At 63.8% G+C, this 56,303-nt stretch carries 56 protein-coding genes, 1 tRNA gene and 2 riboswitches (1 of these 59 running past the window's edge); of the genes, 25 read left to right on the top strand and 32 right to left on the bottom strand.

The window, feature by feature from the left end; all coding sequences use genetic code 11:
* From P4U43_RS03090 to P4U43_RS03055, 8 genes are all read right to left on the bottom strand, one after another.
* Positions 1-272: the 5' portion of a hypothetical protein gene (locus tag P4U43_RS03090; protein WP_277357394.1), read on the bottom strand. It extends 712 nt beyond the left edge of the window; only the first 272 of its 984 coding nucleotides appear in the window; it begins with the start codon at positions 270-272; its stop codon lies beyond the left edge, outside the window.
* A 31-nt stretch (positions 273-303) separates the two neighbouring features.
* Entirely contained in the window at positions 304-2,043 is a 1,740-nt protein-coding gene (locus P4U43_RS03085; protein WP_277357393.1) for a helicase HerA-like domain-containing protein, read from the bottom strand.
* A gap of 121 nt (positions 2,044-2,164) precedes the next feature.
* Complete coding sequence (locus P4U43_RS03080) at positions 2,165-3,472, bottom strand: ABC transporter ATP-binding protein (RefSeq protein ID WP_056544454.1); 1,308 nt, start codon at positions 3,470-3,472, stop codon at positions 2,165-2,167.
* A gap of 44 nt (positions 3,473-3,516) precedes the next feature.
* Positions 3,517-4,362, bottom strand: a complete 846-nt coding sequence (locus tag P4U43_RS03075; protein WP_056544451.1) for a carbohydrate ABC transporter permease — start codon at positions 4,360-4,362, stop codon at positions 3,517-3,519.
* Positions 4,359-5,291: a carbohydrate ABC transporter permease gene (locus P4U43_RS03070; protein WP_056546506.1), complete on the bottom strand. Its 933-nt coding sequence runs from the start codon at positions 5,289-5,291 to the stop codon at positions 4,359-4,361. Before P4U43_RS03070 ends, P4U43_RS03075 begins: the two co-directional genes overlap by 4 nt.
* 29 nt (positions 5,292-5,320) lie before the next feature.
* Positions 5,321-6,646, bottom strand: coding sequence for an extracellular solute-binding protein (locus tag P4U43_RS03065; RefSeq protein WP_277357392.1), 1,326 nt, complete (start codon positions 6,644-6,646; stop codon positions 5,321-5,323).
* Positions 6,647-6,854: 208 nt separating this feature from the next.
* Positions 6,855-7,283 carry an aspartate 1-decarboxylase gene (panD, locus tag P4U43_RS03060; protein WP_277357391.1) on the bottom strand — a complete coding sequence of 143 codons (429 nt, stop codon included), beginning with the start codon at positions 7,281-7,283 and terminating at the stop codon, positions 6,855-6,857.
* Positions 7,284-7,394: 111 nt separating this feature from the next.
* Positions 7,395-8,255, bottom strand: a complete 861-nt coding sequence (locus P4U43_RS03055; protein WP_277357390.1) for a LysR substrate-binding domain-containing protein — start codon at positions 8,253-8,255, stop codon at positions 7,395-7,397.
* Between the two features lie 141 nt (positions 8,256-8,396).
* Here P4U43_RS03055 and P4U43_RS03050 point away from each other — a divergent pair, with 141 nt between their 5' ends.
* Both P4U43_RS03050 and P4U43_RS03045 read left to right on the top strand, forming a co-directional pair.
* A complete protein-coding gene (locus P4U43_RS03050) occupies positions 8,397-9,749 on the top strand; it encodes an MFS transporter (RefSeq protein ID WP_277357389.1) in 1,353 nt (450 codons plus the stop codon).
* A 133-nt stretch (positions 9,750-9,882) separates the two neighbouring features.
* On the top strand, positions 9,883-10,221 hold the full coding sequence (locus P4U43_RS03045) for a YnfA family protein (protein WP_277357388.1): 339 nt from the start codon (positions 9,883-9,885) through the stop codon (positions 10,219-10,221).
* Between the two features lie 73 nt (positions 10,222-10,294).
* Here the strand turns inward: P4U43_RS03045 and P4U43_RS03040 are convergent.
* The 3 genes from P4U43_RS03040 to P4U43_RS03030 form a co-directional block, all read right to left on the bottom strand.
* Positions 10,295-10,368: transfer RNA gene (locus P4U43_RS03040), tRNA-Gly, on the bottom strand.
* Between the two features lie 84 nt (positions 10,369-10,452).
* On the bottom strand, positions 10,453-10,761 hold the full coding sequence (locus P4U43_RS03035) for a protealysin inhibitor emfourin (protein WP_318532997.1): 309 nt from the start codon (positions 10,759-10,761) through the stop codon (positions 10,453-10,455).
* On the bottom strand, positions 10,758-11,822 hold the full coding sequence (locus P4U43_RS03030) for a M4 family metallopeptidase (RefSeq protein ID WP_277357386.1): 1,065 nt from the start codon (positions 11,820-11,822) through the stop codon (positions 10,758-10,760). Before P4U43_RS03030 ends, P4U43_RS03035 begins: the two co-directional genes overlap by 4 nt.
* A gap of 117 nt (positions 11,823-11,939) precedes the next feature.
* On the opposite strand from P4U43_RS03030, the gene kynA reads away from it, so the two are divergent.
* Both kynA and dcd read left to right on the top strand, forming a co-directional pair.
* Positions 11,940-12,797, top strand: a complete 858-nt coding sequence (kynA, locus tag P4U43_RS03025; protein ID WP_277357385.1) for a tryptophan 2,3-dioxygenase — start codon at positions 11,940-11,942, stop codon at positions 12,795-12,797.
* A gap of 21 nt (positions 12,798-12,818) precedes the next feature.
* Positions 12,819-13,415 (top strand): dCTP deaminase, encoded by a 597-nt coding sequence (gene dcd / locus P4U43_RS03020; protein WP_277357384.1) that lies wholly within the window; start codon positions 12,819-12,821, stop codon positions 13,413-13,415.
* Positions 13,416-13,512: 97 nt separating this feature from the next.
* Here dcd and P4U43_RS03015 read toward each other — a convergent pair whose 3' ends face one another.
* Positions 13,513-14,862, bottom strand: a complete 1,350-nt coding sequence (locus P4U43_RS03015) for an MFS transporter (protein ID WP_277357383.1) — start codon at positions 14,860-14,862, stop codon at positions 13,513-13,515.
* A gap of 177 nt (positions 14,863-15,039) precedes the next feature.
* On the opposite strand from P4U43_RS03015, the gene P4U43_RS03010 reads away from it, so the two are divergent.
* Genes P4U43_RS03010 through mnhG form a run of 6 tightly spaced genes read left to right on the top strand, consistent with a single transcriptional unit; the run spans position 15,040 to position 21,423 of the window.
* Positions 15,040-18,078 (top strand): Na+/H+ antiporter subunit A, encoded by a 3,039-nt coding sequence (locus tag P4U43_RS03010; RefSeq protein WP_277357382.1) that lies wholly within the window; start codon positions 15,040-15,042, stop codon positions 18,076-18,078.
* Positions 18,075-18,572 carry a Na(+)/H(+) antiporter subunit C gene (locus P4U43_RS03005; RefSeq protein WP_277357381.1) on the top strand — a complete coding sequence of 166 codons (498 nt, stop codon included), beginning with the start codon at positions 18,075-18,077 and terminating at the stop codon, positions 18,570-18,572. The genes P4U43_RS03010 and P4U43_RS03005 overlap by 4 nt, the downstream gene beginning before the upstream one ends.
* Positions 18,569-20,209 carry a Na+/H+ antiporter subunit D gene (locus P4U43_RS03000; protein ID WP_277357380.1) on the top strand — a complete coding sequence of 547 codons (1,641 nt, stop codon included), beginning with the start codon at positions 18,569-18,571 and terminating at the stop codon, positions 20,207-20,209. The genes P4U43_RS03005 and P4U43_RS03000 overlap by 4 nt, the downstream gene beginning before the upstream one ends.
* Entirely contained in the window at positions 20,209-20,778 is a 570-nt protein-coding gene (locus P4U43_RS02995; RefSeq protein WP_277357464.1) for a Na+/H+ antiporter subunit E, read from the top strand. The genes P4U43_RS03000 and P4U43_RS02995 overlap by 1 nt, the downstream gene beginning before the upstream one ends.
* Positions 20,775-21,032, top strand: coding sequence for a monovalent cation/H+ antiporter complex subunit F (locus P4U43_RS02990; protein ID WP_056544404.1), 258 nt, complete (start codon positions 20,775-20,777; stop codon positions 21,030-21,032). Before P4U43_RS02995 ends, P4U43_RS02990 begins: the two co-directional genes overlap by 4 nt.
* 7 nt (positions 21,033-21,039) lie before the next feature.
* Complete coding sequence (mnhG, locus tag P4U43_RS02985) at positions 21,040-21,423, top strand: monovalent cation/H(+) antiporter subunit G (RefSeq protein WP_056544401.1); 384 nt, start codon at positions 21,040-21,042, stop codon at positions 21,421-21,423.
* A 42-nt stretch (positions 21,424-21,465) separates the two neighbouring features.
* On the opposite strand, the gene P4U43_RS02980 is transcribed toward mnhG, so the two are convergent.
* Entirely contained in the window at positions 21,466-22,929 is a 1,464-nt protein-coding gene (locus tag P4U43_RS02980; RefSeq protein WP_277357379.1) for an HNH endonuclease signature motif containing protein, read from the bottom strand.
* Positions 22,930-23,029: 100 nt separating this feature from the next.
* Positions 23,030-23,290: a DUF4235 domain-containing protein gene (locus tag P4U43_RS02975; RefSeq protein WP_056543288.1), complete on the bottom strand. Its 261-nt coding sequence runs from the start codon at positions 23,288-23,290 to the stop codon at positions 23,030-23,032.
* A gap of 142 nt (positions 23,291-23,432) precedes the next feature.
* A riboswitch (TPP riboswitch) is annotated at positions 23,433-23,548 on the top strand.
* A 55-nt stretch (positions 23,549-23,603) separates the two neighbouring features.
* Between P4U43_RS02975 and P4U43_RS02970 the strand changes: the two genes are divergently transcribed.
* The 4 genes from P4U43_RS02970 to P4U43_RS02955 all read left to right on the top strand — a co-directional run bounded on the left by P4U43_RS02970 (position 23,604) and on the right by P4U43_RS02955 (position 27,149).
* A complete protein-coding gene (locus P4U43_RS02970) occupies positions 23,604-24,215 on the top strand; it encodes an ECF transporter S component (protein WP_277357378.1) in 612 nt (203 codons plus the stop codon).
* Position 24,216: 1 nt separating this feature from the next.
* The gene (locus P4U43_RS02965; protein ID WP_277357377.1) at positions 24,217-25,710 is read left to right on the top strand and encodes an ABC transporter ATP-binding protein; all 1,494 of its coding nucleotides are present in this window, start codon (positions 24,217-24,219) and stop codon (positions 25,708-25,710) included.
* Between the two features lie 2 nt (positions 25,711-25,712).
* Positions 25,713-26,504 (top strand): energy-coupling factor transporter transmembrane component T family protein, encoded by a 792-nt coding sequence (locus tag P4U43_RS02960; RefSeq protein ID WP_277357463.1) that lies wholly within the window; start codon positions 25,713-25,715, stop codon positions 26,502-26,504.
* Positions 26,505-26,636: 132 nt separating this feature from the next.
* Positions 26,637-27,149, top strand: coding sequence for a sigma-70 family RNA polymerase sigma factor (locus P4U43_RS02955; RefSeq protein ID WP_056543299.1), 513 nt, complete (start codon positions 26,637-26,639; stop codon positions 27,147-27,149).
* A gap of 14 nt (positions 27,150-27,163) precedes the next feature.
* Here the strand turns inward: P4U43_RS02955 and P4U43_RS02950 are convergent, their stop codons facing one another.
* From P4U43_RS02950 to P4U43_RS02895, 12 genes are all read right to left on the bottom strand, one after another.
* Positions 27,164-27,733 (bottom strand): COG4315 family predicted lipoprotein, encoded by a 570-nt coding sequence (locus P4U43_RS02950; protein ID WP_277357376.1) that lies wholly within the window; start codon positions 27,731-27,733, stop codon positions 27,164-27,166.
* Between the two features lie 145 nt (positions 27,734-27,878).
* The gene (locus P4U43_RS02945; RefSeq protein ID WP_277357375.1) at positions 27,879-29,480 is read right to left on the bottom strand and encodes a multicopper oxidase family protein; all 1,602 of its coding nucleotides are present in this window, start codon (positions 29,478-29,480) and stop codon (positions 27,879-27,881) included.
* Between the two features lie 170 nt (positions 29,481-29,650).
* Positions 29,651-30,856 carry an O-succinylhomoserine sulfhydrylase gene (locus tag P4U43_RS02940; protein WP_277357462.1) on the bottom strand — a complete coding sequence of 402 codons (1,206 nt, stop codon included), beginning with the start codon at positions 30,854-30,856 and terminating at the stop codon, positions 29,651-29,653.
* Positions 30,857-30,944: 88 nt separating this feature from the next.
* Positions 30,945-31,478: a rhodanese-like domain-containing protein gene (locus tag P4U43_RS02935; RefSeq protein ID WP_277357374.1), complete on the bottom strand. Its 534-nt coding sequence runs from the start codon at positions 31,476-31,478 to the stop codon at positions 30,945-30,947.
* A 6-nt stretch (positions 31,479-31,484) separates the two neighbouring features.
* Positions 31,485-31,610, bottom strand: a riboswitch (SAM riboswitch).
* 245 nt (positions 31,611-31,855) lie between these two features.
* On the bottom strand, positions 31,856-32,710 hold the full coding sequence (locus tag P4U43_RS02930) for an aminodeoxychorismate lyase (protein ID WP_277357373.1): 855 nt from the start codon (positions 32,708-32,710) through the stop codon (positions 31,856-31,858).
* Between the two features lie 25 nt (positions 32,711-32,735).
* On the bottom strand, positions 32,736-33,020 hold the full coding sequence (locus P4U43_RS02925; RefSeq protein ID WP_277357372.1) for a hypothetical protein: 285 nt from the start codon (positions 33,018-33,020) through the stop codon (positions 32,736-32,738).
* A 97-nt stretch (positions 33,021-33,117) separates the two neighbouring features.
* The gene (gene pabB / locus P4U43_RS02920; RefSeq protein ID WP_277357371.1) at positions 33,118-35,181 is read right to left on the bottom strand and encodes an aminodeoxychorismate synthase component I; all 2,064 of its coding nucleotides are present in this window, start codon (positions 35,179-35,181) and stop codon (positions 33,118-33,120) included.
* Positions 35,182-35,184: 3 nt separating this feature from the next.
* On the bottom strand, positions 35,185-35,802 hold the full coding sequence (locus P4U43_RS02915; protein WP_056543312.1) for a LysE family transporter: 618 nt from the start codon (positions 35,800-35,802) through the stop codon (positions 35,185-35,187).
* A 155-nt stretch (positions 35,803-35,957) separates the two neighbouring features.
* Positions 35,958-36,467, bottom strand: coding sequence for a low molecular weight protein-tyrosine-phosphatase (locus tag P4U43_RS02910; protein WP_277357370.1), 510 nt, complete (start codon positions 36,465-36,467; stop codon positions 35,958-35,960).
* Positions 36,468-36,524: 57 nt separating this feature from the next.
* Positions 36,525-38,138, bottom strand: a complete 1,614-nt coding sequence (locus P4U43_RS02905) for a phytoene desaturase family protein (protein ID WP_277357369.1) — start codon at positions 38,136-38,138, stop codon at positions 36,525-36,527.
* Positions 38,139-38,183: 45 nt separating this feature from the next.
* Positions 38,184-38,981 (bottom strand): methyltransferase domain-containing protein, encoded by a 798-nt coding sequence (locus P4U43_RS02900; protein WP_277357368.1) that lies wholly within the window; start codon positions 38,979-38,981, stop codon positions 38,184-38,186.
* 10 nt (positions 38,982-38,991) lie between these two features.
* Positions 38,992-39,462 (bottom strand): MarR family transcriptional regulator, encoded by a 471-nt coding sequence (locus P4U43_RS02895; RefSeq protein WP_082565801.1) that lies wholly within the window; start codon positions 39,460-39,462, stop codon positions 38,992-38,994.
* Positions 39,463-39,553: 91 nt separating this feature from the next.
* Between P4U43_RS02895 and P4U43_RS02890 the strand changes: the two genes are divergently transcribed.
* The 9 genes from P4U43_RS02890 (at position 39,554) to P4U43_RS02850 (ending at position 49,173) form a co-directional block, all read left to right on the top strand.
* Positions 39,554-41,731, top strand: coding sequence for an MMPL family transporter (locus P4U43_RS02890; protein WP_277357367.1), 2,178 nt, complete (start codon positions 39,554-39,556; stop codon positions 41,729-41,731).
* A 129-nt stretch (positions 41,732-41,860) separates the two neighbouring features.
* Positions 41,861-42,709 (top strand): alpha/beta fold hydrolase, encoded by an 849-nt coding sequence (locus P4U43_RS02885; RefSeq protein WP_056543327.1) that lies wholly within the window; start codon positions 41,861-41,863, stop codon positions 42,707-42,709.
* 188 nt (positions 42,710-42,897) lie between these two features.
* Positions 42,898-44,772: a molecular chaperone DnaK gene (gene dnaK / locus P4U43_RS02880; RefSeq protein ID WP_056543330.1), complete on the top strand. Its 1,875-nt coding sequence runs from the start codon at positions 42,898-42,900 to the stop codon at positions 44,770-44,772.
* 2 nt (positions 44,773-44,774) lie between these two features.
* Positions 44,775-45,461, top strand: coding sequence for a nucleotide exchange factor GrpE (locus P4U43_RS02875; protein ID WP_056543333.1), 687 nt, complete (start codon positions 44,775-44,777; stop codon positions 45,459-45,461).
* A gap of 151 nt (positions 45,462-45,612) precedes the next feature.
* The gene (locus P4U43_RS02870) at positions 45,613-46,608 is read left to right on the top strand and encodes a DnaJ C-terminal domain-containing protein (RefSeq protein ID WP_277357366.1); all 996 of its coding nucleotides are present in this window, start codon (positions 45,613-45,615) and stop codon (positions 46,606-46,608) included.
* Between the two features lie 37 nt (positions 46,609-46,645).
* A complete protein-coding gene (locus tag P4U43_RS02865; RefSeq protein ID WP_277357365.1) occupies positions 46,646-47,068 on the top strand; it encodes a heat shock protein transcriptional repressor HspR in 423 nt (140 codons plus the stop codon).
* A 56-nt stretch (positions 47,069-47,124) separates the two neighbouring features.
* Complete coding sequence (locus P4U43_RS02860; RefSeq protein WP_277357364.1) at positions 47,125-47,730, top strand: hypothetical protein; 606 nt, start codon at positions 47,125-47,127, stop codon at positions 47,728-47,730.
* A 5-nt stretch (positions 47,731-47,735) separates the two neighbouring features.
* Positions 47,736-48,428, top strand: a complete 693-nt coding sequence (locus P4U43_RS02855; RefSeq protein WP_277357363.1) for a PspA/IM30 family protein — start codon at positions 47,736-47,738, stop codon at positions 48,426-48,428.
* 52 nt (positions 48,429-48,480) lie between these two features.
* Entirely contained in the window at positions 48,481-49,173 is a 693-nt protein-coding gene (locus P4U43_RS02850; RefSeq protein WP_277357362.1) for an SDR family NAD(P)-dependent oxidoreductase, read from the top strand.
* Between the two features lie 25 nt (positions 49,174-49,198).
* Here the strand turns inward: P4U43_RS02850 and P4U43_RS02845 are convergent, their stop codons facing one another.
* Genes P4U43_RS02845 through P4U43_RS02830 form a run of 4 tightly spaced genes read right to left on the bottom strand, consistent with a single transcriptional unit; the run spans position 49,199 to position 51,930 of the window.
* Entirely contained in the window at positions 49,199-50,035 is an 837-nt protein-coding gene (locus P4U43_RS02845; protein ID WP_277357361.1) for an ABC transporter permease, read from the bottom strand.
* Positions 50,032-50,964, bottom strand: coding sequence for an ABC transporter ATP-binding protein (locus P4U43_RS02840; RefSeq protein ID WP_277357360.1), 933 nt, complete (start codon positions 50,962-50,964; stop codon positions 50,032-50,034). Before P4U43_RS02840 ends, P4U43_RS02845 begins: the two co-directional genes overlap by 4 nt.
* Complete coding sequence (locus P4U43_RS02835; RefSeq protein ID WP_204532227.1) at positions 50,961-51,269, bottom strand: transcriptional regulator; 309 nt, start codon at positions 51,267-51,269, stop codon at positions 50,961-50,963. The genes P4U43_RS02840 and P4U43_RS02835 overlap by 4 nt, the downstream gene beginning before the upstream one ends.
* Complete coding sequence (locus tag P4U43_RS02830; RefSeq protein ID WP_277357359.1) at positions 51,262-51,930, bottom strand: hypothetical protein; 669 nt, start codon at positions 51,928-51,930, stop codon at positions 51,262-51,264. The genes P4U43_RS02835 and P4U43_RS02830 overlap by 8 nt, the downstream gene beginning before the upstream one ends.
* A gap of 102 nt (positions 51,931-52,032) precedes the next feature.
* Between P4U43_RS02830 and P4U43_RS02825 the strand changes: the two genes are divergently transcribed.
* Complete coding sequence (locus tag P4U43_RS02825) at positions 52,033-52,545, top strand: DinB family protein (protein ID WP_277357358.1); 513 nt, start codon at positions 52,033-52,035, stop codon at positions 52,543-52,545.
* A gap of 7 nt (positions 52,546-52,552) precedes the next feature.
* Here the strand turns inward: P4U43_RS02825 and trmB are convergent, their stop codons facing one another.
* Together trmB and P4U43_RS02815 are read right to left on the bottom strand one after the other, a co-directional pair.
* Positions 52,553-53,422, bottom strand: coding sequence for a tRNA (guanosine(46)-N7)-methyltransferase TrmB (trmB, locus tag P4U43_RS02820; RefSeq protein ID WP_277357357.1), 870 nt, complete (start codon positions 53,420-53,422; stop codon positions 52,553-52,555).
* A gap of 71 nt (positions 53,423-53,493) precedes the next feature.
* Positions 53,494-54,723 (bottom strand): M20 metallopeptidase family protein, encoded by a 1,230-nt coding sequence (locus tag P4U43_RS02815; RefSeq protein WP_277357356.1) that lies wholly within the window; start codon positions 54,721-54,723, stop codon positions 53,494-53,496.
* Between the two features lie 321 nt (positions 54,724-55,044).
* Here P4U43_RS02815 and P4U43_RS02810 point away from each other — a divergent pair.
* The coding region (locus P4U43_RS02810) for a DEAD/DEAH box helicase (protein ID WP_277357355.1) at positions 55,045-56,303 on the top strand (1,259 nt) is incomplete at its 3' end.

The raw sequence follows: 56,303 nt of genomic DNA, 5'->3' as shown, positions 1-56,303 counted from the left end.
CCCACCTCGACATTCTCTACACCCTGCGTAGCTCGCTGCAGGGCAGGCCCGTCAAGGAGCGCCGCATTTGCGTCAGGAGCAGTCGCATTCAACAGCCCCAGTGCCCGTTCTCCCTCGCCCTGGCGGAGCGCCTCGAGGTAGCTTTCCACCTGCTGGTGCGGGCCGAACATGTGGGTGTTGACAAGGGTCACCGTGACGATCGCCGCGGCGACCGCGAGCATGAGCCCGAGCAGCCAGGCGGCCAGGACTCGGATCAGGCGGGACGAATGCACCCTCTTACGTTACCCAATGGCGGTGCCGGACCTACCAACGACGACGGCGGCGCCTCCGTTGCGTAGCAAAAAGCCCGCGAACCAGTTCAACACCGATGGTGCCCGCAGTCTTGAGCGCGAAGTCCATCATTTCGTTCTTTTCCTGCTGCTTTTGCCCGGCGGGCGCAGCAGGAGGATGAGCCCGGCCGTTCTCAGGAGCCGGTTGCTCCCGGCGGGTGGTCGGCGGACGGCTACTGGGCCGGCCTAGGATGTCTTCCTCGATCCGGCGTGCCTCGGCATCAATCTCAGCTTGGGAGGGGCGGCCGCGAGGCGGAGTACCGACCGGAGGGGGAGCCGCCGTCGTCCGCGGTTCTGCAGTTCCCGGTTCTGTTGTTCCCGGTTCTGCAGGAATGTTTGTGGACGCCGGTTCGGATGCAGAGAGCTTCTCGAAGGCGGAATGGCTGTCGATGGGTGTGCCGTAGTCCGCCAGGAGCGGCGAGGCTGTCACTATGCTCTCGACTACTCCTGCCGGGGATGGCCCCATGGTGGACTGCGGCGAGAACATCCTCGTCCAAGCTACTGGTGTGGGAGCGCCCTTCTCATTCATGACGGTGACCACAGCCTCGCCGATGCCGGCTGATGTGAGAACTTCTTCGAGGTCGTAAGGGCTGATGGGGAAGGTGGAAACCGTGGATTTGAGGGCCTTCGCGTCATCGGGCGTGAAAGCGCGAAGCGCGTGCTGCACCCGGTTGGCAAGCTGGCCCAGCACCTCCGCGGGCACATCACGCGGTGTCTGGGTGACGAAGAAGATACCGACGCCTTTGGATCGGATCAACCGGACGGTGGTCTGGATGGATTGCAGGAAAGCCTTCGAGGCGCCGTTGAAGAGAAGGTGTGCCTCGTCGAGGAAGAAGACGAGCTTCGGCTTGTCGATGTCCCCAACCTCCGGGAGGTCCGCGAAGAGATCTGCGACCAGCCACATGAGGAAGGTGGAGAACAGTTGCGGTTTCTGCTGCAGCGTGGGCAGTTCCAGGCAACTGATGATTCCGCGCCCTTCGGCATCCGAGCGGAGGAGATCGGCCGTGTCGAATTCCGGCTCACCGAAGAACCGGTCCATGCCCTGGGCTTCAAGGGTGATGAGCTCGCGCAGAATCACTCCCGCGGTCGCTTTCGAGAGACCGCCGAGGTTCTCCAGTGCGTCCTTACCGTCGTCGGAGACGAGGAAGGAGATGACCGCGCGCAGGTCAGCGAGGTTGAACAGCTCGAGGTCTGCCTTGTCGGCGTAATGGAATACGAGCTGCAGACTGGACTCCTGCGTCTCGTTCAGGTCCAGTACCCTGGCCAGGAGCAAGGGGCCGAAGTCGGAGATTGTCGCCCGGATGGGAACACCCACGCCGTCTCCGCCAAGCGAGAAGTACTCTACCGGGAAGCTTTGGGCAGCCCAGGATTGACCAACTGACTGGGTGCGTTTGAGCAGCTTCTCGGCGCCAGTGCCCGGGGTCGATAGCCCGGTGAGATCTCCCTTGATGTCAGCGAGGAAGACCGGAACGCCGTGGGCGCTCAGCTGTTCGGCGATGACCTGCAGTGTGATGGTCTTGCCGGTCCCGGTGGCGCCGGATACCAGCCCGTGGCGATTCATCATGGCCAACGGCAGCCGGACGGCGGCTTCCGCATGCACATCGCTGTCGACGATTGCCGCACCCAGTTGGATGGACGGCTCATCGAACGTGTAGCCGGCCCTAATCTGTTCGAGGTGCTGGGCCGGGGTGTGCTTTGCCTCTTTGCTCGCCATGATGCTCAGCGTACAACCCGCCGCGGGCCAGGAAGGCCGTGCGGCGGGTTGTCTTCAGTCGGTGTCGGTGTCGGTGTCGATCGGATCCGTGCCGATGCCGGGTTGCGCTTCAGTCCCCGTATCAGCTCGCAGCCGCGTGGCTGCCGCCGCTCCTTCCGGTGACAGCGCTCTGCTCGTGCTGGGCACTCTCGGCCTGACGGGCGTTCTCGATCTCTTCGGCCCGTTCCTCACTCGCTTCCGCGGTCAGCGCTGCTCCCGCCTCGGCATCGCGGGTCAGATTCTCGCCGGTCTCAGCGTCAAACAGATGCAGCTTGCGGGTATCCAACCAGATTTCCGACTCGCGGCCGCCACGGATGCGGCTTGCGGCGTCGAGGGTGACCACAACCTGCGGCCGCAGCTCGTCGGCATCCATCTCGCGTGCGAGGTTATTCAGGAGTTCGCGTACTTCGGGGGCGGGATCGAAATTGATGTAGCCATACTGCTCATTACCGAGCCACTCCGTATGGGTGAGAGTTGCCGTGAACGTGGAACCGTGCGGCTTCTTCGCCTCATCCACGAGCTTGGCGTCCTCAAAGAACTCCGGACGGACGCCCACAAGGACCACCTTGCGGCCTTCTGCCTTCGCTGCGCGGTCCGCAGGAATATCCAACGCACCGAGCGCGGTCTGGAGTTTGCCGCCTTCGATGGTGGCCGGAAGGAAGTTCATCGATGGGGAGCCAATGAACCCTGCAACAAAGAGATTGACGGGCTGTTCGTACAGTTCCCGAGGCGAGGCGATCTGCTGGAGCTCACCCTTCTTCAGGACAGCCACGCGGTCCCCGAGGGTCATGGCTTCGGTCTGGTCATGGGTGACGTAGACCGATGTGGTTCCCAGCCGCCGCTGCATCTGCGAAATCTCGGAGCGCATCTGCCCGCGAAGCTTGGCGTCGAGGTTGGAGAGCGGCTCGTCGAACAGGAACGCATCTGCCTGCCGGACGATGGCCCTGCCCATGGCAACGCGCTGCCGCTGGCCGCCGGAGAGGTTGGCGGGCTTGCGCTGCAGATGATCGGTCAGTTCGAGGGTTTCGGCTGCCCCGGTCACCAGACGGTCCACCTCTTCCTCGCTGTGCTTGCCCTTGGCGAGGCGCAGCGGGAAAGCGATGTTCTCATACACCGTCAGGTGCGGATAGAGCGCGTAGTTCTGGAACACCATGGCCAGGTTCCGGTCACGGGGAGCCTTCGAATTGACCCGTTCGTCATTGATGTAGAGATCGCCGGACGTGATGTCCTCGAGCCCTACGATCATGCGCAGCAGGGTTGACTTGCCGCAGCCCGAAGGGCCAACGAGGATGATGAATTCGCCGTCCTCGATGTCGATACTGATGTCATTGACGGCGGGAAACCCGTCCCCATACTTCTTGACGAGGTTCTTCAGCCTTATCGAAGCCATGTTCTGGTTCCTCTTCTTTCAGTTGCTCAAGATGTGTTTGGTACTCAACCCTTGACTGCGCCCTGGGTCAGGCCTGAGACGATCTGCCGCTGGAACAGCAGGACCAGCAGCACAACCGGAATGGTCACGATGATTGCCGCCGCGGAGATCGCGCCGGTGGGGGACTCGAACTGCGAGGCCCCGGTGAAAAACGCAAGCGCCGCGGGCACGGGGCGCGCTGCTTCCGTCGAGGTCAGCGATATGCCATACACGAAGTCGTTCCACGCGATGAAGAAGGCGATGATCGCCGTCGTAAAGACGCCGGGTGCGGCGAGCGGAACAATTGCCTTGCGGAACGCTTGCCAGGTCGTGGCGCCGTCCACCTGTGCGGCTTGCTCCAGTTCCCAGGGGATCTGGCGGAAGAAGGCCGCCAGCGTCCAGATGGAAATCGGGAGCGTGAGTGACAGGTAGGGGATGATCAGCCCGAGCCAGGTGTCATACAGACCGATGTTCCGCCACAGGTTGAACAGCGGGGTGACGATCGAGATGACCGGGAAGATTGAGACTGCCAGCGCCGTCGTCAGGATGAGTTTCTTGCCGGGGAAGTCAAGACGCGCAATGGCGTAGGCGCACAGTGTGGCCAGCACAACTGCGATGAAGGTTGCAATCAGCGAGATTCCGATCGAATTCCGCAGCGCGGAGAGGAAGAGTCCCTGAGCGTCTCCCACCAGAATCTGTTCGTAATTGTCCAGTGTGGCCAAGCCCGGCGTGGGAAGGAAGTTCCCGTTGGTCAGATCCCCGGGTGCCTTGAACGAGGTAGCGAAGATCGATGCCACGGGAAACAAGGCATAGATGAGAACTGCAATCGAGATAATCGTCCAGATGAGCTTTTCGCGGCCAGTCGACTTCATCGCTTTCCTCCTGTTGATCCGCTCAGGTCCACCTTGAATACCTTGATCGCAATGAAGCTGATCAGCAGGACACAGGCGAACAGGAGTACTGACACAGCTGATCCGAGGCCAATCTCCAACCTACTGATGGAGGTTCGGTAGGCGAGGAGGGAAAGCACCTCGGTTCCGTACTGGCCGTTTGTCATGATGAACACGTTGTCGAATATTCGGAACGCGTCCAGCGCCCGGAAGAGGACGGCAACCATGATGGCCGCCTTCATATTCGGGATGATGACCTTGCGCATCTGCTCCCACCAGGTGGCGCCGTCAACTTTGGCGGCTTCCGTCAGTTCATCAGGCACCTGCGCCAGTCCGGCCAACAGGAGGAGGGAGATGAACGGTGTGGTCTTCCAGATCTCCGAGGCCATGATGACCGGCAGAGCCGTGCTGGCCTGTGCAAACCAGTTCAGGTCCTGATCGATGCCCGGTACCCAGTCAAACCACGAGTTCACATATCCGGAACTGATGTCGAATGCGTAGAACCACGCGTAGGCCGAGACCACGGTGATGATTCCGTAGGGCACCAGGATGGCGGTACGGAGCCAACCCCGGACGGCTTTCAGCGCCCGGTGCATCACCAGGGCAAGGGCAAAGCCGAGGACAAGTTCGACGGCGACCGTCACCACCGTGATCAGTGAGGTGACTGCCAGATCCCGCCACCACACGGGATCACCCAGGATGGTCACGTAGTTCTGCAGGAAGATGAACTCGCGCTCGTCGGGAGCCGTCAACCGGAAGGCATACAGCGAATCGAAGAACGCCTGGATGATCGGGTAGAGGGTGACCGCCAGCATGATGATGAAGGCAGGACCGGCGAGTAACCACCCCAGGCGTCGCTCAGCCTTTGCCCGGTCGCTGTAATCGTTGTGAGGGCCGTCGTCGGACTTCATGGCCCGCGGGTTCTTGGTGATTGCGCTGGTCACAGCAGCCTCTCCCCTCTCAGCACGGCGGTAATGAATTCCGCCGATTCCTCCGGAGTGGTTTCCGGCTCCACTTCATCCGGCGGTGTCCAGGTCTGCTGGAGGCCGGTGGAAATTTCGTTGTAGAACGGGGTCTGCGGCCGCGGTGCTGCGAGTTCCAGTGACTGGCGGATGGTCTCAGCCATGGGGAACTGTTCCTCGATCCGGGGATCCTCGTAGGATTCCGAGTTGGACGGCGGGTTGCCGTTGGTCAGGAAGTACTCGGTCTGGTTCTCGGGCTGAACGATGCATTCGATCGCCTTGTACGCCAGTTCAGGGTTGTCACTGTCCGCCCCGACGCCGAGGTTGATTCCGCCCAGCGGGGGAGCAGTTTCCTGGTCCTCGTAAACCCGTGGGTATAGCGCCCACCCGATGTCATCGAGCACTGCCTGATCAAGCGAGCCTCCCTCTACTGCGGACTGCGTGGCAGGCCAGACGAAGGGGTAGTTGACCATGAAGGAACCGGACTCGCCCTGGAAGAGGTTCAGTGAAGTGTTCTCGGTGGATGTTGCCAGCCCCGGTCCGCCCAGCTCCTGATCGCCGATTGTCCCGATGATGCGGGCAGCCTCACGCGCTGCCTCACTGACAAGGCCCAACTCAATCTCATCTGCGGGTGCTTCCGGAGTTTCGAGGATGGTTCCACCGGCTGACTCGATGAGGGAGTTGATCCATACGGTCATCGATTCGGCCTGTGAGCCCTGGACGCCAAGTTCCACGTCCAGCTCAGCGGCAACGTCCATCAGCTGGTCCCAGGTGACCGGCTGCGACATGTCGAGACCGGCTTCCTCAGCGACGGACTCGCGGTACCAGAGGATCTGCGTATTGGCCCAGAACGGAACCGTTACCAGCTCATCCTTGTACATTGCTCCCTGCAGTGCGCCTTCCAACGTGTTTTCGGTGGTGCGCTCAGCGACCCCTTCGGGTACGGGAGCGAGGAACGTTGCCAGCTCAGGGACGAACGGTGGGTCGATGCTCATGATGTCCAGGGAGTCATCATTCGCGGCCAGCCGGCGTGCCAGTTGCTCGCGCTGGGCAGCCGCATCATTGGGCAGTAGCGAGGTTTCGATCCGGTATTCACCGTTTGCCTGTTCAGTACAGCGCTCCGCAATCGCGGCCTGTCCGCCGGCGTCCGGGTTGATATACCAGGTGAGCGTGGGGACGCCTGATTCCGCTGGTCCGCATCCACTGAGGAGAAGTGAAGCAAGCCCGAGCGTGGTTGCCGCAACGGCACCCGAACGCCTCCGTATCCGCTTTTTCTGCTGCTTGATCCTGCGATTTCCCGGCATGCGTACCTCGCCTCCACCTCGAGTCTGGTCCGCTCCGATCCTGAGAACCTGTGCCGGTCAAAGGAAAGAAAGCAGCCTTGCCTTTCTGACACTAAGCCCTCAGGGACAAATTCGCTAGGATCCGTTGCCAAGCCGATATCGAAGCGTAAAAACAAAGGTGGTCCCGCAGATTCTGCGGGACCACTGGAAGCGCTTTGAGAAAGGAGACCTAGAGCAGCGCGGCGTTATTCAGGGCGAAGGGGGGTCGCTGCAAGCCCTCGGTAAGCCCTTCGGCAGGGTCATTGCCCAGTTCGATAATCCGGTTGGTTGTATCCACGTGCACGATGGTGGGCACATAGGAGTGTGCCTCTTCGGTGGTCATCGCTGCGTAAGTGATGAGAATAACCGTGTCCCCCTCATGCACCAGATGGGCCGCCGGCCCGTTGATACCGAGGACGCCGGAACCGCGTTCTCCGGCAATGGTGTAAGTCTCCAGACGTGCACCGTTGGTGACGTCCACAATGGACACCATCTCACCGGGCAGGATGTCTGCTGCTTCCAGCAGGTCAAGGTCAACAGTGACAGAACCCACGTAGTGAAGATCCGCGTGGGTGACCGTAGCGCGGTGGATCTTGGACTTGAACATTGTGCGATTCATCGCCTCAAGTCTACGCTGGCCCGCGTTTCGCTGCGATGTGGCCTTGAGCACGCTCAGCCGGCCCCGGGGCTGGCCCCGGGGCTGGCCCCGGCACTGGCCATGCGGCCGTGGTCAGGAGTCCGTCGGTTTACGCAGCGCACGGCCGAGGATGGCGGTGCTCAACGTCTCGACAAGCTCCTGGTTTGCCAGCGGGTTACTCAGCAGTGTGAAGTCCACGTCACCCAGCGGAGGCAGATCGAAGCGGTTGGTCACCTGGACGAGGTCATCGGGGATGAGGGACTGAGGAAAAACGGCCAGCCCGATTCCCGCGCGTGCGGCCGCCAGCACGCCGTTGATTTCCCGGGTATTGCACGTGATCCGCCAGGTCCTGCCCGCCTGCTCTAGTGCTTCGATCGCCATTTGCCGGCTGAGGCTGGGCGCCTGGTAGGCAATCAGCGGGACCGGGGCGCCGTCGTCGAGCGTTGTCTTGGCATGACCCGCCCACACAAGGCGGTCACGCTGCACCAGGGTGCCCTCACCCGTACCGGCCATGTACTTGATGAGGATCAGGTCCAGTTGACCGGCACGCAGGCGGCGCAGCAGCGGCGGGCTTTGCGACACCGTCAGTTCAAGGTTGATCTGTGGGTAGAGCTGACGGAAGTGCCGGAGGATCCGGGGAAGCTGGGTGATGGCGAGGTCATCGGCAACCCCAAAGCGCAGCCGTCCGCGCATGGCGGACCCAGAGAAGTAGGTGAGCGCCTGTTCCTGGGCCGCCAGTATGGTTCTCGCGAACCCGGCCATCGCATCGCCGTTGTCGGTGAGACGGACTTCCCGGGTATCCCGCGCGATGAGCATCCGGCCGGCGGCCTTTTCAAGCTTCCGGACATGCTGGCTGACAGTCGGCTGGCTCAGCCCGAGCCGGGTTGCGGCTCCCGTGAAACTGCGGGTCTCAGCGACGGCCAGGAAGGATTTGAGTTGGATGGAGTCGTACACGGGCTACCCTTCGTCCAGCCATTACGTTTCTCAATAGTACTTATAAGCTCAATCACCATTCCTAATAGGAGGGTGGCTGGTTAGCGTTGAAGGGGTACTGACCGCTCCAATCCCTATCCCACCAAGTTCAGGAAAGTTCCCTTGGCACCCCCACCCCCCTCCGCACCGGCCGGAGACCCCACACTGACCGCCCCGATTCCCGTCACCTCGCAGCGCCCAGCCTGGCGCGACACGTTCATCTCGCTTCGCATCCCCAACTTCCGCCTGTTCGCAATCTCCCACCTCATCGCCGTCGTAGCTGTCTGGATGCAGCGCATTGCACAGGACTGGATGGTCCTCGAGCTGTCGGGATCCGTGGCAGCCGTTGGCGTGACTGTTGCGCTGCAGTTCGCTCCCATGCTGGTTCTCGGGCCTTGGGGAGGAGTGGTGGCGGACCGCTATTCCAAACGCACCCTCCTCATCATTTCGCAGAGTGTTGCGGCACTCATGGCGGCAGCCATGGCGGTGCTGGCGCTCTCGGGTCTGATCGAGGTGTGGCACGTCTACCTCATTGCCTTTGTCCTCGGCCTGGTGACTGTGGTGGACGCTCCCGCGCGTCAGGTCTTCGTCAATGACCTCGTTGGGCCAATCCACCTGCGAAATGCCATCAGCCTCAACTCGTCGATCTTCCAACTCGGCGCCATGGTGGGTCCGGCAATCAGTGGGTTGCTCATTGTTGCCGTTGGAGGCGGGTGGGCGTTCGCGATCAACGCGATTGCCTGCTGCTACACAGTGCTGACGCTGGCCCGGCTGCGTACTGACCAACTCAACGCGACGGCGCCGGCACCCCGCGCGAAGGGGCAGTTGCGTGCGGGTGCACGGTACCTCCTCGACAAGCCGGCTATTTTCTGGACCACGGTCTGCGCCGCCTTCGTGGCCGTCTTTGCGCTCAGCACACCGGTGCTTCTGGCAGCTTTTGCCGACAGCGTCTTCGAATCGGGGGCGGGCGGCTACGGCCTGCTCAATACCGCCCTGGCCAGCGGCTCGCTGGTCGGTGCTCTCGCGTCCACCCGCCGAACAACGCTGCGGCTGCGCGGGGTGCTTGGCGGAATGACGGCGTTTGGAGGGTTCATGGTGATCGCCGCGTATGTGCCTAGCCAACTCGTATTCACCATGCTGATGTTCTGTGCAGGAATCGGCTGCCTGTGGTTTGTCACGGGAGCCAACCAGCTGGTTCAGACATCCACCAACCTGGCCATCCGCGGACGCGTGATGAGCCTCTACATGATGGTGCTCATCGGCGGGCAGGCACTCGGTGGTCCCATGATCGGGTGGCTTGCGGAGAACATCGGTGCACAGCCCACCATGGTGATTGCCGGAGGTGTTCCCGTTCTGGCGGCGGGAGGCATCGCCGTCGTGCTTGCCCGTCGCGGCCAGTTGACTGTTCGCTTTCGCTGGACATCAGCGCACGATGAACGACGCCGGTTGGTTGCGATTGTGCCGAAGGTTTCGTAGCCGGACGGCTGGCTTGTGCGCGCGCCCAGAACGTGGCTGGGAAATAGCAGCGCAGGGAGACAACGTCGCAGGGACATTGCGGCGCAGCTAGATAGCAGAGCAGTAAATTGCAACGCAGCGAAATAATGGGGTCATGAGCATCCTTCTCGTCATTGTCCTTTTTGCCGTCGCAGCGGTGGCCGAGATCGGGGGAGCGTGGCTCGTGTGGCAGAGCGTGCGGGAAGGCCAGCCGTGGTGGTGGGCAGGTTTGGGGGTCATGGCCCTCGGTGCTTACGGCTTCGTTGCGACTCTGCAGCCTGATGCTCACTTCGGCCGGATCCTTGCCGCGTATGGCGGCGTCTTCGTTGTGGGATCACTTGCGTGGGGTATGGCCTTTGACGGTTTCCGGCCTGACCTCTGGGATTTGATCGGAAGCGCCGTCTGCCTCGCGGGCGTTGCGGTAATCATGTTTGGGCCGCGCTCTACAAGCTGACCGTTGTACCTCGGAGGCGCGGGTCCAACTTTGGAGCGGCCGGTTTCACGTGAAGAGCGTACGGTTTTACCTATGGAGCGGGCGACGGGAATCGAACCCGCGTATCGAGCTTGGGAAGCTAGCGCTCTACCATTGAGCTACGCCCGCATGCGGCCGAAACCGCTCCATAAACACTACAACATGTGCGGGATGCATTAGGCGCCCGCGCGGTTACCGGCGTCTTGGCGGACCTCAGCCGGGCGCCTGACCGGATTCCTGACCCGAGTCTTCTCCACGCTGGCTGGACGAGGCGTTTTTGACCCACTCCACGAGTTCCTTCCAGGGGCCTTCCACCGCGCTCTCGGCGACGGTCACTTCCCGGTAACCGATAGCGATGTGGTAGACGTAGCGATCGCGTTCAGCATCCTCGACTCCGCTGTTGTCCGCACCCTCCAGGAGGGGCAGCCAGCGTTCCTCCGCCTCGGTGGAGCTCACCTCCACACTCCACGTGCGGGTCAGCCCGGCGAATCCGCCCGAACGCGATACCTCAATCCGCGTCACAGCACGCCCACTTCCCGCCACGCATAACGGACCGCGTCCGCCTCCGGTGACCCATCCCCGAATCGGGCGATGGCGGCTTCAACGGTTACGGAAGCGAACAGCGAGAAATCGCAGTCCGTGGGAACGCGGCCACCGGTTGCGGCGTCATACCAGATCTGCCCACAGCGCTCCCACGCATTTCCGCCCAGCCGTGCGGCTGCGATGTAGAAGGCATGGTTCGGGATACCGGAATTGATGTGCACGCCGCCGTTGTCCGACGTGGTGTCCACGTAATCCGCCATGGTGGCGGGCTGTGGATCCTTGCCGAGGACGTCGTCGTCGTAAGCGGTTCCCGGCGCCTTCAGCGAGCGCAGCGCGCGCCCCTCCACCTGGTCAGTGAAGAGGCCTTCACCGACCAGCCAGCTCGCTGCATCTGCAGACTGGCCCAGCTGACGCTGCTCGACCAGCACGCCGAAGACATCCGAGATGGATTCGTTGAGCGCGCCCGACTGGCCCTGGTACCGCAGGTTGGAGGAGTACTGCGTGAATCCATGTGCCAGTTCGTGGCCGATCACCGTGAGCGACGCCGTGAAACGACCGAAGACCTCACCGTCACCGTCTCCGAACACCATCCGGGTGCCGTCCCAGAACGCGTTGTCATACTGCTGCCCGTAGTGAACCGTGGCATCCAGCGGCAGGCCCGAGTTGTCAATTGACGCTCTTTTGTACACCTCGCTGAACAGCTCATACGTCGCACCAAGGCCGGCATACGCTTCATCCACCGCTGCATCGCCCATAGGCGGATCGCCTTCCCGGCGGACAATCTGTCCAGGCAGGGATTCGCTGCCGCCTGCGTCCGCTATGGTTCGGCGAAGGGCCAGGACGACGGCGGTACCGGCTCCCCGCGATGAATCCCTGGGAGCTGTGGCGCGGGCATGATGGATCGGGTCCAACTCCACCAGTGCGCGCCGGGCGGCGGCCGCGGCAGACTGATGTTCCGGAGCTTCGAGTCCAGCCAGCCGTGCCAAGAGGTAGGGCGGAACAATGCTGCAGCGAACGTGGGACGGTGTGGGTGGGATCATGGCGCCTCCTCGGGTTCCCCCAACCTAGCGGCCGCCCCTGACAGTCTTCAATGGCAGTCTCCAAAGGCGCGATCGCGGTGGCGCAGTTCACTGGTGCGAAGAACTACGCTGGGAGGCATGAGCGTGGAGCGGAATACCAGAAACCTTGAAGCAGGCATCGAAAAGGATTTCTCGGGGAAGATGAGTTATGGGTCCTACCTCGCTCTGGACTCCATTCTTTCCGCGCAGCATCCGGTCAGTAGGCCGGAACACCATGATGAAATGCTGTTCATTATCCAGCACCAGACCTCCGAACTCTGGCTGAAGCTTGTCCTGCATGAGCTCGGTGCGGTCCGTACGCACCTGCAGGCGGATGATCTACGGGCAGCCATGAAGGGCATAGCGCGCATCAAGCATATTCAGCGCTCGCTGACCGAACAGTGGTCTGTTCTGGCGACGCTCACGCCGTCGGAATATGCGGAGTTCCGCGGTGCGCTCCAGGCAGCCAGCGGGTTCCAGTCCTACCAGTACCGTGCCGTCGAATTCCTGCTCGGCAACAAGAACGCGGGAATGCTGCAGGTGTTCGAAAGTGACGCTGAAGCTTTCGAGCTCCTGTCGCGGCTGCTTCGGGAAACCAGCATCTACGACGAGTTCATTGCCTACCTCTCGCGTCGCGGCTACGTTATCCCCACGGAACTGCTTGAACGGGACGTAACGCGCGCGCATGAGTTCAACCCCGGGCTGGTCCAGGTCTACAAGGAGGTGTATGAGGACGCTGCCGGTCACTGGGACGTCTACGAGGCGTGTGAAGAGCTCGTGGACCTGGAGGACAACTTCCAGCTATGGCGGTTCAGGCACCTGAAGACGGTGGAGAGAACCATCGGCCACAAGGCCGGAACCGGCGGGTCCAGCGGCGTCGGGTTCCTGCAGAAGGCGCTGGAGCTGACGTTCTTCCCGGAGCTGTTCGCAGTAAGGACCGAGATCGGGCAGGCCTGACCGGTGCGGTATTTTTAGACGGTGCTGATCTCCGACCGCGACATCCGAACCGAAATTGCCGCCGGGCGCATCGCCCTCGACCCCTATGAACCGGAGATGGTGCAGCCGTCGAGCGTCGATGTCCGCATCGACCGGTTTTTTCGGCTTTTCGATAACCACAAGTACGCGCACATCGACCCGGCCGAGAATCAGCCAGACCTGACCCGACTGGTGGAGGTCGCTCCGGATGAGCCGTTCATCCTCCACCCGGGCGAGTTCGTCCTCGGCTCCACGTATGAGAAGGTCACACTTCCTGACGACATCGCGGCGCGCCTCGAGGGCAAGTCCTCGCTTGGGCGTCTGGGTCTGCTCACCCACTCGACGGCAGGCTTCATCGATCCCGGTTTCTCGGGTCACGTCACCCTTGAGCTGTCCAACATGGCAACCCTACCGATCAAATTGTGGCCGGGTTCCAAAATCGGCCAGCTCTGCTTCTTCAAGCTCACCTCGCCCGCGGAGCACTCCTACGGTTCGGGACAGTACGGCAACCGCTATCAGGGCCAGCGGGGGCCGACGGCGTCGCGTAGCCATCTGAACTTCCACCGCACCGAAATCGCCGAAGAAACTGCTTCCCGCTGAGTTCCTGCTGAGCGGGCTTCGCAGCGCCGGACGTGCTTCGCAGCGCGGGACGTGCTGTGAAGCGCGGACGTGCGTCCGCGCTTCAAAACCAGCGGGGCTACGGAGCAGGAACGACGGCGGGAGTCACCTTTGCGGGCGGCTTCACCGGGAGCAGTACCAGCAGGCCGGCCAGCAACACCACCAGAATGCCGAGGATCCCGAACCGCTGTTCCCCGAAGATGCCGATGAAGAGGGAGAACAGTGCCGGAGCCAGGAAGCTCACCGCACGGCCGGTGGTGGCATACAGCCCGAACATCTCGCCCTCCTCACCCCGTGGTGACAGGCGTGCCAGGTAGGCGCGGGAAGAGGCCTGTGCCGGACCCACAAACAGGGTGAGCAGGAGCCCGAAGATCCAGAACGTCGTATCTCCGCTCCAGCTCAACCCGAACATCTGCTGATCTGCCGCTCCAAGGACCATCACGGCGGTGCCCGCGACCAGGAGACCGATCAGCGACACGATGATGACCATCTTGGGACCGACGCGGTCATCGAAGTAGCCGCCGATCACTGCACCGATTGCAGCGATGACATTACCCACGATGGCGAACAGAATAACTTCGCTGAGTTCGAAACCGAATGTTCCGGCAGCGATGATGCCGCCGAAAGTGAACACCGCCGCCAAACCGTCACGGAAGATGGCGCTCGCGAGCAGGAAGAAGATGGTGTGCGGGCTGGTCCGGTAAATCGCCTTGATGCGCCGGAAGAGTAATCCGTAGGAGGCGAGGAAACTCAGGCGGTCGGCCTGTCGCTGGCGGGGGACTTCAGGAACCGCGAACATCACCGGGAGTGCGAAGGCAAGAAACCAAAGAGCGGAGAACACAGCGACCAATCGGATGTTCAACGCTCCCTCGGTGCTGGACCCGAACCAGTCGAAAACCGGCTGGACAAAAGCGACCAGAACGATCACCAGGGCCACAATGCCGCCCACATATCCCATTGCCCACCCGAACCCGCTGACCCGTCCCACGCTGGACGGGGTGGAGATCTGGGCAAGCATGGCGTTGTAGTTGACGCCGGCGAACTCAAAGAAGATATTCGCGGCCGCGATCAGCGCAACGCCGAGGATCAGCAGTTCAGGCCGCGGAAAGACGAAGAAACACAGGGCGGTCAATGCCGCGACGGCCAGGCTGTTCACGCCCAGCCAGAGTTTGCGGCGACCGCCCACATCTGAGCGTTGACCCGTTACGGGCGCGAGGAGCGCAATGAGCAGGCCGGCAACTGCCAGGCCCCAACCGAGAACCTCCGACGCATAGGTTTCCCCACCGAAGGCGTCGGACGTGAGATAGACGGTGAAGACGAAGGTGGTCATGACTGCGTTGAAAGCCGCTGACCCCCAGTCCCATGAAGCCCACGCAAGCACGGGCTTGGAAAGGAGTCGTCCAGGGGGGTGTTGGGAGTCCGTGCTCATAGGCTGCATGCTATCCGCTGCGAACGGACAACTGGGTGAGGGTCGCTTTTATTCCCTTGTCGGCGACTTGTGCGCTGGGCAGAACCGGGAGGCAGCGTCGAGTATGCCACGGGTAGAATAGACACATGCCCTTGACCGTCAGCTGACCGTCTCACTCTGAGAGATCAGGAGATCATCGTGCTATCCGTGCTCATCGCCCTCTTCGCGGTGGCCGCAATAGCGCCCTTGATCTTCCGCCTGATGGGCCGCTCGGCCTTCTATCTCCTTGCTGCGGTACCTGCAGCGGGATTCGTGTGGCTGCTGGTGACCTTCGCCGATTACATCGACGCGGACCAGCTCAGCGGCAACGGCCAACCCAACGCACCGCCGTCCGTGGTCGTCCCCTGGATTCCCCAGCTTCAACTGGAACTGGCCTTCCGCATGGACGCGCTGGCCGCGGTGCTCAGCATCCTTGTTCTCGGCGTCGGGTCTCTGGTGCTGTTCTACTGTGCGCGCTACTTCAAGCAGGACGACGCCGACATCGGCCCGTTCGGCGCACAGCTGCTTGCCTTCGCGGGGGCCATGTTCGGCCTGGTCATCGCCGATGACCTCATCCTCTTGTTCATCTTCTGGGAACTGACAACAGTTCTGTCCTACTTACTGATCGGATACTCGAGGCATCGCCTCTCCGCGAGGCGTGCTGCGCTGCAGGCGCTCATTGTGACCACGCTCGGCGGGCTGGCCATGCTCGTGGGCCTCATCGTTCTGGGGCAGTCAGCCGGGACCTACCGGCTCTCGGACATCCTTGCGCGTGCAGACTCGCTCACCGGCCCTGCAGTGGAGACGGCGATCGTCCTGATCCTGGTAGGTGCGCTCTCCAAATCCGCATTGGTGCCATTCCATTTCTGGCTTCCCAGCGCCATGGCAGCACCCACGCCGGTCAGTGCCTACCTTCATGCTGCCGCAATGGTGAAAGCCGGCATCTATCTCATTGCCCGGTTTGCGCCTGGGTTTTCCGACACCCTGCTGTGGCCGCCGATCGTCCTCAGCCTCGGTCTCGCAACGATGATCTTCGGCGGGTGGCGCGCCCTGCGCCAGCATGACCTGAAGCTCCTTCTCGCCTACGGCACCGTGAGCCAGCTGGGTTTCCTGACCATCGTTGTTGGCCTGGGTGGCCAGGAAGCTGCGCTTGCCGGACTGGGGCTCCTGCTTGCCCACGGGTTCTTCAAGGCGACGCTCTTTCTCGTGGTCGGCATCATCGATCACCAGTCCGGTACCCGTGACATCCGGAAGTTGTGCGGGATCGGCCGGTCTGCGCCGGTGCTTGCCGTGGTCGCTGTTCTCGCAGCCGCGTCAATGGCCGGAATACCTCCGCTCCTGGGGTTCGTGGCCAAGGAATCCGTCTTCGAGGCATTTGTCCACCGGGCGGAGGAGGGGCCGGTAGGCATGGTGATGCTCGTCGGAATTGTTCTGGGCTCCATGCTGACTTTCGCGTACAGCGCCCGCTTTATCTGGGGTGGTTTCGCCAGGAAGTCAGCGAACCCAACGCCATTCAAACGGGTTGAGCCGTCCTTCCTGTTCGCTCCGGCGCTGCTGGCCGGTGCATCGGTCGTCTTTGGGCTGTGGCCGACGCCGCTCGACTCGGCGATCCAGCCCTACCTCAGCACCTTTCCGGCGGGCGAGGAGACTCCCCACCTGCTGCTCTGGCACGGCGTCACGCCGGCGTTGTTCCTGTCCCTGCTGTCGATCGCGGGCGGCCTGACGCTCTTCCTGCTGCGTGATCGCTTCGAACGGCTTCAGACCAGGGTTGCCCCCGACATCGACGCCGAGCGGAACTACAAGGCCGTTATCGGTGTGCTCGATGACGTGGCGGTCTGGCTCACCGGCCGAACTCAGCGAGGTTCGCTGGCGTTCTACCTGTTTGTCATCCTCACGATGGCGATTATCACGCCGCTGAGCGCCCTGATCTTCTTTGATGCACCGGTTCCGCAGGACTGGTACCTGGCGGACTCGCCGGCCCAGCTCATTGCCGGCGTCGTTATCATCCTTGGCGCGATTGCTGCGCTTCGGGCGACCAAGCGATTCATGGCCGTGATCATGGTGGGTGTCACCGGTTACGGGATCGCGCTGATCTTCGCGCTGCAGGGCGCTCCGGACCTGGCGCTGACCCAACTGCTGGTCGAGACGATCGTTCTGGTTGCATTCGTCCTCGCGTTGCGGTCCCTCCCAGCGCGCCTGTGGCAGCGGGCCCCTGGCCGCAAATACCGGCTCCTCCGCGCGGTCCTGGGCATCTCCTTCGGCTCGGTGATGGTGGCGATCGCGATGTCGGCGATGGCTTCCCGGGTGGCGGAACCCATCTCGCTGAGCTTTCCCTCGCTTGCTTACGACGACGGCGGAGGCGCCAACATCGTCAACGTCACTCTCGTGGACATCCGGGCATGGGACACCTTCGGCGAAATCAGTGTGCTCGCGATCGCTGCGACCGGAGTCGCCAGCCTGATTTTCATTCGTGGCCGTGGCGACGGAAGAGTGCGGGCGGACGGCGTCAAGAGCGGTACGGTCGGGCGGGGCAAGGAACCGATCGACGCGTACGGTAGGGAGGCCGCAGCCTTGGAACTGGCCAAGAAGTTCGCGAGCTCCGCGAACGACGCCTGGCTGGTTGCGGGCCGGACCCTTGCACCGGAACGACGCTCCATCATCTTCGAGGTGATTACCCGTCTGCTCTTCCACTCGGTGATCATTTTCTCGATCTACCTTCTGCTTGCCGGGCACAACCTTCCGGGCGGTGGGTTTGCCGGCGGACTGATGGCAGGGCTGGCCCTGACCATCCGCTACCTCGCCGGCGGCCGCTTTGAACTGGCTGAGGCTACGCCGATCAGTGCCGGCCTGCTCCTTGGCGGAGGTCTTGCAACGGCGGCGCTGACGGCTATCGTGCCGGTGTTCCTGGGCGGTGAGGTGTTTCAGAGCGCGATCATCGAGACAACCTGGCCCGTATTCGGGGACATCAAGTTCGTGACGTCGACCATCTTCGACATCGGGGTCTACCTGGTGGTGGTCGGACTGGTGCTTGACGTGCTGCGCAGCCTGGGCTCCGAGATCGACGAACGCAGCGAAGGCGTCACCGCAACCATCGATGCAGGAACGCCTGAACCGACGAAGACGCCTGAGGCGAAAACCTCGGAGGCAAAGACGTCGCAGACGAAGACCAGGGACCCGGAAGAAGGGGTGGCTCAGTGAGCGTCAACATCACGCTGCTTGTCATCATGGGTGCGCTCTTTGCTGCCGGGATCTATCTGCTGCTCGAGCGGAGCCTGACCCGGGTACTGCTCGGGCTGATCATGCTCACCAATGGAGCGAACATGCTGCTCCTGGCCGGCGGTGGAGCCGCGGGCAAGGCGCCGCTGTACTCGGCTGATATTCCGGCCGAGGAATATAGCGATCCCCTACCACAGGCCTTGATCCTTACCTCCATCGTGATTTCCTTCGCCGTCACCGCCTTCATGCTCGGCATCATCTACCGTTCGTGGGTCCTCGGACGCCAGGACGAAGTGCAGGATGACATTGAAGACCGGCGAGTGGCGTCGCAGAGCAGCTTTGACGCCGAAGACGACGCCGAGGTGCCCATCGAGACCACAGAATTTACGCCGGTTGAGGAAGCCGAAGAAGCACCGGGCGCCCAACGTACGGCAACCGCCAGAAGAGCAAACAAACCACGGACGGAGGGGCGATGAACATAGCAAATCTTGCGCCCCTGGCCGTCGTTCTTCCGTTTCTCGGAGCGGCACTGGCGTTCGTGCTTATCCGGCATTCGCGTTCCCAGCGGGCCGTTAGCATCACAACATTGTGTGTGACCCTCCTGATCGAGATCTTCCTGCTGATCGACACCAGCGGGAAAGGCACCACGGCGGTCTTCATCGGCAATTGGGCGGCGCCGTTCGGCATCACGATGGTTGTGGATCAGTTTTCTGCCCTGATGCTCGTGGTGTCCTCCGCAGTCAGCCTGGCAGTCCTGATCTATGCCACCGGCCAGGGAATGACAGATGGGGACGAAGACGGTCCCATCTCGATCTTCCACCCGACCTACCTGATCCTGGTGGCAGGGGTCTCCAATGCGTTCCTCGCAGGTGACCTGTTCAATCTGTACGTGGGATTCGAGATCCTGCTGACCGCAAGTTACGTGCTCATGACCCTCGGAGGCACCACGCCGCGCATCCGTGCGGGGGTGACCTACGTCGTCGTCAGTGTGGTGTCATCGATGCTGTTCCTCATCAGTATTGGAATGATCTATGCGGCTACCGGCACCATCAATATGGCGGACCTTGCGCTGAAGCTTGCGGACATTGATCACGGAACGCAGATGATCCTGCACCTGATGCTGCTGGTCGCTTTCGGCATCAAGGCTGCGATCTTCCCGTTGTCCTTTTGGCTCCCTGACTCCTATCCGACTGCCCCTGCGCCCGTCACCGCTGTGTTTGCGGGTTTGCTGACGAAGGTTGGCGTGTACGCCATGGTCCGGACCGAAACCCTTCTGTTTCCCGGAGACCGCATCAACACGCTGCTGATGGTGGTTGCGATGCTCACCATGATCGTCGGAATCCTTGGTGCGCTGGCGCAGTCGGATATCAAACGTATGCTCTCTTTCACGCTGGTCAGCCATATCGGTTACATGGTCTTCGGGCTCGCCATTTCGACGGTTATCGGTCTGGGAGCGGCGGTGTACTACGTTGCGCACCACATCATTGTGCAGACCAGCCTGTTCCTCGTGACCGGGCTGATTGAACGCCGGGGTGGGACGGCCAACATGGACCGGCTGGGTGGACTCGCGAAAATCTCCCCGCTACTGGCTCTCTTGTTCTTTGTTCCGGGCATGAACCTGGCCGGCATTCCGCCGTTTTCCGGCTTCCTTGGCAAGCTGGGACTGCTGCAGGCCGGTGTGGAACTGGGAACGCCGTTGGCGTATGTGCTTGTGGGTGCGGGAGTGCTGACGAGCCTGCTGACGCTGCTGGTGATCGCACGGGTGTGGAACCGGGCCTTCTGGCGCCGGCCGGAGGATGCAACCCACCCCGATCCCATCCTGATGGCAACGTCAGCCGACGGCTCAGCCGTTCGAACCTCACGGAGGGTTTCAGGGCATAGCACCGGAAAATTTGCGGGCCGGACTGCCGTGAACCTGTTGCCCCGCAGCATGGTTGGCGCTACCGCCGGGCTGGTGCTGCTGGGCGTCAGCCTGACCCTGTTGGGAGGTCCGCTGTTTGCCCTCAGTGACCAGGCGGCACAGCAGATGCTTGAGCGGACACCCTATATTGACGCTGTCCTGGGCGAAGGCGCTACCGAAGCGGCCACCGAAGCGGCAGGAGCAACCCCATGATGTCCAGACAAAAGATCCCGCTCCGGGTCGAACTGCCGCTGCTGGTCTGGCTCGTCATCGTATGGGGAGCGCTCTGGCAGGACTTCAGCCTGGGAAACATGGTGTTCGGAGCGATCATCGCGTTTGCTGTCGCCAACCTGCTGTATCTCCCGCCAGTTGAGCTCAGTGGGCGGTTCAACGTGCTCTATGCCGTCGGATTCGCCGGACGGTTCCTGCACCAGTTGGTGCTGGCAAGCTTTCAGGTATTCTGGCTGGCACTCACCCGGGGCCCGAAGCTGCAGAACGCAGTTGTGGCTGTGCGCTTGCGCAGTCCGTCCGACCTGCTGGTCACCGCGACCGGGCATGTCCTTTCCCTGATTCCGGGATCCCTGGTGGTGGAGGTGGACCGCTCCACATCCACGCTGTATCTGCACTGCCTGAATGTCACTACCAGGGACGACGCCGAGAAGGTGCGCCAGAACGCCCGGCGTACCGAGGAATGGCTAATCCGGGTCATGGGCACCCGGGAGGATCTGGCGCTGCTCGGCACCGATGCGCCGCACCACCTCGACGGAAGGGGACACCCGTGAACGTGATTCTCGGAATCATCGCTGTAATCCTCGGAGTCTCGGCGTTGTGCGCCATTTACCGGGTGGCGCGTGGTCCTTCGATCCTCGACCGGGTGCTGGCCGTTGACGTTCTGCTCGCGATCGTAGGTGGCGCGCTCGCTGCTGACATGGTCTTCAACGGGCACACCAACAGCCTCGTGATCCTCGTGGCAACGTCCGTCGTCGGATTTATTGCTTCGGTGACGGTCGCCCGGTTCGTCACGGAAAAGAAGTGAGCCGCTGATGGATGCTGCCCTGGATGTCCTGACCGCCGTTTTGCTTCTCGGTGGAGCGCTCATGTCGCTGGCTGCAGCCGTCGGACTGTTGCGGTTTCCTGACCTGCTGAGCCGCATGCACGCGGCAACCAAACCCCAGGTGCTGGGACTGTTGTTGTTCCTGTTGGCCATCGCGGTGCAACAGCGCTCCTGGGCAGTTGTGCCCGTCCTGATCGTCTGCTGGATCTTCCAGTTGCTCACTGCGCCGGTGTCGGCACACATGGTGGGACGCGCCGGGTACCGCACCAAGCACCTGCGCAAGGACCTGCTCAGCATGGACGACCTTGACGATGTCGTGGAACACGCGGCCACCCGGCGCCGTGAGGCCGGGGACCGTGCGTCCGGCGAGTAGGCCCAGCCAGTAGGTTACTGGCTGCCGCAACACTGCCGCTGATCACGGTGGTGCCGTGTGGGTGCCGGCGCCGGCATCGGTGCCGGCATCGGTGCCGATGTGGGTGCGGGTGCTCCTGGACGCGTTGGAGCTCGTGCCGGTGTCAGAGCGCGCGAGGTGGTTGTGGATGGCTTGTTCTACTTGCCAGTAGCGGTTGCGTCTGGGCGTTCGTTGCGGGTCGAGGTATTTGGGTGGTCTGAACCAGGGGATTCCGTTGACTGATTCGACTGTCCAATTTCCCTCATGGATCTGGTGGTGGTGTCGGGTGCAGAGCAGCACGCCGTCGCTGATGTTGGTGGTTCCGCCTGCAGCCCAGGGGATGATGTGGTGGGCTTCGCACCAGGTTGCGGGTGTGGTGCAGTCGGGGAACGCGCAGCCTTTGTCGCGTGCGACCAGTGCCCGTCGCAGATGTGGTGGGAAGAGACGTTGGGTGCGGCCGATGTCCAAGACCTGACCCTTGCCGCCGAGGACGAGCGGGAGGATGTCGGCGTCGCAGGCGAGTTTGCGGATGCTGCGGGCGCTTATCTGTTGGGCGAAGACCGAATGCCCGTCGTGTCCGCTGTCTGCCAGGTCTTTGAGGAGGTCGCGGTAGTTGATGGTAACCATTACCTGGGGTCGGTGTCCTCCGGTCGCTGGAAGACCATCACCTGTTAGCGCGATCCGGCATGCTGAAACCAGCCCGTCGAGCAGGTTCTGTTCACGGGTCGGCTCGTCGGGCGCTGAAACGGTGCCCTGAGTTCTGGGGTTGGTGGCGGTGTTCATGACGGTGATGAGGTGTTCGTATTGTTCGTCGGTGGCGCCGATTTCCATGAAGTGCAGGCCGTGGCGCCTACCGCGCAGGAACACACCCTGGCGTGCGCGGAGGGTTTTTTCGGTGGGTTCGGTGCCGTCCTGGTCGATGATGTCTTCCCAGCGTTGGGCGAGGGCCCGCAGGACGTCTTCGTCGGACTCAACGGCCTGGCGGACCAGGTGCTCTTCCATGGCATCCAGCTCACGGCCGGTCGCGACAGTGGAGACCCGGTGCACGGAGTTGCGGATGATGGTCGCAGCACGGCTGCTGAGCGCACCGACCTTGGTCGCTTCAGCCAGCACACCCAAGGCAGGTACGAGCGCGGCTCCTGGCCCGGGAACCTCGGGCAGGACGTCATGTCCGAGGCGTAACCGGCGGTTCGCTTCGGAGCGGCTGATACCGATTTTCGCCCGCAAATAGTCCGCAGTGTTCTTGTACGGATCTAGGGCGTCAACGGTAGCGAGTTGGTGGTCCTCAGCGGCACGGGCAACCACCGTCTGAAGATGGTCCACCAGGTTGGAGAGCTGCTCAACCTCCACCAGGGTCACCGCGGCCTCCTGCGGGCTAAGCGTCAGGTATGTCGATTCCAGCTGCTGCGCAAAGACCTGTAGGTCCGAACGCATTCCACCCAGGAGAGACGTGTCCTCCGGGCGAGGTTCGAGCAGTGCGACGGCCATACCCAAAATTTTATCGAACACGTGTACTAACCGCGACCGAAAACCACCAATGTGCAGGACAAGTCAAACCGACTTATCCACAGGCCTGCAAAGGAGTGGCCTAGGTGAGGTGGCGGGTGCGCTCGTAGCGGTGGATGGCCCGCTGCGTGGTGCGGTTGGTGAGCACGCGGATGGTGGTGCTGACCGAACCCGAGATCACGGCGAACGCCAGCGCCGACCGGAGGCTGTTCTCCAGACCCTCTTTGTCCTTCGGTGGCTCGTTCCCGGTGGCACGCTTCCAGATGAAGTCCACCAGTTGCGTGCCCACGAGGCCCGCTCCGATGCCCAGTCCAACGCCCATCAGTTTGAAAATCGTGTTCATGGTGCCTCTTTCAGTCGGCTTGGCTTTGGTCCCAGCCTAGCGTTATAGCGGTGATCCATGGAGGGTCCGTGGGTCACCCAGGGACAACCATAATTACGACGACGGCCCCGGCACGGCCCGCGGTGTAGAGTTGGTATCGCTCAAACAACGACAGGGGAGCGCAACCACGTAGGTGGTGGGCGCTGAGAGTGCGGATCACCGCAGACCCTCGAACCTGATCCGGTTAGTACCGGCGAAGGGAGTCGAGTTCTCGAGGCTTCACGGCGTCCTGCCGGAAAGCCTTCCCCTCCTGTACCCAGGAGGATCAACAATCATGACTGCAACACAAAGCATTACCCCGTCCCAATCCCGGCGCCGCTATGAGTGGCGTGTCGTCGATATTGTGGTCGCCTCAGTCATCGCGGTGGCCGTGGGCGTCATCTTCTTCGCCTGGTCCGCCGGTTACAGCGGCATTGCCGCGGTAACAGCTGCCTTTCCGCCTCTCGCCGGGCTGTACTCAGGCGGCTGGCTCATTGCCGGGGTGCTGGGCGGACTCATCATTCGCAAGCCAGGCGCTGCCATCTACTGCGAGGTACTTGCGGCGGCCGTGTCTGCGCTGATCGGAACGCAGTTCGGCATGGCGGTCCTTCTCTCCGGGCTGGTCCAGGGCATTGGCGCGGAACTGATTTTCGCACTGTTCCTCTACAAACGCTGGAACCTCGGTGTAGCTCTGCTCGCAGGTCTGGGCGCCGGACTTGCCCTCGCCATCAGCGAAAACATCATGTACAAGGTCGAGTGGACCTTGGACTACAAGTTGATGTACGGAATCTTCGCCGCCATTTCCGGTGTTGTGCTCGCCGGTCTGTTGCCGTGGCTTGCCACGCGCGGCCTTGCAAAGACCGGTGCCCTGTCCGCGTTTGCCGCAGGCCGCACGGCAGACGTCTAGCATGACCGCCGTCGCTGAGCCCGTCCCGGCGTCGATCACAGCGAAGGGCTGGGGCTGGCGCCACCCCGGACGAACACGCTGGGCCGTCCGAAACATCGACCTGACGATCGAGCCGGGTCAGCGTGTCCTCCTCCTCGGCGCTTCCGGCGCCGGAAAGTCCACACTGCTGCATGGACTCGCCGGCGTCCTGGGAGATCAGGACGAGGGCGAGCAGGCCGGCGAACTCACTATCGACGGCGTCAGCCCGGCTGACTCACGAGGCCGCTCCGGGCTGGTGCTCCAGGACCCGGACAGCCAACTGGTGCTCGCCCGGGTCGGCGACGAAGTGGCGTTCGGTGCCGAAAACCTGGCCGTGCCGCGGAACGAAATCTGGCCACGCGTACGCCAGTCGCTGGACGACGTCGGCCTCGATGTCCCGCTGAATTCCTCCACCACCGCGCTGTCCGGCGGTCAGAAGCAGCGGCTGGCGCTTGCAGCAGTCCTCGCGATGCAACCCGGGTTGCTGCTCCTTGACGAGCCGACCGCCAACCTGGATCCTGCCGGAGTACTGGAAGTGCGTGATGCCGTTCTCCGCGTACTCAACCGAACCTCGGCGACGCTCGTTGTGGTGGAGCACCGAGTTGAGATCTGGGCTGACGTCGTTGATCGGGTAGTGGTGCTCGATTCGGACGGCGGCATCCTCGCCGATGGTGCTCCGGCTACAGTGCTCCGGCACGAATCCACGCGGGCCAGGCTTATTGAGGCAGGAGTCTGGGTGCCGGGTTACCGGCCGGAGACACCAACAGTTCGTACCGGCTCCGGAACGGACCTGCTGCAGGCGTCCGGGCTGTCCGTTGCGCGCACCAAGCGTGGACCGGCAGTTCTCAGCGGCGTTGACCTCACTCTGCGACGGCAGGAAGCAGTCAGCGTGTTGGGGCCCAACGGTGCCGGGAAATCGACGCTCGCGCTCACTCTCGCCGGGCTGCTCCGCCCCCGGGGAGGCGGACTGACAGCTCTGGAGCCGCTCGCCCGCGGCGCCGGCGCGACACCATATGAGTGGAAGTCCGCCGACCTGGTCAACCGGATCGGCACGGTTTTCCAGGAGCCCGAACACCAGTTCCTCACCAACACAGTGCGTGAGGAACTGGAGTTCGGCCCGCGCAGGGTGGCCCGGCTTACCGAGGAAGAGGTACGACGGCGGATTGACCCCATCGCCGAGCGGCTCCGGCTCACGGGGCTGCTGAAAGCGAATCCGTTCACGCTGTCCGGCGGTGAAAGGCGACGGCTGTCCGTTGCCACCATGCTCGCCACCAACCCGGACATCCTCATCCTGGACGAGCCGACCTTCGGCCAGGACGCCAACACCTGGGCGGAGCTGGTAACCCTGCTGGTGGAACTCATCCACGGGGGGACCTGCGTGGTTTCGGTGACGCATGACCGCGAGTACACGGCAGCGCTCGGAAGCCGCATTGCGGCCGTTGACGGTACGTCCGCAACGCTGGAGGCGGCGGCGTGAGCATGAACGTGGTGAATCCCACCATCACCGGAACGGTGCTTCCGCGGGCCAATCCGCTCTCGAAGCTCTTCGCGGCTGTGGTGATCACCGTCGTCGTGATGCTGAGCGTGGACTGGGTGAGTGCCGGCGTCGTCCTTGGCAGTGAACTGCTGCTGCTCCCGCTGCTGGGCATCAGCGTGCGGAAGCTCTTCCTGAGGACGTGGCCGTTTGTTATCGCGGCGGTGGTCGCCGCTTACGGCACCGCGCTACTGGCTGAAAAGACCGGACGCGTTCTTCTCGAGTTCGGGCCCGTTCTATTCACGCAAGATTCAGTCAACGCCGGGCTCGCGATTGGCCTACGTGGGCTCGCAATCGCGCTGCCCGGGCTGTTTCTCCTGACCACCACCGACCCGACGGACCTTGCCGATGCCCTGGCGCAGCGGCTGAAGGCGCCGCACCGGTTTGTGCTGGGAGCACTCGCCGGAATGCGGCTGGTCGGCTTGCTGTTCGACGAATGGCGCACATTGGGCCTCGCCAGGCACGCCCGCGGCGTAGGGCATGAGGGGAACCCGGCAGCGCGGTTCGGGCATTTTCTGGGGCAGGCGTTCGGGCTCATGGTCCAGGCCATCCGCAGGGCCACCCGGCTGGCTGTGGCCATGGAGGCTCGTGGTTTCGGAGCCGGACCGCGCACCTGGGCGAGGGAAAGCACCTTCAGCCGAGTGGACGTCGTCGTTGTCCTGGTGGGCGTGCTGATCGCAGCGAGCGCCGTGACCGCGGCGGTCCTCGCCGGCACCTGGAACTTCATTTTCGGCTAGCAGGCCCCTGTTCCGGATGCGCTCCGGGGGTGCATCATGAAGGCAGCGTTTCGAAAAGCGCAGGCTTTTCCCAACGTTCCATCGTCTCAATGGGTAGGTACTGCGGTGTGATGTCGAACGTGGGGAACGAACATGGCCGATGGACAGGCTGACTGGCTGAGCGTGATCAGGGACAACCACCTGCGCCCGCTGAGGCGCTTCGTCCGTCGTCTGACAGCGGACGCCTTTCTGGCTGACGAGGTGGTCCAGCTCACCCTGTTACGGGCCTGGGAGCATCCGGTGATGCGCGGTCACAGCGAGCTTGAAATCCGTGCCTGGCTCTTTGTCGTTGCCCGGAACATCCTGGTGGACTCGTTCCGCAGCGGTTTCCGCCGCCACGAGTTCGATGTGGACGAGGTTCCGGATACTCCTTCCGATGACGAGGTCGAGCAGTTGCTGACCTCGTGGCTGCTGACGGATGCACTGAATGAGCTGTCGCCTGAACACCGCGACGTGGTACTTCACTTCTACTTCCGCGGCGAGACAGCGGCGGAGATTTCACGGTCCCTGTCCATACCGGAAGGGACCGTGAAATCCCGTCTGCACTACGCTTTGCGCTCCCTCAAGAGTGCCCTGCTTGCCCGGGATGTGGCCTCGAGCGGTTAGCCGCGGCCGTTACCTTACTGGATCATCTCGCCGTCAGGGGCTACGACGTACCACACCTCGTTGACGCCCTGGCCGTTGGTGTCGCCCGGAGCCTCATCTTCGGCGAAGTAGTAGATCGGCATGCCGTTGATCGTGACCTGCAGTTCACCCTCGGGTGTTTCAATGGTGCCCACTTCGCCCGTAACGCCTTCCACTTCGGGTGTCTCGCTGTCGCTGAGCACCGGCGGCCAGGCTTCAAGGCAGCCGCCCTCACAGGCGCTCACCCCGGAGTTCGCCTCGTCATTGGTGAAGTAATAGACCACCATGCCTTCGGAGTCGACGACGATCTCACCCAGGTCGGTCTCCGCGACACCAAGCGGCGTTCCGACGGTTCCGCCGGCCGCTGCTTCACCGGATGGTTCCTCGGAAGCCCCCTCCGTTGCCTCCGCCTCGGTGGGCTCAGCGCTTGTCGGTTCTTCTGCCGGCGTGGTTTCTGCGGCTGGGGGGCTGGTCTCGGTCTCGGTTGAGGTGGAGCCGCCACAGCCGGTCAACGCCAACAGGCAAACGGCGATGACGGCGAACAAGACACGCATTGCTTTACTCATGTTGATTCCTCCCGTAAACACCCCCTGGACACCCGGGGGATGGGAGTGGCCACTCGACCCCTCTGCTGGGAAGACGCACGAACTACCCCGGATGGTTCAATTTGCGGGAGAACTCACAGGTGAATCCCAGCTTCAGGTCGCCGCGCTACCCGACAGGGCTGTCGAAGACCGGGCGTGCGGCGGTGATGGGATCGTTGGGATCCGGTTCACCCTGCAACAGGCCGACCCTGAACTGCAGCATCATGTCGTGATCCTCATGGGGGAGGTTATGGCAGTGAACCATGTAGCGGCCTTTCTGGTGTTCGAACCGCATGATCGCCTGAACGGTCTCGTTCTCACCCACGTACATGACGTCCTTCGGGCCCTCCTCATAGCTGAAGGGGCGCTGTCCGTTCCGGCTGAGGATGTGGAAATCAACCAGGTGGATGTGCACGGGATGGAACCAGCCGCCCGACTTGTTTTCGATTTCCCAGATCTCGACGTCGTTGGCACCGGGATTGGCGATGACCTTCTGGAAGTTGCTCGCGATCACATCCGCCCAGCTCATACCGTTGATCTTCCACTCCCCGTTCTGGCGCTCAACCCGTAGCCGGCGCGTGGCCTTGGCCATCGCCCGGGTCAGCTGCATCGGACTGCTGTTAGCGAGGACTGTGGGAAGTGTCAGCGCAGTCGGATCATTGCGGTCGAAGGCGTCGTCCGTGACGTCAAAGGCCATGACCCGGCGGGTATTGCCGAACTCGATGTTGTTGGGGTTGGAAACGTTCTGCAACTCAATCCGCTGACCCGCCCTGTACTTTGAGAAATCGATCAGGACCTCATAGCGTTCCGAGTTGGCATGCCGGTACTGGGCCACCGGGATCGCGCGAGGCATGAGTCCGCCGTCGGTCGCCACGACTGTCAGCGGCTCCCCGGTGCTGAGCTTGAACCGGAATGATCTTGAGATGCCGCAGACCAGCACCCGGAAGCGGTAGATCCGGCGCTTGACCTTCATGAGCGGCCAGGGGACCGAGTTGACCAGGTTGATGTCACCCCAGAGGCCACTGTGGTTGTGGTCGTCATAGTTTGCGTTTCCGTCGGCGCGCAGCTGGATGTCGCTCACCATGAGCGGTACGTCGAATTCGCCCTGCGGTAGTAAGGCGCGCTCAGCCGGATCGTGGATCTGATACATGGCGACAAGGCCCGAGTATGCGTTCTGCGCCGTGTAATGGACGCCGTGGTCGTGATACCAGAGTGTGCGTGCGGGTTGGAAGTTGGGGTAGTGGTAGTCCTTCCGGAACCCGGGCAGCGTGGTGTCGGAGGCGTAGCCGTCGTATTGCGGCAGGGACGCTGAACCGTGCAGGTGGGTCGACGTTGCCATCGGAGTCCCGAAGTCGGGATGGGCTTTCGGCAACTGGTTCCGCATCGTCACAACGGCATGCGTGCCCTGATCGATGGAAATGGTGGGACCGGGGAAGATCCCGTTGTAGCCGAGGATGCGTGTCTTCAGTCCCGGAACAAGGGAGGCCGTCGCAGCCTTCTGGGTCACGTTGTAGAAGTTCTGCGGTTTCCCGTCCAACGGGTTGATTCCCGTCTTGTACGGCGCCAGGAACGGCGGACGGGTGAACGCGAGCTGATAGGGCTTGAGCTTTGAGCCGTCCAGGACCGGCGCGGACTTCGCGCTGATGGAGGCCAGGGGAGCGGTGAGGGTCGCGGCGGCCAGAGCACCGAAGCCGCCCATCGCCAGGAAATTGCGCCTGCTGACAGACATGGGAACATCCCTTCCAAAGGTGTTTCTTTTGGTGGGACGCGCATCGGGGTGCGTTGAAAACGCCCGCCCAGACTACGTACTCGATGTGTGCCTCAGCAGCAAGATTGCTCCTGCCTTCTTGGGGAAACCTTGGACGATCGTTTGGGTTACGGAGTGAGGCTACCCAGACATCAGGAAGTGAGTGCCTTGCCCAGATCAGTCTGCAGGTCGCTTACGTCTTCAAGGCCCACCGAGAGCCGGATGACGCCGTCGGTCAAGCCGATTGCGGCACGCCCTCCAGGACCCATGGCGCGGTGTGTGGTGGTAGCAGGGTGGGTGATCAGCGTCTTTGAATCGCCCAGGTTATTGGAGATATCGATGACTTTCAGGGCATCGAGCAGCGCAAAGGCGCGCTCCTTCGCCTTTCCCTCGGGTGCATCCAGTTCAAAGGTCACCACCGTGCCGCCAGCTGTCATCTGGGCGGCAGCGAGATCAAACTGCGGGTGCGATTCGAGCAACGGGTAACGGACCCAGTTCACAGCCGGTTGGGCTTCAAGCCAGCGGGCGAGGGTCAGCGCCGAGGACGAGGAGTGGTTCACCCGCAGGGAAAGGGTTTCCAGTCCCTTGAGGAGGGTCCAGGCATTGAATGACGACAGCGCGGGCCCGGTGTGCCGCATGAGTGTCTTCACCGGACCCTCGATGAACTCCCTGCGGCCGAGGATCGCGCCGCCCAGCACCCGGCCCTGCCCGTCGATGTGTTTGGTGCCGGAATAGACGACGACGTCGGCACCCAGTTCCGTACACCGCTGCAGCAGCGGTGTGGCGAAGACATTGTCGACGACGACCTGCGCACCGGCCGCGTGGCCGAGCTCAACGACCGCCCGGATATCGACGATCTCCTGCATCGGATTGGACGGCGACTCAAAGAAGACCGCCGTGGTGGGAATGCTCAGTGCTTCCTGCCACTGGCCGAGGTCCCAGCCGTCCACGAAGACAGTCTCCACACCCCAGCGCGGCAGAATCTCGTTGAGGATGACGAAGCACGAGCCGAAGAGGCTGCGGGAGGCAACAACGCGGTCGCCCGAGGCCAGGAGGGCACCGAGCGCGGTGAAGACGGCAGACATGCCGCTGGCTGTGGCGAAGCACGCCTCCGCACCCTCGAGCAGGCGAAGCCGCTCCTGGAACATGGCGACAGTCGGGTTGCCGTACCGGGAGTATACAAAGCGGTCGACGTCCCCGGTGAAGGCTGCCTCCGCCGCCGCAGCAGAGGAATACACAAAGCCCGAGTTCAGGAAGAGCGCCTCGGACGTCTCCTCGAAGTTGGACCGTGCCAGCCCCCCGCGTACCGCGAGGGTATCGGGTGACCAGGCAGCGCCGTCGTCATCCGGGCGTTGGATTCGGGGGTAGCCGCCGTTCCCCGCGATGGGCTCACGGCTGGCCGCCGGAGAGAACGACGACGGCGCGGGCTCACTTACTGGCGTGTGCTCATTCACGGGCGTCGCCACGGTCCGTTGCCGACCGGGCAGCGCCGGTCCGTTCTGTGATCGCGGTCTGTCCTGTGGTCGTTGCGTGATCTGTCGTATCCGTGCTCTCTGGGGCTTCTTCTGCATGCACTGTGGTGGCGAGGCCGCTGGAGCGCCAGCCGCCGTCGGCCTCAAATCCGTGCAGCACGTTGTAGGCAGTGTGACCGGCGGCGGTGGCATTCTGTGCTGCTGCCACAGAACGGACGCCGGAACGGCACAGGAAAAGCAGTTCGCGGCCCTTGAGCCCGTTCAGCTGGTTGAGGAAGGAGACGTTACGGCTGCCGTCGGAGCGCGTCCACTCGAGGAAGAGGGGGACGGTCCCGGCGTCGGTGAGGTCGGGAACGCCGACGCTCCGCCATTCCTCGACAGTGCGGACATCCACCAGCACGGCGCCCTTGCTGACGCGTTCCACCGCATCACGTGCGGTGATGTTGCCGGCATAGCCGTTGCCGGGCCGGGAATTCGCCGGGGGATGGGGGTTGGAATGCAGTGCCATTGTGTCTCCTCACGCTGTGCACGCTGGTGATCATGGGATGTGATCGTTGTGCCGAGTAGTCACCTGAGGCACCCCGCCGTGAAAGAGGGTTGCCGTCCAGCAAGTCAGGGCTTGGCGCTGGCACTCGTTACTCCGGAATGAACGTAGCACCGGCGGCGCCATGCCTGCCATGCCGGGCCGTAACGTGCGGTAACGCCGGTGGTACTCGGGCCAAAGGCGCCGGGGCGTGGCAGGCCTGAGCCAAAAGTGCCGATGCGTGGCAGGTTCGTGGGGATGTCCCCACGATCCTGCGAATTCCCGGCACTTTTGCGGGTGGGGCAGGAGACGGACGAGTGGGCCAGGGAACGTGCGGGTGGGCTGGGGGATAAACGCTCGGGCTAGGAAACGGACGCTACGAGACCGCTCAACTCCGCGGTCAACTCCGGTGAAACCGTCACCGGCTTTCCGTCGATGGACTCGACCTCGGCGAGCAGGCGCACACTCGAGATCAGCCAGACGCCGTCAGATGCAAACAGGTCTTCCGGCACGAGCGGTCCGTAACCCAAATCCCAACCTGCCTCACGCGCCGCCGCAAACAGTGCACCCTGCGAGGTGCCCGGGAGGATCCCGCTCTCAAGCTGGGGCGTGATGAGGTGCTTGACGCCGTCGATGACCCGCGCAATCAGGACTGTCGAGGTCGGGCCTTCGAGGACCTTGCCGTCAGACGAGGTGAAGATGACATCGTCGGCGCCGTGCGAGCGCGCATAGCGGACCGCCGCCATGTTCACCGCGTAGGAAAGGGTCTTCGCGCCCATCAGCAGCCACGGAGCACGCTGGGCAACCGTGCTGTCATAGCCGCGGTCAAGCAGGAGGACCGACAGCCGCTGGCCGCGCAACCCGACCGGTACGGCGGACACCTGGACCCACGCGGTGGCTCCAGCCTCTGGTTCGCCCCGGGTGGCGACGAGCTTGACCACGAGTTCGCCGTCGTCGTCGGCTGCCGCCAGCGCGGTGGTGATGGCGCGTTCCCACACGTCCGACGACGGAATCTTCAGTTCCAGCGCATCGGCGGACGTCGCCAGCCGGGCGAGGTGGGCCTGCAGCTTCCGGGGAGCGCCGTTGACCGCGAGCATTGTTTCGAAGATGCCGTCACCCCGCGTGATCCCGGTGTCGGTAACCATCAGCTGCGGCTGTGCTGCGTCAGCTATGCGGCCGTCGGGACGGGCGGGGTCGAGGAACACCAGAACAGTCATGCGATCAGCATAGTGACCGGGCAGGTCAGGAGCTCGTGTCGTTGTCCTCGTTCAGCCCGCGCTGGGCAAAGTCTGCTTCATCGGAAGCTTCCGCAGGGAGGGGATCGGCAGCGTCCGGAACCTGGTCCGGTGCGTAGTCGATGAGACCGGCGTCGACCCGTTCCTGCTCCGTTGCGGCCGCCAGGGCATCGTCATCGAGGCGTTCAGGCTGCCCCGCATGGCCCTGATGGATGCGCTTGGGAAGGAACTCGTTATCGGGCTCCGGAACGTCGTTCAGGTTGGGCGTGTTTTCATCGTTGGAGCTAGTCATGACCGTTCTCCTTCGTTGCACTTTCCTCGGGCGTCCCATGCTTCCACAGACGCCAAGTGGACGAAAGGCCCGCTCAGCGAACCGCTCGATCGCAGCGTCAGCTGGGGAAGCTCGAACCAAGCGCAGACAGCACCCCGAACGCCTTCGTCCGGACCTCGTCCCACTCCTCGGCGGGGTCGGAATCCGCAGTGATCGCGCCGCCCACTCCGAGTGTGAGGCGGGTGCCGCCGTCGTCGTCCTCCAGCACGAGAGTGCGGATGACGACGGCGAGATCCGCCGCCCCATCGAGGGAAAAGTAGCCGGCGGCGCCGGCGTAGACCCCGCGGGGTGCTTCCTCGAGCCGGTCCAGGATAGCCATGGTGCTGATCTTCGGCGCACCCGTCATTGAGCCGGCAGGAAATGCGGCCGCAACGGCTTCGGCACGGGAGGAACCGGGCCGGAGCCGGGCGTCGATGGTGCTCACCATCTGGTGAACGGTTGCATAGGTCTCGATGTCGCACAACCGGGTCACCGTCACGGTGCCGGGGACTGCAAGGTGGGAGAGGTCATTGCGGAGCAGGTCCACAATCATGATGTTCTCTGCCCGGTCCTTCGTGCTGGTGCGCAGATCCTCCTGGAGGGCGGCGTCTTGGGCTGGGTCCGGGGAGCGGCGCCGGGTTCCTTTGATTGGTTCGGCCCGCATTCCGCCGGTGGAGTCCAGCCGCAGGAATCGTTCGGGCGAGGTGCTCGCGACGGCGAAGCCCGGGAAGGTGAAGTAGTGCGCAAACGGGGCAGGATTGGCGCCTCGCAGGGCGAGGTAGATGCCGAATGGGTCGACGGGCGTTTCCTCGCGTGAGGTCAGGGCCGTCGTCAGGCACACCTCATACGAGTTGCCGTCCGTGATTTCCGCCTTGGCCGCACGGATTTTCTCCAGGTAGGGCTCGCGTGTGTCCCGCGCAGTGAAGCGGGGTGCACTCAGTGGGCGCGGTGCACCCACCGGACTTGTCACCGCCGGAGCAGCGCCCCCGGAAAGCATGACGGCGCGGGCACGTTCCAGCCACGCATCGGCGTCGGCGTCGCGGGAGCCGTCGCTCAAGGTCAGCAGGTAGGTGCGCTGTTCCCGGTGGTCAAGGACGACGGCACGCCCCGCGAAGAGCAGCGAAGCATCCGGAACCGAACTGGAACCGTGCGCAGGAGCGGAACCACCGGTTTCACGCTTCAGCTCGTAGCCAAGGTAGCCCAGCCAGCCAAGTGCGAACGGCCCCGGATAGTCCTCCGGCGACCGGACCGCGCGGCGACCCCACACGCCGTCGAGCCAGCGGAAAAATGGACCGGCAATCCGGGCAGTAACCGGGCCGCTGCTGACCATGGTGACGCCGGAGGTGTGCTGCGCAACCTGCCCGAACCGGCCGCCGTCGTCAGCCAGGATGGAGAAGCGGCTGCGGCCCTGCGGGTCCTGGGCCGCGGAGCTGTCCAGCCAGGCAGCGGCCTCAGCTCCGCCATACAGGGTGGAGAAAACGCCTGCGGCGTCCGGACACCCTGCGACGCTCTCAACCTGTAGCGTAAGACCCCGCCGTGCGGCACGCTCCATGGACATGAGCGATTCACACTGCGGCAGTCCGGCCAAGGCACGACGAAGCTGGTCCGGAACGGCGTTGCCGCGATGGCCCTGGACCAGCAGGTCAGCGTGGGGCGCGGGCCGGTCGGTTGCGAGCCACCGCTCTTCCTGTTCGGACCAACGCTGCCAGAACGGCGCATACGTATTGCCGTCCCGGACGAGTGCACTGGTCCGGCGGAGATTGTCGTCAGCGTGTATCCACACCACCACGTCGAGCAGTTCCCGGGCAGCTGCGCAGGCCGCACCCACGCCCTCGACCACCACAATGTCAGCGGGTTGGGTGAGATGGGTGGCACCGTCGTTGTTCGTTGTCCAGTCCCACGCCGTCCACCGGGCGGGCAGTCCGGAAGCCAGCGGGGTGAGCACCGTGCGGACGTACCGCTCCATGCCGTCGGCCAGGCCGTCCCAACCGGGGTAGATGTCCTCGAGGTGGAACAGGCTGACGGTGTGGTGTTCGCGCAGCAGTGCAACAAGTTCCACGGCGAGGGTGGTTTTACCCGCTCCGGACCGGCCGTCCACGGCAATGATGAGCGGAGCGACGGCGTTCGCGGACTTGTGACCCATACGTCAGGCGAATGCCAGCAGCGCACCCACGGCCACGAACAGGGTGCCGAACGTGCGGTTGAGGACGCGTTGCCCGCGCGGGCCGCTGGTGAACCGGCTGAAGGAACGTGCAGCGGCGGCGAAGAACAGCCACATCACCAGAACATCAATAACGACGACGGTTCCCGCCAGCACCCCGTACTGGCCGAAAAGCTCCTGCTCGGGCCGGATGAATTGGGGGACGAACGCGAGGAAAAACACGATCGCTTTGGGATTGAGCAGGTTCACCCAGAGGCCGCGGCGAAACATTGACGCAGCGCCCTCGGCGTGGAGCGTGGCCGCCTGCTCGGCTGGCACCAGGGGCTCAAGGAACTTCCGGATGCCCAGGTAAACCAGGTAAGCGGCACCGGCGTAGCGGATGATGCTGAATGCCAGCGGGGACCCGGCGACCAGGAGGCCAACCCCTGCCGCGACGACGCCGATGTGTACCAGCAGTGCCAGCTGCTGGCCGAGGATGCCCCACATGGAGCGGCGAAAGCCGACGGTGAGCGAGTTGCTCATAGTGTTGACGGCTCCGGCACCCGGGGTGAAACTGATGAGCGCCTGGGCGCCGACCAGCGCCAGCCAAATCGAAAGGGTCACTGGTTAATCTTAGGGGCCGCACGGAACCTTCAACGCCGCTTTCATTGCCGCGGAGGCATACAGGGTCTCGTCCATGCTGCTGATGATCTTGCGAGGCCTTGGTCGAGAGCGTATAGGGCTCTGCCGGGGGAGTAGGACTCCAGCCTCGTCAGCACTCAGCGGGCGGCGTGGCCCCGCGCCAGTTCCTCCAGTACGTACTGAACGATCCCGGGAACGGCGTCGTTAACCATTCGCCACGTGGCTTCGAAGTCTGCCTGATCTCCGTACCACGGGTCGTAAATTCCGAGCTCGGAAACCGGTGTCCCGGCAGCGGCCGGATCGAATTCGCGAAGCATGCGCACCCGGCTCCGGCTCTCGGCGTCGGGCGCTTCCAGGCGGAGGTCCTCGTAGTGGTCAACATCGAGCGCGAGAATGAGGTTGCGCTCGCTGTACCACTCCGGGTCGAACTTCCTCGCACGGTGCGTATCGCTGACAAGCCCGAGTTCGGTGAGCTTCGCGGCCGCCCGCTCATCGATCGGGTTACCTGCTTCCCAGCCGGTGGTGCCGGCGGAATCCACCAGGACGTCATCGGCCAGACCAGCCTCCTCAAAGGCGCGGTTCAGCATAATTTCGGCCATGGGGGAACGACAGATATTGCCGGTGCAGACAGTGACGATCCTGTACATGAATCAATCCTAGGTACTGAAGCGGGACGGTCGCAGGGGACGTGCCGAAATCCTCGGCTAATCCTCTTCCAGCAGCGCCATCGCGGCGCTGTAACCACCGAGTCCGCTCACGCCGCCGCCGCGCCGTGACCCCGCTCCGCACAGCAGGACGCGCGTGTGATCCGTTGCGACACCCCACCGGCGAGCGGGCGTGTCCAGGGGTTCGTCGTCGTCCGCAAAGGGCCACGACAGCGGTCCGTGAAAGATGTTCCCGCCCGTCAGGCCCAACGTTTCCTCGAGATCGAGGGTGGTCTTGGTTTCGATGCAGGGCTCACCCGAGGGTCCGGCGAGGATGCAGTCCTCGATCGGCTCGGCCAGCACGCTGTTCAGCGACGCCAGCACAGCCTGCTGCAGCGCAGCGCGGCGAGCATCGTGGTCCCCTGAAGCGAGCAGCCGGTGAGGGGTCTGCAGGGAAAAGACGGTGAGTGTGTGCGCCCCCGCCTCCCGCAACTCCGGCGACAGGATCGAAGGATCCGCCAGCGAGTGACAGTAGATCTCGATCGGCAACGGGTCGGGTACCCGGCCGGCGGCCGCCTCGTCATAGGCCTTCTCCAGCTGCGGGTACGTCTCGTTGATATGGAACGTCCCGCCGAATGCCTGCTCCGGTTTCACATTCGGGTCGCGGAGCTGCGGAAGCCTGGACAGCAGCATGTTCACCTTCACCTGGGCGCCTTCAGCAACAGGGTGCGACGCCGGTGGGAAGCGTGAGGCATCCGGCCCGCCCATCAGCCGGGCCAGAGCGGCCGGCGTGACATTCGCGAGGACAATTTCGCCGCTCACCCGCTGAGGACCACCGCCTTCGCTGTAATACACAACCGGTGTTCCGCCGACTGTAGCTGCCACAGCGGTCACTTCCGCTTCCGTGCGGATCACCACGCCTGCTTCGCGCGCCGCCCGCTCCAGCTCTCCCGAGACCGCGCCCATTCCACCGACGGGCACATCCCAGTTCCCGGTGCCACCGCCGATCACGTGGTACAGGAGGCACTTGTTCTGCTGCAGATCCTCGTCGTGTGCCTGGGCGAAAGTGCTGATGAGCCCATCGGTCAGTAAGACCCCGCGCACCAGATCGCTGTCCACGCAGCGTTCGATCACCTCACCGACCGGCCGCTCGATGAAGTCTTCCCACACCGAGTCGTCGCCGACCAACGCGCGCGCCTCAGCCCGGCGCAGCAGCGGCTGCGTCACCGTCGGCCACAACTTTTCGCCGAGTATCGAAGTGCTCCGGTGGAAGGACGCGAATCCGCCGGTGTCGTTTTCAGCACCGATGCGTTCGAAGCTGGCGCGGGTCGCCTCGTCATCGGAGATATCGATGAGTAGCCCCACGTCAAAGCCGGGCAGCGGCGTATAGGAGGAGTACCGCCGTCGTACCAGTTGCAGGTCAAGATCGAGGTCCTCGATGATCTGCTGCGGCAGGAGGCTCACCAGGTAGGAGTAGCGGGACAGCCGGGCACCGGTGCCTGGAAACGCTTCGGCGGAGACCGCTGCGCCGCCCACCCGGTCCAGCCGTTCAAGGACCACCACGGACCGGCCGGCACGGGCCAGGTACGCTGCCGCAACCAGGCCGTTGTGGCCGCCACCGACCACCACGATGTCGAAATGCTCAGGATCGGTTGGCAGGGTCCGGCTCATCATCGCCTCACCCTACAACTTCACACGCGAACCGAATCGACAACTGTTTCACACACGGATGATGAGCTCCCCGCACGGAATGAGGAACCAGCCGTCGGGCGATTCACCCCAGCGCCGCCAACCGGCAGCCATCCGTTCCAGCGCGGCGCTGTCCGCCAGACCGCGCTCAAGCGTCTGCTCCGCGAAGCCCGAGCTCAGCACGCGCTCCGCCCAGGTCTCCGCGTGCCAGCGGCGGCGCTCCTGCGTGGCATACAACCAGTTCGACGACGATACCTCCACCTCCGTCAGGCCCGCCTCGTGAGCCCAGGCAAGGAGGTGGCGGCCGGCGTCGGGCTCTGCCCTGTTGCTGCGGGCGAGCTGTTGGTAGGTTTCCATCCACTCGTCCAGCTCCGGAGCCGGCGGGTACCAGGCCATGGCGTGGAAGTCCGCATCACGGACGGCGATGATGCCGCCAGGGCGGGTGACGCGCTGCATCTCGCGTAGCGCCGCAACCGGGTCCGTGAGGTGCTGCAGCACCTGATGGGCGTGCACCACATCAACGGATTCGTCCTCAAGATCGAGGTCATACACATTGCCCGTGCGAAATGAGAGGTTCTCAATGCCGGCATAGGTGCGCGCCGCCAGAGCCACGACGTCCTCGGCCCGATCCATGCCGATCACCACTGCGGGGTCCAGCAGTGCAGCAAAATCGGCGGTAATGCTCCCCGGGCCGCAGCCGATATCGAGCAGGCGCATCCCGGAGGAAAGGTGCTCCAGCAAGTATCCGGCGGAATCCTGCGCCCGGCGCATTGCATGGGCGCTCGTCACGCTGGCGTGGTGGCCATGGGAGTAGACCTCATCATTCATGACCGACAGGTTACTCCGGCGCGTCCTCCGACGCCTGACGGCGCGCGTTCACGGTGGCGTCCGTGACCTTGCGCATCATGGTGCTGAACAGCTCGAGTTCTTCGGGGGCGAACCCGGAGAGGGCCTGTTCCACTTCACGCGCCAGGGGGATGAATAGCCGGGACCCGGTTTCGAGTGCCTTCTCCGTCATCTCGAGGTGTACCTGCCGCCGATCCACAGAACTCCGGGAGCGGCGGACGTGCCCCGCTTCATCGAGCCGGTCTATCAGCGCCGTGGTTGCCGGTGAACTCAGGTTCAGGGCGTGGCGGAGCATCCCGGGTGTCACGGTGGCGCCGGCGCGCGCAGCACCCATCATGATCCCCAGTGCGTTCAGATCCGTGCGGTGCAGGGAATCGCGGACGCTGACCGTATCCACGTAGCGGTCAGTCTCAACGGTGAACTGCTGAAGCAAAGCCAGTAGTTCACGTGATGCGGCGGCCATCTTCCTCCTGTTCATCTCCAAGATTAGAATACTGCGAATTATCTCGATGGTGGATATAGTAGGAAGCAGAGATACTCCAGGAAGGTTGCGCATGTTCAACAAGAAGTGGGTCCGGGTGTTCTTCCCGGCATTCATCGTGGTGCTGTGGTTCATCGGTGCCGGCTTCGGCGGTCCCACTTTCGGCAAGCTGGAGGAGGTTTCCAGTAACGATCAGGCGTCCTTCCTCCCGGCCAGCGCCGAATCGACGGAGGCCGGCGAGCTGCAGGCAGCGTTCACGGAATCCACCGCGGTGCCCGCGGTGATCGTGGTTGAGTCGGAGACCGAGATCCTTCCCCAGGAACTCCCGCTCTATGAGGAGTTGGCTGGTCAGCTGACTGAGGTGCCCGGCCTTGAGCCTGCCGCCGAGGGGCAGCCGGCTGTCATCGGTCCCATCCCCTCGGAGGATGGCCTTGCCATCCAATACATCGCCTCAGTGTCCGACGGCGCCGAGCTGGGTGAGGTGGTCATCGAACTCCGCGAGGTGCTTGAGGCGGAGCTTCCCGCGGGTACCGAGGGCTATGTCACCGGGCCGGCGGGCTTTACCGCTGACCTCGTCAGTGCATTCGGCGGAATTGACGGGATCCTCCTGGCTGTTGCCCTGGCAGCGGTGTTCGTGATCCTCCTGGCCGTGTACCGTGCGCTCATCCTGCCGTTCCTGGTGCTGTTCACCTCCGTCTTCGCGTTGGCAACCTCGATTCTGCTCGTCTACGCCTTCGCCCTGTGGGGCTGGATCGAGCTGAGCGGGCAGAGCCAGGGGATCCTGTCGATCCTGGTGATCGGCGCGGCAACGGACTACGCGCTGCTGCTGGTTGCCCGCTACCGTGAAGCACTCACCGAGTTCAGCTCTAAGTGGGATGCCATGAAAGTTGCTTACCGGGCCTCGGTCGAGCCGATCATCGCCTCCGGGGCCACGGTGATCCTCGCCCTGCTGTGCCTTCTCTTTTCCGATCTCAACTCGAACCGCAGCCTTGGTCCCATTGCCGCGATCGGCATTGTCTTCTCCCTGCTGGCCGCGCTGACCCTCCTGCCCGCCTTCCTCCTGCTTTTCGGGCGAAGCGCTTTCTGGCCGCTACGGCCGAAGGCCGGCACTCATCCGGCCGGTGTCCACGGCCGCAACGTCACCGGTCTGGAAGGACTGCGCGGCGTCTGGAAGCGGGTCGGTGGACTCATCTCACGGTCTTCCCGGCCTGTCTGGATCGTTTCCCTGCTGGTCCTCGTGGCAGGATCCCTCGGGCTGCTTCAACTTCAGGCTTCGGGTGTCCCGCAGTCCTCGCTGATCCTGACTCCGTCGAATGCGGTGGATGGTCAGGATGCACTGGCCCGCCACTTCAACGCCGGCGCCGGCAGCCCGGTGACCATCATCGCTCCCGAAGGGCAGGAAGACGGCGTGCTCGATGTCCTCGAAGCGCAGGAGGGCGTCGCTGAGGCGACCGTTGCCGCTGACCAGGCGGGCGACGTCGTCGTACGCGATGGAAATGTGCTGGTCAGGGCCACGCTTGACTACCAGGCTGACTCCGCAGAGGCCGAGGAGCTCGTCAAGCAGTTGCGCACCGATCTGGACACGGTGAGCGCGGACGTGCTGGTCGGTGGCGTGACCGCCGTCGCGCTGGATACCAACGAGACCGCCCAGGCAGACCTGACGAAGATCATCCCCATCGTCCTGGTGGTGATCCTGGTGGTCCTCATGCTGCTGCTGCGGTCCGTCCTGGCGCCGGTGCTGCTCATCGGTTCAGTGGTGTTGTCCTACGCCACTGCGCTCGGTGTCTCGGCGCTGGTGTTCAACAACCTGCTCGGGTTCGATGGCGCGGACGCGTCGGTTCCGCTGTTCGGCTTCGTGTTCCTGGTCGCGCTCGGCGTCGATTACAACATCTTCCTGATGACCCGGGTACGGGAAGAGTCACTGCGCATCGGAACACGGCCTGGAATTCTCCGCGGGCTGGGTGTGACGGGCGGGGTCATCACCTCCGCGGGCGTAGTGCTGGCTGCAACCTTTGCGGCCCTGGGCGTCATCCCGATCCTGTTCCTCGCGCAGATCGCCTTCATAGTGGCATTCGGCGTGCTGCTCGACACGGTGATTGTGCGTTCACTGCTGGTTCCGGCGCTCGCGTACGACATCGGACCGAAAATCTGGTGGCCTTCCAAGCTGGCACAGCACGACGGCGGCACCCACCCAGACCGGCAGTCTGAAACTGAGCAGGAAGGGCGGAAAGAGCCGGCTCACCGGGCGTAGCTGCGGCGGTTGGCGGGCGCAACCTGCACAAATTCTCATTGGTATTGCGGTTGCTACCGGCGAGTAGCTAGCGTCTGTGCGATGCCCGCTCCCGCCCGGGGAGCGTCGATGATACGAAGAGGTTTCACCATGCCGCACCGCCTGTCGACAATCTTTGCCACCGCCGCCCTGCTAGGCGGAAGCCTCGCCGGGGCAGCTCCCGCCGCTGCCGACACCGAGGACATTTCGCCGCCCGGTGCCAACAACTGGTCCTGCACGCCGAGCGAGGAGCACCCTCATCCCGTCATCCTGGTGCCGGGAACTTTCGAGAGCATGGTGAAGAACTGGTCCACGCTCTCCCCGGTGCTGGCCGGACAGGGGTACTGCGTATTCGCCCTTAACTACGGGACCACGAACGGTATTGACGCCACGGGCCCCGTGGCCGATTCCGCAGCGGAACTTGGCTCGTTCGTCGACGCCGTTCTCGCCGCCACCGGAGCCCGGAAAGTTGACCTGGTGGGACACAGCCAGGGCGGCATGATGCCGCGCTATTACATCGGCTTCCTGGGCGGGGCGAAGAAGGTCAACCACCTGGTGGGAATTGCGCCCTCGAACCATGGCACCGAGGGAGTCCTGGTGCCGGCAGGCGAGGACGCGCCCCTCACTACGTCGGATACCAGCTTTCTCTGCCAGGCCTGCGCAGATCAGGAGGCAGGTTCGCCGTTCCTCACCGAACTCAATTCGATTGGCGACACGGTCAGTGGGCCGTCCTATACGGTCATCAGCACCAGATATGACGAGGTCGTGACGCCCTACACGAGCCAATTCCTGGCGGGCCCTGCACGGCAGGTCACGAACATCACCATTCAGGACAAGTGCGCCCTTGACCTGATCGAGCACGACCAGGCACCGAACGATCCGGTAGTGCACAGGCTCGTGACCCATGCCCTCGCCCAGGACGGCCCGGCGGACGCCAAGTTCCAGCCACGCTGCCTCTGACCGTTTGCAGCTGGCTGTAGATGCCCGAGACTGCAGTGCAGGATGCTAGTTGAGTGTTCCTGACTCAACTTCAAATTGACATCCGTGGCGAGCGGAGTACAGTTGAGTGCAGAACGCTCAATCTGGGCGGAATCCCGAATTTCTGGTTGATGGCCACAAGGCCGCCGACTCGCTGAAAGGAAATACGCATGTCACGTGCAGTAGGTATTGACCTCGGAACCACCAACTCCGTCGTTTCCGTGCTCGAAGGTGGCGAGCCCACCGTCATCGCCAACGCAGAAGGCGCCCGCACCACTCCGTCCATCGTCGCTTTCTCCAAGAGTGGAGAGGTCCTGGTCGGCGAGATCGCCAAGCGCCAGGCAGTCAACAACATCGACCGCACCATCGCCTCCGTCAAGCGCCACATGGGAACGGACTGGACCAAGCAGGTTGATGACAAGACTTACACTCCGCAGGAAATCTCCGCGCGCATTCTGCAGAAGCTGAAGACTGACGCCGAGAGCTACCTGGGCGAGAAGGTGACCGACGCCGTCGTCACCGTTCCGGCCTACTTCAATGACGCTGAGCGTCAGGCCACCAAGGAGGCCGGCGAGATCGCGGGCCTGAACGTCCTGCGCATCGTGAACGAGCCCACGGCTGCCGCGCTCGCCTACGGCCTGGACAAGGGCAAGGAAGATGAGCTCATCCTGGTCTTCGACCTCGGTGGCGGAACGTTCGACGTGTCCCTCCTCGAAGTCGGCAAGGACGAGGATGAGTTCTCGACCATCCAGGTGCGCGCAACTTCCGGTGACAACCGCCTCGGCGGCGATGACTGGGATCAGCGCGTCGTCGACTTCCTGCTTGCGCAGGCAAAGGCAAAGGGTGCAGACCTGTCCAAGGACAAGATCGCGCTGCAGCGCCTCAAGGAAGCCGCTGAGCAGGCCAAGAAGGAACTGTCATCCGCCAGCTCGACCAACATCTCCCTCCAGTACCTGTCCGTCACCCCTGACGGCCCGGTTCACCTGGACGAACACCTGAGCCGTGCCAAGTTCCAGGACCTCACCAAGGACCTGCTCGATCGCACCAAGAAGCCGTTCAACGACGTCATCAAGGAAGCCGGCATCAAGGTAGCCGACATCGATCACATCGTGCTTGTCGGTGGCTCCACCCGTATGCCTGCCGTTTCTGAACTGGTCAAGGAGCTTGCCGGAGGCAAGGAGCCCAACAAGGGCGTCAACCCGGACGAGGTCGTCGCAGTCGGCGCAGCACTGCAGGCAGGTGTGCTGAAGGGCGAGCGCAAGGACGTACTCCTTATTGACGTCACCCCGTTGTCCCTCGGCATCGAGACCAAGGGCGGCGTGATGACCCACCTGATTGAGCGCAACACGGCCATCCCCACCAAGCGAAGCGAGACCTTCACCACCGCGGATGACAACCAGCCGTCCGTGGCCATCCAGGTCTTCCAGGGCGAGCGCGAGTTCACCCGCGACAACAAGCCGCTGGGTACTTTCGAGCTCACCGGCATTGCCCCTGCGCCGCGCGGCGTACCGCAGGTCGAGGTGACCTTCGACATCGATGCCAACGGCATTGTGCACGTATCCGCCAAGGACAAGGGCACCGGCACTGAGCAGTCGATGACCATCACCGGTGGTTCCTCGCTCTCCAAGGAAGACATCGACCGCATGGTCCGTGACGCCGAGGAGCACGCTGCCGAAGACAAGCAGCGCCGTGCGGCAGCTGATACCCGTAACGGTGCCGAGCAGCTGGCCTACTCGACCGACAAGCTCATTGCCGATAACTCGGACAAGCTGCCGGAAGAGGTCAAGACGGAGGTTCAGGCTGACGTCGACGCCCTCAAGAAGGCCCTGGAAACCCAGGACAATGATGATGAGGTGAAGGCCGCCTTCGAGAAGCTCCAGGCATCCCAGAGCAAGCTGGGCGAAGCCATCTACGCCCAGGCACAGCAGGAAGGCGCCACCGGTCCCGGTGCTGCCCCAAGCGGTGAGCCGGGCGAAGACGGCACCAAGGCTGACGATGAGGACATCGTAGACGCCGAGGTTGTTGACGAAGACGAGAAGAAGTAGCCATGCCTCACCACGGAAACGAAGAAGAGCATCAGGAGCCGGTCAGCTTCCGGGACAACCGGAAGATCGACCCGGAAACCGGCCAGGTCCGTGGGCAGCAGGATGCCGGCGGGACCGCCGGCTCGGATGACACTGGTTCGGCGCCCTCAGCGGGTGCCGGTCAGGAGTCCGAAGCCCCGACCGACGGCCCTGCAGACGGCCAGGACGCATTGGCCCAGGCGGAAGTCATCCTCAACGAGGCCGGTGGCGGCGAAGAGGTTCCGGCTGCTTCCACCGATGTTGAGGCCGAGCTCCGGAACGACTTCCTGCGGCTGCAGGCGGAGTACGTCAACTACCGCAAGCGCGTGGAGCGTGACCGGGACGTCGCGCGGGACATGGCAGTGATCGGCGTGTTGAATTCGCTGATGCCGGTTCTCGACGACATTGACGCAGCCCGGCAGCACGGCGACCTCGCGGACGGTCCTTTCGCAGCAATCTCCACCAAGCTGGAGAACGCGCTGAAGACCTACGGTCTGTCCCGCATCGATGAGACCGGTGTGGAGTTCGACCCGAACATCCACGAAGCCCTCATCCAGCAGCCCAGCGCCGAGGTCCAGTTCGACAGCGTCAGCCAGATCCTGCGCGTGGGTTACAAGAAAAATGACCGCGTCCTGCGTGCCGCCCAGGTGATCGTCGCAGTTCCGGAGTAGCTGAGCGCGTCCTTTCCCTCCGACCGGGGGCAACGAAATTCCGAGACTCGCAGAGCTCGCTTCGGAATATTGAAGCCCCCTTCCTCGGAGGGAAAGGACGCAACGCTTCCACGAACAGGCAACTTAGAGAGTTATAGAGAGGAGGGGTCAGATGGCCAGTCAGGACTGGGTCGACAAGGACTTCTACAAGATTCTTGGTGTGCCCAAGGACGCCTCCGACGCCGACATCAAGAAGGCTTACCGGAAGCTCGCGCGGAAGCACCACCCGGACCAGAACCAAAGCACCGGGGGCTCTGACAAGATGTTCAAGGACATTTCCGAGGCCTACTCGGTGCTGTCCGACGCTGAGGAACGCCAGCAGTATGACGCGATCCGCGCCATGGGAAGCGGCGCCCGATTCACCGCAGGGGGCCCCGGCGGCCCAGCCGGCGGCGCAGGCTTCGATGACGTCTTCGGGAACCTCTTCGGCCAGTCCGCGGGGCGTCAACGCAGCGGCGGCTTCGGCGGCGGCAGTAACCTGCCACCGGAGTTCGCTGACCTGTTCGGGGGCGCAGGCGGCTACTCGTCCGGCGGCGGTTTTCCGGGCTACCAGACGCCGCCCCGCAAGGGCGCGGACCGCACCGCCAGCACCAGCATCTCCTTCGCAGGGTCAATCCGCGGGACCACCATCGGCCTGCGTGAACCATCGGGCGAAGTCATCGACGTGCGCATTCCAGCCGGCATCCGCGACGGCCAGAAAGTGCGTGTGCGCGGCAAGGGTCAGCCGGGAGCCGCAGGCAACGGGGACCTCATGGTCACCGTCAATGTGAAACCGCATTCCTTCTTCCAGCGCGACGGCGACAACATCCGTGTACACGTGCCGGTCACGTTCCCGGAAGCGACCCTCGGAGCGCAGGTGGAGGTGCCCACCCTGGACGGCGAGAAGGTCACGGTGAAAGTCCCGGCAGGCACTCCCTCGGGAAGGACCCTGCGCGTGAAGGGCCGCGGAGTAAAGACGTCGAAGGCAACCGGCGACCTCCTGGTGACAATTGACATCGTTGTTCCACAAAATCTGAACAAAGACGCCGCAGCCGCAGTGGAGGCCTTCTCGAACGCCACGAAAGACGCTGATCCACGGGTCAATCTTGCCGAGAAGGCGCGGCTCTAAGGTGTGGGAGAGCTAGCCAGCGAAAGGGGAGCGACACATGCCTGTTGACATCAATATGCCCATCTATGTCATCTCCGTTGCGGCGGAGTTGGCGGACATGCATCCCCAGACGCTGCGTCAATACGACAGGTTGGGCCTCGTGATTCCCAGCAGGGCGCCGGGGCGTGCCCGGCGCTACTCACAGCGTGACGTCAATGTCCTGCGTGAGGTGCAGCGGCTCTCCCAGGAAGGCGTTTCGCTCGAGGGCATCAGGCGCATCCTGGAGTTGGAGAACCAGGTCCTGGCACTCCAGCACCGGGTGAGTGAACTCACGGACGAACTCGCCCAGCGCCGGAAGTCCGAGGCCACCCGTGTTTTCGCTGCCGGTCTCGCGGGCGACGTGGTTACCCTCGCCCGCGGGCAGCGTCCCCGCCCGCGCAGCCAGGCACTGATGATCTGGCGCGGCGAGCCAACCCGCTGACCGCTCCGGTGCTTCCCACGTGGCGCAACCTGCAATTCCACGGCACACTTAGATACATGCCTGAATCAGAGTTCGTTGACGCCGCGGAATTCCTGCTGGAGGGTGTTCTCCAGCTTCTCCTCTTCGGGGGTGCCGTCCTGGGAATCCTCGCGATTGGCGCTGCAACCGGAACCTGGTTGATTGTGCGCCGCATCCGTCGCTCAGGAATTCTCCGTCGCCGGATCGAGCGCGGCTCCAGCCGGCTGCGTTCCTTTTCCACGGACGCTTCGGCGCGGGAGCTCGCAAGGCTCCGGCTCCAGCTGGAGCGTTCCACTGGCGCCACGCGCCGTTCAGTTGCCGCCGCCATCGCGCAAGGGTCTCCGACGGGTGATCTGGCGGCAACGGCGGATGACCTCACGCGCGCCGAGGCAGTACTCTGCGAACGCATAGCACTTGCTGAGCGTGAACCTAACCGCGCGCTGCGCGAGGACCTCGCGAACAGCATCGGAGAGCAGGTCAACTCCCTGTGCGAACTGTCGGCCCAGCTGCGCCGTACCTTGCTGGAGGTACACCAGGAAACCGGCAGCAGGCAGCTGGAGCGGGCCACCTCCCGCCTCACCATGGAGATCGGCGCGCTGAAGACCTGGAACGCCGCCTACGGCACCGGCACCCGGCGGGCCTAGCGCCAGTGTCCGTCCGACGCCGCATCTCACGCATCATCGCCTCACGCCGAAACGCCGTTGAACCGGGCGATCCCATCACCGCCCTCGGCGAATCGCAGCGCCAACAGGAAGAGAACCTCGACCGCGCGCGCCGCAGCGTCGCTGACCTCGCCGCAGTCCGCCATCGCGTGGATACCCTTGCCCGGCAAGCAGCTGCAGATCTCGATGCGTGCAACCGGGAAGCGGAACGGGCGGTCGCGAACAACAATGACGACGCCGCCCGGTCAGCCCTGCGCCGCGCCCTGGAAATCCAGAAGAGACTCGAGACACTGACCCGCCAACGCGACGACGTCGATCAGCAGTTCCGCTCGCTGGAGTCAGACCTGTACTGGCTTGAAACCTCCCTGCAGGACAACGCGGTGCGCTACGAATCCCTGAAGGCTCAGCACGGTGCAACCCAGGCAGCGCTGGACGTTCGGGGAGCAGTCTCGTCCTCCGCAGGCAACAGTATGGAAACCGCCCGCGCTGCCCGCGAGGCGGAGCAGGAAGCCCGGCGGCTGAGGCACCGGCAGGCTGCGCAGGAAGAACTCGCCTGGTCAGACCCAACTTCCGGGAAGCTCGAAGACGCCTTCGATGAGCTGGAAGCACGCGAAGCTGCCGAGCAGGAACTCCGCCAGCTGAAGGGTCGGGTGCAGGGAAACCGTCCAGGTTCCGCCTGACAGCCCGGGCACTTCAGGGGGAACCGTCAGGGCCGGTTGTTAGGCTCAGGCAATGGATGATCTCAATGGCAACGGAATCAGCGGCAAACAGTTCCTGGTGGTCGGCGCAACGGGTGAGCTCGGCTCGCGCATCGCGGGGGAGCTGAGCTCCAGGGGAGCTGAACTGACGCTCAGCGGCAGGGACCAGGAGAAACTCGGTGCGCTCGCTGGCCGGCTTGGCGCTCAGTCCATCGCCGCTGACCTCACGCTGCCCGGCGGTCCGGCCGGCATCGTCGATGCGCTTGACGGCCAACCGCTGGACGGCGTGGTGTACGCCGCCGGTGTGGTTGCGTTCGGCGCCTTGGCGGAGCTCGACGACGACACCCTGGATGAGCTGCTCCTCACCAACTTCGTAGGCTATGCCCGGCTTCTGCGGGCAGTGCTTCCGCGCCTGGAGAAGGGCGGGCAGGTGGTTCAGATCAGCGCCGTCGTCGCCGATAGTCCCACCGCAGGAATGGCGGCGTACTCGGCCAGCAAAGCAGCCCTGAGTGCCTTCGGGAAGGCAGCCGCTCTCGAACTGCGCCGCAGCGGTGTCCGTGTGCTGGACGTGCGGCCACCCCATACCGAGACCGGCCTCGCTACCCGTCCAATCGATGGCCAGGCACCCCGCCTGCCGCAGGGCAAGGACCCGGATGCGGTTGCGCGGCGGATTGTGGATGCGATGGCTGCGGGGGAGCGGGACCTGCCGTCGTCGTCGTTCGACTGAGCGGAGGGACAGGAACGCGAAGGGGTCAGCGGAAGCGGCGGCCCTGATCGCGCCGCGCAGCCCAGAGCGCTGCCGCTCCCAGTACGAGCAGCCACGCCAGCAGGCAGACGACGGTGGTCGAGTGCAGCCCCTCACCGGTGAGCGCGAAGACGGACAGGTCCCGTGCGGCACGCGAGGGGAGGAACAGCGAAAGCGTGTTGAGCCACTCAGGGAACATCAGCGGTGGGAGCATCATGCCGCCCGCAAAGGCCAGTGGGAAGAACACCACCTGCGTCACCGCAACGGCTACCTTCGAGGTGCACAGGTGCCCGATGAACAGCCCAAGCGCCAGGAACGGCAGCCCGCACAGCAGCCACACCGCTACAGCGAAGGGAACGCGCCACCAGGGCAGGTCGCCGCTGGTGAAGGCGTCCGGTGCGGAGGTGAGCAAGGCGCCCAGAATCAGGACCGGCAGCAGCGACATGAACGCAAACAGCATTCCGGTCACCGCTCTCCCCAGGATTCCAGGCAGCGCTCCCACCGGGAGTGAGCGGACATAGCTGCTCCACGGGTTGGCGCGGTCCTCCGCCACTCCGACTCCGTAGTTGAACAGGAACGCGCTCATCACACCGAACACGCCAAGCTGCGCTATCGATTCCAGCGAGGCCATCGGATCGGCAGTCACCGCCGGCTGCGGCACCACGAAAAACATCAGCACCAGTGCCGGAAATACCACCGAGGAGATCACCGCGACCGGAATGCGCAGCTGCTCAAGGAGCTGTGCTTTCGTATGCGTGCGGATCAGTGAAAGCTGGGACGGCGCAGTGTGTGCCGTCGCGGTGTTGTGACGAGCCGCGGCGTCAGGTCCTGTGACGGTGCTCATTGCTGCTCCTTGGCGGTGAGGGAAAGGAAGGCTTCTTCGAGGGTTGCCCCATGGACCTCAAGCTGTGAGAACGGCAACCCGTCCTGAACCAGCTGCCGGACTGTGGCGTCGGCGTCCTGGGTTACCACGGTGGTGCGTCCGGTGTCAGCGACCGTGACGTCCACCGTGCCCGGGAGGCACAGGAACGACGACGCGGGCAGGTCCGTTAGGAAGGACACCTTGCTGACTGCCACCCGGCTGCGGATGTCATCCACCGTTCCGTCAGCAATGACCGTGCCCCGGTCGATCACCACTACCCGGCTGGAGAGGGCCTGAATCTCCTCGAGGTAATGGCTGGTGATGAGCAGCGTGCCGCCGGAACTGCGGTAAGTGCGAAGTTGGCTCCACAGCGTCTCGCGTGCGTCCACGTCCAGACCGGTGGTTGGTTCATCGAGGATGACCAATTCCGGCCTTCCCACAAGTGCCAGCGCTACCAGCAGGCGCCGCTGCTGGCCGCCGGAGAGGCCGCCGCACTGCTTCCGTTCCGCCTCCACCAGCCCAAAATCCTTCAGCAGCTGTGCGGACGGAATGGGGTCCGGGTAATGTCGTGCGACAAACTGCACGGCTTCATGGACTGTCAGGTTCTGCGGAACCGCAGTGGCCTGCGGAGTGATGCCGAGCCGTAAGCGCGTGCGGGGATGGGAAGGGTTCTCTCCGAATAGCCGGACGGTTCCCGAGTCAGGCCGCCGGAGCCCTGACAGCAGCCCGATCAGGGTTGACTTGCCGGCACCGTTCGGGCCAAGAAGCCCCACAGATTCGCCAGGGTGGATCTGCAGGCTCACTCCGGTGAGCGCAGCGGTCCTTCCGAAGGATTTGGTGACTGCCTCCGCAGAGGCGAGCGGCGCCGTCGTAGTCGGATGGCGCTGTACCAGTGCTGCTGGTGAGGTCATGACTTCTCCGTAAGTTCGGTGGTGAGGAGTTGATGTAGTGCCAGGCGGTAGGCGGCGTAGGCGGCGGTCCCCGCCGGGGTGATGGCCACGTAGGTTGCCGGGGTGCGGCCCTCGATGGTCTTGGAAACGGTGATATAGCCGGCGTCTTCGAGCTTGCGCAGATGGGTTGAGAGATTGCCGGCCGTCATGTCGAGGATCTTCTGCAGCTTGGTGAAGGCGATGCGGTTGCGCTCGCCGACTTCGTTCAGCGTGGTGATGGCCCGCAACCGCGACTCGGCATGGATCACGGGGTCGAGCTCAGGCATGCGTCGGCCTCCGGCGCTGACGGAGCGCCTGTACTACGGCCCCCACAAAGAAGCCGCCGGAACCGAAAATGAAGAACACGGTGAGGAAATGTTCCGGTCCGGCGATGATCGACGCGATATCCACCACGAGGAACCAGACGCCCATGACCACCTGCACCACGTCGTTGAAGGTGGTGCCACCCGTGATGTACAGCAGGCCGACAATCAGGATGGCGATGCCATTGATGAGCATCCCCCGGAGCCAGAAGTCGTCCACTGCCATCCCGATCGTGCCGCTCAATGCCCCCATGACTATGAACCCCAAAATCCAGGCGAGCGCATAGAAGCCTCCCGTGAAGCGTGAGTGCCCGCGGATACCCCGGCCTTGACGGCCGAAAATCACGATGGTCACCGCTACACCGGCGGCAACGAGCAAGCCGAAGAGCGTGAGCGCGGTTTCGGGTTCGAGAGGAATCCAGCCGTTGCGGGAGCCATGCAGGGTGCCGAACCCGCTGAGCCAGGTGAGGGCCCACAGGAGATACACCCACGCACCGTTGCCACGCAGTTCCCGTCGTGCACGCCTTTCTGCGGCCTCAACTACGTTGAGCGCGGCGTTCAGGTCCAGGGGGCGTTCGTCGTCGGCCTGGTGTGCGCCGTCACTGAGCTTCTTTCGCGAGTTCACGCAAACTACTTTGCGGCACAAACCTGTTTGTCGCAAGAGGCAAGGTGCAATTCACCGTCACAGGATGCAGGCGAAGGGGTAGGTCTGGATACGCTTCCTCCTATGGCGATTGAACCGGATACCAAAGACTGGACCTGGGTGCTCGAGCGTCCCTGCCCCCAGTGCGGCTTCGACGCGTCGGACTATCCGTCCGAAAGCATCGCGGGAAAACACAGGCTGGACCTGCCGCGGTGGCGGAAGGCGCTTGGCAGGGCTGACGTGCGGGACCGCCCGGATGAGGGCACCTGGTCAATGCTTGAGTATGCTGCTCACGTCCGGGATGTCTACGTCCTGTTCAGGGAGCGCACCGAGCTGATGCTGGCGCAGGAAGATCCCATTTTCGAGGACTGGGACCAGGACCGCACTGCCCGGGAGAAGAACTATGCGGCGGAGGATCCGGGCCGCGTAGCGGGCGAGCTGGCGGCAGCGGGGGAGGCCTACGCAGCCCTGTTGGAGTCAGTTCGTGAATGGGACCGGGTTGGGCGCCGCAGCAACGGCTCGCGCTTCACCGTGGAAACCCTTGCCCAGTACGGGCTGCACGACGTCGTCCATCACCTTTCCGACGTCCGCGCCTGACGCAGCGCTACCGGACCCGGCGGTACGCCAGGTCGAAGATCGAGCGGCCGGCGTCGTGGGCCTTGTTCTCGAAGCTCGTCAGGATGCGGCCATCGAATCGCGGCGCCCAGCCGCCGATCGAGTCTTCGCCTTCCTGGGCGGAAGCCGTCCCGGCTGGTTCGCGCCCCTCGCGGCGGGGCGTTCCGCCGACCTCGTGCTCTACACCGCTGGCCCAGATCTGGGTGAGCGGGCTGTCGGAGCCGGCGCGTTCGCCGTCGTGCAGGTTCTCGAAAAGCGGTGAGTCATCGGCGGCCGCGCGCATCTGCACTGCGTAGTCGGACCAGTCGGTTGCGAGGCGCAGAATGCCGCCCGGTGACAGCACACGGCCGGCGAGCGCAACAAAGGAGTCTTTCACCAGCCGGCGCTTGTGATGGCGGGTCTTGTGCCAGGGGTCCGGGAAAAACACCCACAGTTCAGCAACCGAGGCCGGGCGGATCATGGTGGCCAGAGCCTCTGCCGCGTTCACCTGCGCAACGCGGACGTTGGTGAGCCCGCCCTGATCGATGCGCAGCAGGGTCTGGGCGAGCCCCGGCTTGTAAACCTCGAGCGCTAGAAAGTTGCGGTCGGGATCGGCCGTCGCGGCGGCCGCCACCGCTTCTCCGAGTCCTGACCCGACCTCCACCACCAGCGGGGCGTCGCGGCCAAAGGAGGCAGCGGCGTCGTACTCCCAGGCAGGATCCACGGACGTGTCCGCTGCAGTGTTCCGGGGCACATCCACCACCAGGCCCTCGGACAGTTCAGCCCAGGCATCACGACGGCGGCCCTGCAGGCGGGAGCCTCGGCGGACGAAGGAGACCGGTTGGGTGGAGAAGGGCTGGGGTTCAGGGCGCGTGCTCATCGGTACAAGCGTAACGAGGCCCGCAAAGCCGGCGATGCCGCTGGATGGTTCCGCTGGGTAGTGCCGCCGGGTCAGGCGCCGGACAACTCGGCGATCCGCGCCATCGCCAGCTGCGCATAGAGCGCGGTGCCGTCAGCCAGGATGCTGTCATCGAAGGCCGCGTAGGGAGAGTGATTGAAGGCGGTACCCGCCGGGTCCACACCGGGTTGAACCGCGGACAGGAAAACGAAGCTTCCGGGCACGGCGGCGAGCACCCGGGAGAAATCCTCGGAGCCGCTGAGCGGGTTCACCATCTGCGTGTACCGTTCGTCGCCGAAGAGGTCGCGGACGTGCTTCTCGATGTTCGAGGTCTCGCCGGCGTCCGTCACGGTCAGCGGGTACTCCGTTTCATACTCGACGGTCGCGTGAAGCCCGTGCGCCTCGGCAATGCCGTTCACCAGCCGGGGGATGGCGGTGCGCATCAGCTCCCGGTTCTGCTCGGAGAACGTCCGGATCGTCGCTTCGATGCGCGCGGATTCGGGGATGACGTTGCGCTTGGTTCCGGCGTGCAGCAGGCCAACGGTCAGTACCGCGGGATCGAACATGTCGAACTGGCGGGTGATCATCGTCTGGAGGCTGGTCACGATCTCCGCCGCAACGGTGACCGGATCCTTCGCGCGGTGGGGCGCTGACCCATGACCGCCGGCGCCGTGGACGGTCACATACAACCCATCCGATGCTGACATCAACGTTCCAGGCCTGCTGGCAAAGAGGCCGTTGGGCAGCAGTGAGGACACCACATGGATGCCATACGCAGCATCGGGCCGCCGCCCGGCTGCCTCAAGCACACCCTCGCGGATCATCACCCCTGCACCGTCGAAACCCTCTTCGCCCGGCTGGAACATCAGGACGACGTCGCCGGCCAGTTGGTCACGTCGGTCGGCAAGGATCCGCGCGGCTCCGGCGAGCATTGCGGTATGCAGATCATGCCCGCAAGCATGCATCGCGCCATCGATGCGCGACGCGTAGGGCGCACCGGTCTGCTCCTGGACCGGAAGCGCGTCCATGTCACCGCGCAGCAATACCACCGGCTTCCGGGAGGCCGACGACCGCGCCGTTCCGCGCAGGACAGCCGTCACCGACGTCGTATCCCTGCCCATGCTTACCTCGTAGGGCAGTCCATCGAGCGCTTCCAGCACCTTTTCCTGCGTCCGCGGGAGGTGCAGTCCGATCTCCGGCTCCTGATGCAGCCGATGGCGTAGCTCCGTCACTTCCCCGGACAAATCTGCAGCATGTGAGCGAATAGCGGCGGCGGTGGACATGGTTCCTCCTGCGTGGATGACGAGGTGTGTCGGTGAGCAGGCATGGTGGGCTTGCTCACACAGACCCCATCCTCACGAACCGTCGTCGGGACCGCAACCTCACCACTGATAGACTGGTTCCACTTGCTTGCGGCATCCGGAGCTTGTTCCTGGAGATTTCCGGGTTCCTTCAGCCGCAGCCTGCGTCGATGAACGCATTCTTTTGTCCCGCGCTATCTCCCAAGATCGTGAGAGCGGTTGACACTGTCTGACTTTCCTTCGGCGGACTCTGGGCACCAACCGGTGCGCAGGGAAGATGAGAAGAAAGTTCGTGTACTTTACATGACTACCTTTGCTGCGCTTGGCGTGCCCACAGCGCTGGTCCGTTCCCTCACCGAGCAGGGAATCACCGAACCATTCCCCATTCAGGTCAAGACCCTCCCCGACACCCTCGCGGGCCGGGACGTCCTTGGCCGCGGCCGCACCGGCTCGGGCAAAACCCTGGCCTTCGCGTTGCCCATGGTGTCACGCCTGGCCGAGCGCGAGGCGGCCTACCGCCGCAAGCCCGGACGCCCCCTTGCGCTGATCCTTGCTCCCACCCGTGAACTCGCCACCCAGATCAACGCCACCGTTGAGCCACTCGCCAGTGAGCTCGGCCTGAACACCACCGTCATTTACGGCGGCGTATCGCAGGCGCGTCAGGAGAAGGCGCTGCGTGCCGGCGTCGACATTGTCATTGCCTGCCCAGGCCGGCTTGAAGACCTGATGCGCCAGAAGCTGGTCACACTCGAGTCGGTCGAAATCACCGTGCTTGACGAAGCCGACCACATGGCTGACCTCGGCTTCCTGCCCGTCGTGAAGCGGATCCTCGACACCACGCCCACCGAGGGTCAGCGCATGTTGTTCTCGGCCACGCTGGACAACGGTGTGGACAAGATCGTGCAGCGCTACCTGTCGAACCCGCTGACCCACTCCGTGGACACCACGCAGGCTTCGGTCACCACTATGGAGCATCATGTGCTGCTGATCGGGGATCAGACCCAGAAGAAGCAGCTCATTGTGCAGCTGGCCTCCGGTACGGGCAAGCGCGTACTGTTCATGCGCACCAAGCACCACGCCCGCAAGCTTGCCAAGACCCTGACCGACGCCGGCATCCCCGCTGTCGATCTGCACGGCAACCTGTCCCAGAATGCGCGTGACCGCAACCTGGCCGAGTTCTCCACCGGAGATGTGCGGGTTCTCGTTGCCACCGACGTCGCAGCGCGCGGCGTCCACGTGGATGACGTCGAGCTCGTGGTCCACGTTGACCCGCCCACAGAGCACAAGGCTTACCTGCACCGTTCCGGCCGCACGGCCCGCGCCGGTTCCGACGGCACCGTTGTGACCATCACCCTTCCCGAGCAAAAGGGTGAGGTGCAGAAGCTCATGAAGGCCGCCGGTGTGAACGTGGGGTTCGAGAACGTTTCCGCCACGTCCCCGCTGGTGGGCAAGCTCATCGGCGATGTTGCAGAGAAAGTCGACCCACGCACCCGCGCCGCCCTGCTGGCCCAGCGGGAGACCCCGCGCGGTGGCGGCTCCTCGACCGGAGCAAACGCCGAGCG

Source organism: Arthrobacter vasquezii (assembly GCF_029455255.1).
GTDB lineage: Bacteria > Actinomycetota > Actinomycetes > Actinomycetales > Micrococcaceae > Arthrobacter_D > Arthrobacter_D parietis.
This window is presented reverse-complemented; position numbering and strand designations above follow the sequence as displayed.

Bases quoted from the DNA above. Each gene is read 5' to 3' on its own strand.
- P4U43_RS03085 (WP_277357393.1), bottom strand. From the start codon at position 2,043: ATGGCGAGCAAAGAGGCAAAGCACACCCCGGCCCAGCACCTCGAACAG.
- P4U43_RS03080 (WP_056544454.1), bottom strand. From the start codon at position 3,472: ATGGCTTCGATAAGGCTGAAGAACCTCGTCAAGAAGTATGGGGACGGG.
- P4U43_RS03075 (WP_056544451.1), bottom strand. From the start codon at position 4,362: ATGAAGTCGACTGGCCGCGAAAAGCTCATCTGGACGATTATCTCGATT.
- P4U43_RS03070 (WP_056546506.1), bottom strand. From the start codon at position 5,291: ATGAAGTCCGACGACGGCCCTCACAACGATTACAGCGACCGGGCAAAG.
- P4U43_RS03065 (WP_277357392.1), bottom strand. From the start codon at position 6,646: ATGCCGGGAAATCGCAGGATCAAGCAGCAGAAAAAGCGGATACGGAGG.
- panD (WP_277357391.1), bottom strand. From the start codon at position 7,283: ATGAATCGCACAATGTTCAAGTCCAAGATCCACCGCGCTACGGTCACC.
- P4U43_RS03045 (WP_277357388.1), top strand. From the start codon at position 9,883: ATGAGCATCCTTCTCGTCATTGTCCTTTTTGCCGTCGCAGCGGTGGCC.
- P4U43_RS03030 (WP_277357386.1), bottom strand. From the start codon at position 11,822: ATGATCCCACCCACACCGTCCCACGTTCGCTGCAGCATTGTTCCGCCC.
- kynA (WP_277357385.1), top strand. From the start codon at position 11,940: ATGAGCGTGGAGCGGAATACCAGAAACCTTGAAGCAGGCATCGAAAAG.
- P4U43_RS03015 (WP_277357383.1), bottom strand. From the start codon at position 14,862: ATGAGCACGGACTCCCAACACCCCCCTGGACGACTCCTTTCCAAGCCC.
- P4U43_RS03000 (WP_277357380.1), top strand. From the start codon at position 18,569: ATGAACATAGCAAATCTTGCGCCCCTGGCCGTCGTTCTTCCGTTTCTC.
- P4U43_RS02995 (WP_277357464.1), top strand. From the start codon at position 20,209: ATGTCCAGACAAAAGATCCCGCTCCGGGTCGAACTGCCGCTGCTGGTC.
- mnhG (WP_056544401.1), top strand. From the start codon at position 21,040: ATGGATGCTGCCCTGGATGTCCTGACCGCCGTTTTGCTTCTCGGTGGA.
- P4U43_RS02980 (WP_277357379.1), bottom strand. From the start codon at position 22,929: ATGGCCGTCGCACTGCTCGAACCTCGCCCGGAGGACACGTCTCTCCTG.
- P4U43_RS02975 (WP_056543288.1), bottom strand. From the start codon at position 23,290: ATGAACACGATTTTCAAACTGATGGGCGTTGGACTGGGCATCGGAGCG.
- P4U43_RS02970 (WP_277357378.1), top strand. From the start codon at position 23,604: ATGACTGCAACACAAAGCATTACCCCGTCCCAATCCCGGCGCCGCTAT.
- P4U43_RS02965 (WP_277357377.1), top strand. From the start codon at position 24,217: ATGACCGCCGTCGCTGAGCCCGTCCCGGCGTCGATCACAGCGAAGGGC.
- P4U43_RS02960 (WP_277357463.1), top strand. From the start codon at position 25,713: ATGAACGTGGTGAATCCCACCATCACCGGAACGGTGCTTCCGCGGGCC.
- P4U43_RS02955 (WP_056543299.1), top strand. From the start codon at position 26,637: ATGGCCGATGGACAGGCTGACTGGCTGAGCGTGATCAGGGACAACCAC.
- P4U43_RS02950 (WP_277357376.1), bottom strand. From the start codon at position 27,733: ATGAGTAAAGCAATGCGTGTCTTGTTCGCCGTCATCGCCGTTTGCCTG.
- P4U43_RS02945 (WP_277357375.1), bottom strand. From the start codon at position 29,480: ATGTCTGTCAGCAGGCGCAATTTCCTGGCGATGGGCGGCTTCGGTGCT.
- P4U43_RS02935 (WP_277357374.1), bottom strand. From the start codon at position 31,478: ATGGCACTGCATTCCAACCCCCATCCCCCGGCGAATTCCCGGCCCGGC.
- P4U43_RS02930 (WP_277357373.1), bottom strand. From the start codon at position 32,710: ATGACTGTTCTGGTGTTCCTCGACCCCGCCCGTCCCGACGGCCGCATA.
- P4U43_RS02925 (WP_277357372.1), bottom strand. From the start codon at position 33,020: ATGACTAGCTCCAACGATGAAAACACGCCCAACCTGAACGACGTTCCG.
- pabB (WP_277357371.1), bottom strand. From the start codon at position 35,181: ATGGGTCACAAGTCCGCGAACGCCGTCGCTCCGCTCATCATTGCCGTG.
- P4U43_RS02910 (WP_277357370.1), bottom strand. From the start codon at position 36,467: ATGTACAGGATCGTCACTGTCTGCACCGGCAATATCTGTCGTTCCCCC.
- P4U43_RS02905 (WP_277357369.1), bottom strand. From the start codon at position 38,138: ATGATGAGCCGGACCCTGCCAACCGATCCTGAGCATTTCGACATCGTG.
- P4U43_RS02900 (WP_277357368.1), bottom strand. From the start codon at position 38,981: ATGAATGATGAGGTCTACTCCCATGGCCACCACGCCAGCGTGACGAGC.
- P4U43_RS02895 (WP_082565801.1), bottom strand. From the start codon at position 39,462: ATGGCCGCCGCATCACGTGAACTACTGGCTTTGCTTCAGCAGTTCACC.
- P4U43_RS02890 (WP_277357367.1), top strand. From the start codon at position 39,554: ATGTTCAACAAGAAGTGGGTCCGGGTGTTCTTCCCGGCATTCATCGTG.
- P4U43_RS02885 (WP_056543327.1), top strand. From the start codon at position 41,861: ATGCCGCACCGCCTGTCGACAATCTTTGCCACCGCCGCCCTGCTAGGC.
- dnaK (WP_056543330.1), top strand. From the start codon at position 42,898: ATGTCACGTGCAGTAGGTATTGACCTCGGAACCACCAACTCCGTCGTT.
- P4U43_RS02875 (WP_056543333.1), top strand. From the start codon at position 44,775: ATGCCTCACCACGGAAACGAAGAAGAGCATCAGGAGCCGGTCAGCTTC.
- P4U43_RS02870 (WP_277357366.1), top strand. From the start codon at position 45,613: ATGGCCAGTCAGGACTGGGTCGACAAGGACTTCTACAAGATTCTTGGT.
- P4U43_RS02865 (WP_277357365.1), top strand. From the start codon at position 46,646: ATGCCTGTTGACATCAATATGCCCATCTATGTCATCTCCGTTGCGGCG.
- P4U43_RS02860 (WP_277357364.1), top strand. From the start codon at position 47,125: ATGCCTGAATCAGAGTTCGTTGACGCCGCGGAATTCCTGCTGGAGGGT.
- P4U43_RS02850 (WP_277357362.1), top strand. From the start codon at position 48,481: ATGGATGATCTCAATGGCAACGGAATCAGCGGCAAACAGTTCCTGGTG.
- P4U43_RS02845 (WP_277357361.1), bottom strand. From the start codon at position 50,035: ATGAGCACCGTCACAGGACCTGACGCCGCGGCTCGTCACAACACCGCG.
- P4U43_RS02840 (WP_277357360.1), bottom strand. From the start codon at position 50,964: ATGACCTCACCAGCAGCACTGGTACAGCGCCATCCGACTACGACGGCG.
- P4U43_RS02835 (WP_204532227.1), bottom strand. From the start codon at position 51,269: ATGCCTGAGCTCGACCCCGTGATCCATGCCGAGTCGCGGTTGCGGGCC.
- P4U43_RS02825 (WP_277357358.1), top strand. From the start codon at position 52,033: ATGGCGATTGAACCGGATACCAAAGACTGGACCTGGGTGCTCGAGCGT.
- trmB (WP_277357357.1), bottom strand. From the start codon at position 53,422: ATGAGCACGCGCCCTGAACCCCAGCCCTTCTCCACCCAACCGGTCTCC.
- P4U43_RS02815 (WP_277357356.1), bottom strand. From the start codon at position 54,723: ATGTCCACCGCCGCCGCTATTCGCTCACATGCTGCAGATTTGTCCGGG.